This is a genomic window from Lysobacter sp. 5GHs7-4 (genome assembly GCF_021284765.1).
Classification (GTDB): domain Bacteria; phylum Pseudomonadota; class Gammaproteobacteria; order Xanthomonadales; family Xanthomonadaceae; genus Lysobacter.
This window is the reverse complement of the sequence record NZ_CP089924.1, coordinates 4489154-4545214: the sequence shown is the minus strand read 5'-3', so window position 1 is coordinate 4545214 and position 56061 is coordinate 4489154. Positions and strand designations below refer to the sequence as shown.

The 56061-nt window shown below is 70.0% G+C and carries 52 protein-coding genes (2 of these 52 only partly in view); 33 read left to right on the top strand and 19 right to left on the bottom strand.

Annotation, left to right across the window (positions count from 1 at the left end):
* The 3 genes in view from LVB77_RS20575 to LVB77_RS20565 are tightly spaced (at most 23 nt apart) and all read left to right on the top strand, a layout consistent with a single transcriptional unit that may run on beyond the window.
* Positions 1-15 carry the 3' portion of a hypothetical protein gene (locus LVB77_RS20575; protein ID WP_232908058.1) on the top strand. It extends 828 nt beyond the left edge of the window, so only the last 15 of its 843 coding nucleotides appear in the window; its start codon lies beyond the left edge, outside the window; its stop codon occupies positions 13-15.
* Positions 12-1085 carry a hypothetical protein gene (locus LVB77_RS20570; protein WP_232908057.1) on the top strand — a complete coding sequence of 358 codons (1074 nt, stop codon included), beginning with the start codon at positions 12-14 and terminating at the stop codon, positions 1083-1085. The genes LVB77_RS20575 and LVB77_RS20570 overlap by 4 nt, the downstream gene beginning before the upstream one ends.
* Positions 1086-1108: 23 nt before the next feature.
* Positions 1109-1708: an ankyrin repeat domain-containing protein gene (locus tag LVB77_RS20565; RefSeq protein WP_232908056.1), complete on the top strand. Its 600-nt coding sequence runs from the start codon at positions 1109-1111 to the stop codon at positions 1706-1708.
* Here LVB77_RS20565 and LVB77_RS20560 read toward each other — a convergent pair whose 3' ends face one another.
* A complete protein-coding gene (locus LVB77_RS20560; protein WP_232908055.1) occupies positions 1709-2623 on the bottom strand; it encodes a LysR substrate-binding domain-containing protein in 915 nt (304 codons plus the stop codon). It lies immediately after the preceding gene.
* Positions 2624-2738: 115 nt separating this feature from the next.
* Here LVB77_RS20560 and LVB77_RS20555 point away from each other — a divergent pair, with 115 nt between their 5' ends.
* The 4 genes from LVB77_RS20555 (at position 2739) to LVB77_RS20540 (ending at position 6621) form a co-directional block, all read left to right on the top strand.
* On the top strand, positions 2739-3452 hold the full coding sequence (locus LVB77_RS20555) for a glutathione S-transferase family protein (protein ID WP_232908054.1): 714 nt from the start codon (positions 2739-2741) through the stop codon (positions 3450-3452).
* 206 nt (positions 3453-3658) lie between these two features.
* Positions 3659-4768: an NAD-dependent epimerase/dehydratase family protein gene (locus LVB77_RS20550; RefSeq protein ID WP_232908053.1), complete on the top strand. Its 1110-nt coding sequence runs from the start codon at positions 3659-3661 to the stop codon at positions 4766-4768.
* 117 nt (positions 4769-4885) lie between these two features.
* Positions 4886-5863: an ABC transporter ATP-binding protein gene (locus tag LVB77_RS20545; protein WP_232908052.1), complete on the top strand. Its 978-nt coding sequence runs from the start codon at positions 4886-4888 to the stop codon at positions 5861-5863.
* Positions 5860-6621 carry an ABC transporter permease gene (locus tag LVB77_RS20540; protein ID WP_232908051.1) on the top strand — a complete coding sequence of 254 codons (762 nt, stop codon included), beginning with the start codon at positions 5860-5862 and terminating at the stop codon, positions 6619-6621. The genes LVB77_RS20545 and LVB77_RS20540 overlap by 4 nt, the downstream gene beginning before the upstream one ends.
* Positions 6622-6689: 68 nt before the next feature.
* On the opposite strand, the gene LVB77_RS20535 is transcribed toward LVB77_RS20540, so the two are convergent.
* Complete coding sequence (locus LVB77_RS20535; RefSeq protein ID WP_232908050.1) at positions 6690-6974, bottom strand: DUF4031 domain-containing protein; 285 nt, start codon at positions 6972-6974, stop codon at positions 6690-6692.
* Between the two features lie 64 nt (positions 6975-7038).
* The gene (locus tag LVB77_RS20530; RefSeq protein WP_232908049.1) at positions 7039-8088 is read right to left on the bottom strand and encodes a diguanylate cyclase; all 1050 of its coding nucleotides are present in this window, start codon (positions 8086-8088) and stop codon (positions 7039-7041) included.
* Positions 8089-8320: 232 nt separating this feature from the next.
* Here LVB77_RS20530 and LVB77_RS20525 point away from each other — a divergent pair, with 232 nt between their 5' ends.
* A complete protein-coding gene (locus tag LVB77_RS20525; protein WP_232908048.1) occupies positions 8321-8716 on the top strand; it encodes a VOC family protein in 396 nt (131 codons plus the stop codon).
* 6 nt (positions 8717-8722) lie between these two features.
* Here LVB77_RS20525 and LVB77_RS20520 read toward each other — a convergent pair whose 3' ends face one another.
* From LVB77_RS20520 to LVB77_RS20510, 3 genes are all read right to left on the bottom strand, one after another.
* Positions 8723-9640: a rhodanese-like domain-containing protein gene (locus tag LVB77_RS20520; RefSeq protein ID WP_232908047.1), complete on the bottom strand. Its 918-nt coding sequence runs from the start codon at positions 9638-9640 to the stop codon at positions 8723-8725.
* A gap of 258 nt (positions 9641-9898) precedes the next feature.
* Positions 9899-11323: a nicotinate phosphoribosyltransferase gene (locus tag LVB77_RS20515; RefSeq protein ID WP_232908046.1), complete on the bottom strand. Its 1425-nt coding sequence runs from the start codon at positions 11321-11323 to the stop codon at positions 9899-9901.
* A gap of 64 nt (positions 11324-11387) precedes the next feature.
* Complete coding sequence (locus LVB77_RS20510) at positions 11388-12437, bottom strand: bifunctional nicotinamide-nucleotide adenylyltransferase/Nudix hydroxylase (RefSeq protein ID WP_232908045.1); 1050 nt, start codon at positions 12435-12437, stop codon at positions 11388-11390.
* A gap of 207 nt (positions 12438-12644) precedes the next feature.
* Between LVB77_RS20510 and LVB77_RS20505 the strand changes: the two genes are divergently transcribed.
* Positions 12645-13451 carry a class I SAM-dependent methyltransferase gene (locus LVB77_RS20505; protein WP_232908044.1) on the top strand — a complete coding sequence of 269 codons (807 nt, stop codon included), beginning with the start codon at positions 12645-12647 and terminating at the stop codon, positions 13449-13451.
* 18 nt (positions 13452-13469) lie between these two features.
* Here LVB77_RS20505 and LVB77_RS20500 read toward each other — a convergent pair whose 3' ends face one another.
* Positions 13470-13994 carry a carboxymuconolactone decarboxylase family protein gene (locus LVB77_RS20500; protein WP_232908043.1) on the bottom strand — a complete coding sequence of 175 codons (525 nt, stop codon included), beginning with the start codon at positions 13992-13994 and terminating at the stop codon, positions 13470-13472.
* Between the two features lie 40 nt (positions 13995-14034).
* On the opposite strand from LVB77_RS20500, the gene LVB77_RS20495 reads away from it, so the two are divergent.
* A complete protein-coding gene (locus tag LVB77_RS20495) occupies positions 14035-14928 on the top strand; it encodes a LysR family transcriptional regulator (RefSeq protein ID WP_232908042.1) in 894 nt (297 codons plus the stop codon).
* 205 nt (positions 14929-15133) lie between these two features.
* Positions 15134-15349: a hypothetical protein gene (locus LVB77_RS20490; protein WP_232908041.1), complete on the top strand. Its 216-nt coding sequence runs from the start codon at positions 15134-15136 to the stop codon at positions 15347-15349.
* Between the two features lie 63 nt (positions 15350-15412).
* Here the strand turns inward: LVB77_RS20490 and LVB77_RS20485 are convergent, their stop codons facing one another.
* The gene (locus tag LVB77_RS20485) at positions 15413-16036 is read right to left on the bottom strand and encodes a nucleotidyltransferase family protein (protein ID WP_232908040.1); all 624 of its coding nucleotides are present in this window, start codon (positions 16034-16036) and stop codon (positions 15413-15415) included.
* Positions 16033-17037, bottom strand: a complete 1005-nt coding sequence (locus LVB77_RS20480; RefSeq protein WP_232908039.1) for an XdhC/CoxI family protein — start codon at positions 17035-17037, stop codon at positions 16033-16035. The genes LVB77_RS20485 and LVB77_RS20480 overlap by 4 nt, the downstream gene beginning before the upstream one ends.
* Positions 17038-17193: 156 nt before the next feature.
* On the opposite strand from LVB77_RS20480, the gene LVB77_RS20475 reads away from it, so the two are divergent.
* The 3 genes from LVB77_RS20475 to LVB77_RS20465 are packed head-to-tail and all read left to right on the top strand — an operon-like array spanning position 17194 to position 20465.
* Complete coding sequence (locus LVB77_RS20475; RefSeq protein ID WP_232908038.1) at positions 17194-17649, top strand: (2Fe-2S)-binding protein; 456 nt, start codon at positions 17194-17196, stop codon at positions 17647-17649.
* A gap of 58 nt (positions 17650-17707) precedes the next feature.
* On the top strand, positions 17708-19885 hold the full coding sequence (locus LVB77_RS20470; protein ID WP_232908037.1) for a xanthine dehydrogenase family protein molybdopterin-binding subunit: 2178 nt from the start codon (positions 17708-17710) through the stop codon (positions 19883-19885).
* Positions 19886-19895: 10 nt separating this feature from the next.
* Positions 19896-20465: a hypothetical protein gene (locus LVB77_RS20465; RefSeq protein WP_232908036.1), complete on the top strand. Its 570-nt coding sequence runs from the start codon at positions 19896-19898 to the stop codon at positions 20463-20465.
* A gap of 261 nt (positions 20466-20726) precedes the next feature.
* Here the strand turns inward: LVB77_RS20465 and LVB77_RS20460 are convergent, their stop codons facing one another.
* From LVB77_RS20460 to LVB77_RS20445, 4 genes are all read right to left on the bottom strand, one after another.
* On the bottom strand, positions 20727-23900 hold the full coding sequence (locus LVB77_RS20460; protein WP_232908035.1) for a CusA/CzcA family heavy metal efflux RND transporter: 3174 nt from the start codon (positions 23898-23900) through the stop codon (positions 20727-20729).
* Between the two features lie 96 nt (positions 23901-23996).
* Positions 23997-25256 carry an efflux RND transporter periplasmic adaptor subunit gene (locus LVB77_RS20455; protein WP_232908034.1) on the bottom strand — a complete coding sequence of 420 codons (1260 nt, stop codon included), beginning with the start codon at positions 25254-25256 and terminating at the stop codon, positions 23997-23999.
* Entirely contained in the window at positions 25253-26470 is a 1218-nt protein-coding gene (locus LVB77_RS20450; protein WP_232908033.1) for a TolC family protein, read from the bottom strand. Before LVB77_RS20450 ends, LVB77_RS20455 begins: the two co-directional genes overlap by 4 nt.
* 164 nt (positions 26471-26634) lie before the next feature.
* Positions 26635-27006: a hypothetical protein gene (locus LVB77_RS20445; RefSeq protein WP_232908032.1), complete on the bottom strand. Its 372-nt coding sequence runs from the start codon at positions 27004-27006 to the stop codon at positions 26635-26637.
* A 120-nt stretch (positions 27007-27126) separates the two neighbouring features.
* On the opposite strand from LVB77_RS20445, the gene LVB77_RS20440 reads away from it, so the two are divergent.
* The 5 genes from LVB77_RS20440 (at position 27127) to hemC (ending at position 31768) form a co-directional block, all read left to right on the top strand.
* Positions 27127-28068, top strand: coding sequence for an energy transducer TonB (locus LVB77_RS20440; protein ID WP_232908031.1), 942 nt, complete (start codon positions 27127-27129; stop codon positions 28066-28068).
* Positions 28069-28126: 58 nt separating this feature from the next.
* Positions 28127-28813, top strand: coding sequence for a carboxylesterase (locus LVB77_RS20435; protein WP_232908030.1), 687 nt, complete (start codon positions 28127-28129; stop codon positions 28811-28813).
* Positions 28814-28821: 8 nt separating this feature from the next.
* Positions 28822-29877 (top strand): histidine kinase, encoded by a 1056-nt coding sequence (locus tag LVB77_RS20430; RefSeq protein ID WP_232908029.1) that lies wholly within the window; start codon positions 28822-28824, stop codon positions 29875-29877.
* A complete protein-coding gene (locus LVB77_RS20425; protein WP_232908028.1) occupies positions 29874-30614 on the top strand; it encodes a LytTR family DNA-binding domain-containing protein in 741 nt (246 codons plus the stop codon). Before LVB77_RS20430 ends, LVB77_RS20425 begins: the two co-directional genes overlap by 4 nt.
* 239 nt (positions 30615-30853) lie before the next feature.
* Positions 30854-31768, top strand: coding sequence for a hydroxymethylbilane synthase (gene hemC / locus LVB77_RS20420; RefSeq protein ID WP_232908027.1), 915 nt, complete (start codon positions 30854-30856; stop codon positions 31766-31768).
* A 230-nt stretch (positions 31769-31998) separates the two neighbouring features.
* Here hemC and LVB77_RS20415 read toward each other — a convergent pair whose 3' ends face one another.
* The 6 genes from LVB77_RS20415 to LVB77_RS20390 all read right to left on the bottom strand — a co-directional run bounded on the left by LVB77_RS20415 (position 31999) and on the right by LVB77_RS20390 (position 38407).
* Positions 31999-32670 (bottom strand): DUF481 domain-containing protein, encoded by a 672-nt coding sequence (locus tag LVB77_RS20415; protein WP_232908026.1) that lies wholly within the window; start codon positions 32668-32670, stop codon positions 31999-32001.
* A 97-nt stretch (positions 32671-32767) separates the two neighbouring features.
* Positions 32768-33757 carry a DmsC/YnfH family molybdoenzyme membrane anchor subunit gene (locus LVB77_RS20410; RefSeq protein WP_232908025.1) on the bottom strand — a complete coding sequence of 330 codons (990 nt, stop codon included), beginning with the start codon at positions 33755-33757 and terminating at the stop codon, positions 32768-32770.
* Positions 33758-33803: 46 nt separating this feature from the next.
* Entirely contained in the window at positions 33804-34595 is a 792-nt protein-coding gene (locus tag LVB77_RS20405) for a 4Fe-4S dicluster domain-containing protein (protein WP_305068923.1), read from the bottom strand.
* Positions 34592-34810 carry a hypothetical protein gene (locus LVB77_RS20400; protein ID WP_232908024.1) on the bottom strand — a complete coding sequence of 73 codons (219 nt, stop codon included), beginning with the start codon at positions 34808-34810 and terminating at the stop codon, positions 34592-34594. The genes LVB77_RS20405 and LVB77_RS20400 overlap by 4 nt, the downstream gene beginning before the upstream one ends.
* Positions 34807-37710, bottom strand: a complete 2904-nt coding sequence (locus LVB77_RS20395) for a molybdopterin oxidoreductase family protein (protein ID WP_232908023.1) — start codon at positions 37708-37710, stop codon at positions 34807-34809. The genes LVB77_RS20400 and LVB77_RS20395 overlap by 4 nt, the downstream gene beginning before the upstream one ends.
* Before the next feature lie 79 nt (positions 37711-37789).
* A complete protein-coding gene (locus tag LVB77_RS20390; RefSeq protein ID WP_232908022.1) occupies positions 37790-38407 on the bottom strand; it encodes a hypothetical protein in 618 nt (205 codons plus the stop codon).
* Positions 38408-38908: 501 nt separating this feature from the next.
* Here LVB77_RS20390 and LVB77_RS20385 point away from each other — a divergent pair.
* The 14 genes from LVB77_RS20385 to LVB77_RS20320 all read left to right on the top strand — a co-directional run.
* Positions 38909-39877, top strand: a complete 969-nt coding sequence (locus LVB77_RS20385) for a YafY family protein (RefSeq protein ID WP_232908021.1) — start codon at positions 38909-38911, stop codon at positions 39875-39877.
* On the top strand, positions 39877-40887 hold the full coding sequence (locus LVB77_RS20380; RefSeq protein WP_232908020.1) for a patatin-like phospholipase family protein: 1011 nt from the start codon (positions 39877-39879) through the stop codon (positions 40885-40887). Before LVB77_RS20385 ends, LVB77_RS20380 begins: the two co-directional genes overlap by 1 nt.
* Before the next feature lie 323 nt (positions 40888-41210).
* Positions 41211-41549 (top strand): hypothetical protein, encoded by a 339-nt coding sequence (locus LVB77_RS20375; protein ID WP_232908019.1) that lies wholly within the window; start codon positions 41211-41213, stop codon positions 41547-41549.
* A gap of 378 nt (positions 41550-41927) precedes the next feature.
* Positions 41928-44021, top strand: coding sequence for a prolyl oligopeptidase family serine peptidase (locus LVB77_RS20370; protein ID WP_232910382.1), 2094 nt, complete (start codon positions 41928-41930; stop codon positions 44019-44021).
* A gap of 106 nt (positions 44022-44127) precedes the next feature.
* Positions 44128-46320 (top strand): S9 family peptidase, encoded by a 2193-nt coding sequence (locus LVB77_RS20365; protein WP_232908018.1) that lies wholly within the window; start codon positions 44128-44130, stop codon positions 46318-46320.
* A 202-nt stretch (positions 46321-46522) separates the two neighbouring features.
* Positions 46523-46867 (top strand): YbaN family protein, encoded by a 345-nt coding sequence (locus LVB77_RS20360; protein WP_232910380.1) that lies wholly within the window; start codon positions 46523-46525, stop codon positions 46865-46867.
* 37 nt (positions 46868-46904) lie between these two features.
* Positions 46905-47192 (top strand): lipoprotein, encoded by a 288-nt coding sequence (locus LVB77_RS20355; RefSeq protein WP_232908017.1) that lies wholly within the window; start codon positions 46905-46907, stop codon positions 47190-47192.
* The gene (gene dapF, locus LVB77_RS20350; protein ID WP_232908016.1) at positions 47189-48043 is read left to right on the top strand and encodes a diaminopimelate epimerase; all 855 of its coding nucleotides are present in this window, start codon (positions 47189-47191) and stop codon (positions 48041-48043) included. The genes LVB77_RS20355 and dapF overlap by 4 nt, the downstream gene beginning before the upstream one ends.
* Positions 48040-48714, top strand: coding sequence for a DUF484 family protein (locus LVB77_RS20345; protein WP_232908015.1), 675 nt, complete (start codon positions 48040-48042; stop codon positions 48712-48714). Before dapF ends, LVB77_RS20345 begins: the two co-directional genes overlap by 4 nt.
* 219 nt (positions 48715-48933) lie before the next feature.
* Positions 48934-49770 carry a tyrosine recombinase XerC gene (gene xerC, locus LVB77_RS20340; protein WP_232910379.1) on the top strand — a complete coding sequence of 279 codons (837 nt, stop codon included), beginning with the start codon at positions 48934-48936 and terminating at the stop codon, positions 49768-49770.
* A gap of 392 nt (positions 49771-50162) precedes the next feature.
* Positions 50163-51299 carry a cytochrome P450 gene (locus LVB77_RS20335; protein ID WP_232908014.1) on the top strand — a complete coding sequence of 379 codons (1137 nt, stop codon included), beginning with the start codon at positions 50163-50165 and terminating at the stop codon, positions 51297-51299.
* A 1145-nt stretch (positions 51300-52444) separates the two neighbouring features.
* Positions 52445-53680, top strand: coding sequence for a cytochrome P450 (locus tag LVB77_RS20330; RefSeq protein ID WP_232908013.1), 1236 nt, complete (start codon positions 52445-52447; stop codon positions 53678-53680).
* 25 nt (positions 53681-53705) lie between these two features.
* On the top strand, positions 53706-55097 hold the full coding sequence (locus LVB77_RS20325; protein WP_232908012.1) for an MATE family efflux transporter: 1392 nt from the start codon (positions 53706-53708) through the stop codon (positions 55095-55097).
* A 16-nt stretch (positions 55098-55113) separates the two neighbouring features.
* Positions 55114-56061 carry the 5' portion of a pitrilysin family protein gene (locus LVB77_RS20320; protein WP_232908011.1) on the top strand. Its footprint extends 402 nt past the window's final position, so the window shows 948 of its 1350 coding nt (coding positions 1-948); its start codon is at positions 55114-55116; its stop codon lies beyond the right edge, outside the window.

Genomic DNA, 56061 nt, shown 5'->3' with positions numbered 1-56061 from the left:
GGAGCGACGACATGATCCGGTACACCCCTTTGCGTCCGCGCCTGGCCGCCCTGGTTTTGACGACTTTGCTGTTCGCCACGCCGCTGGCGGCGGCGCCGCTGGATCCGGGCGGCGAAATGAACGCGCTGTACTGGCAGGGCCACAGCGCGCTGGGCGCCGGCGATTGGAAGCTGGCGCAACTGCGCTTCGCCGACTTGGAACGGCGCCTGCGCCAGAACGAGCCCAGCACGGTCGACGCGGCGGTGTACTGGCAGGCCTATGCGCTGATGCGCGGCGGTCGCGACCAGGAGGCGGCGGCGCTGGTCCGGCGCCTGCGCAGCGAATTCCCGCGCAGCCGCTGGAACCGCGATGCGGCGATGCTGTTGCACGGCAAGGGCAGGCCCGCGGCGGTGGACGGCGAAGATTCGCTGACCGGCATGCTGCAGGAGCCGCCGGCGCAGGCGATCCCGAAACTGGTCGGCATCCTCAACGGTTCCGGCGCACCGCGCCTGAAGCAGCGCGCGCTGTTCCTGCTCAGCCAGATGGACGATGCCGGCGCGCTGGCCCAGGTGGCGGCGGTCGCGCGCGGCAAGGACCGCGCCCTGTCCGAACGCGCGGTGCGCATGCTGGCCGTGGCCAACGCCGGCGACGAGCTGCGCCAGGTTTATGCCGCCGTGCCCGAGCCGCAGCGCAAGCTGCTGGTGCTCAAGGCCATGGGCGTGGCCGGCAGCTACGAGGACCTGGCCGAAGTCGCGCGCCACAGCACCGAGCCGCACCTGCGCGCCGGCGCCCTGCAGGCGCTGGGCGTGGCCGGACAGAGCGAGGTGTTGGCCGAGGTCGCCAACAGTTCGGTCGATGCCGGCACCCGCATCGCCGCGATCCAGGCGCTGGGCACCGCCAACGCCACGCGCGATCTGCTGGCGCTGTACCCGAACGTGCGCGGCGCGCCGCTGCTGCGCCAGGAAGTGCTGAAGAGCCTGCTGGTGGCATCCAACGAAGGCGTGGTGATGAAGCTCTATCACCAGGCCACCAGTGCCGACGAGCAGCGCGCGGTGCAGCGCGTGCTGCTGGATGCCGGTTACGACCCCAACCGTCCGCGCCGCTGAGCGCGCAAAGCCACGGAGTTGCCATGAAGATTCGCTATCCGATACGCGCCGGCTTGTACGTGGCGCTGGTCGTGGGTTTGGCCGCGGCGCTGTTGCTCGGCCCCGCCAAGGCGTCCTCCGACGAGGGCGATGCGCTGATCGCCGCGGTCAGGGCCGGCCGCGCCGATACCGTGCGCGACCTGGTCGGCCGCGGCGCCGACATCGACGCAGCGGTGTCCGGCGACGGCACCGCTTTGATCCAGGCCGCGCGCCGTCGCGATGCGGCCCTGGTCGCCGAACTGCTGCGACTGGGCGCCAAGGTCGACCGCAGCGTGCGCGGCGACGGCAACGCCCTGATCGCGGCCGCCGCGCAAGCCGACAATCTGCTCGTGCTGCGGCGCTTGGTCGAGGCCGGCGCCGACGTCGACGCCATCGTCGAGGACGACGAGACGCCGCTGATCAACGCCGCGCGCAGCGGCGACGTGCGCGCGGTCGCGTACCTGGTCGAACGCGGCGCCGACGTGAATCTGGGCGTGTCGGTGCGCGCCCATGCGGGCGCGGCGCCGATGTGGCGTTCGCCCTTGAACCAGGCGCGCACCGCGGCGGTGCGTCAGTACCTGGTCGCGCGCGGCGCGCGCCGCTGATCAGCCCTCGGCCCCGGCGCCGTCCGGGGCCTGGCGCAGGCAGTCGGCGAGAAACTCGACCGTCGCACGCACGCCGGGCAGCAGCCCGCGCCGATGCGGCATCACCAGCGTCGTCGTCACCCGGCCCGCATGCCAGTCCGGCAACACCCGCTGCAGCCGGCCCTCGTCCAGCGCCTGAGCGCAGAACCCCTGCGGCAGGCAGGCGATCCCCAGTCCCGCGCTGGCGGCGTGCAACAGCGCGACCGATTCGTTGGCGCTCATGCGTGCGCGCGGCGCGACCTGTGCCTGCCCGCCGTCGCGATGCTGCAGGGTCCAGACGCCGGCACCGGCGGCGCTGAGCAGGCCGTCGTGTTCGGTCAATCGCGCCGGCGCGTCCGGCGTTCCCTGCGCCTGCAGATAACCCGGCGAGGCGACCAGCACCACGGTTTCCACCGTCAGCACGCGTTGCACCAGACCCGAATCCGGCAGCGGCGCGAAGTGGCTGCGCAGGGCGATGTCGTAGCCCTCCTGCACCAGGTCGACGAAACGGTCGCTGACGTCCAACTGCAGCTGCAGCTTGGGATGGCGTTGCGCCAGCCGCGGCAGTTGCGCGGCCAGGTACAGCTGCGCGGTGGGCACCGAAGCGGTGATGCGCACGCGGCCGCTGGGTTCGGCCACGCGCCGGCGCACGCTGGCCTCGGCGGCTTCGGTTTCGATCAGCGCCGCGCGCGCATGCTCGTAGAAGTCGCGGCCGACGTCGGTGAGGGTGAAGCTGCGTGAGGTGCGATGGATCAGGCGCGCCTGCAGGCCGGCCTCGAGCTCGGCCACGCGCTTGCTCACGGTGGATTTGGGCACGCCCAGGCGGCGGCCGGCGGCGGCGAAACCGCCGTCCTCGACCGCGGCGGCGAACAGGATCAGGTCGTTGAGGTTCAGCACGTAAAGTCCATAGGTGTAGACGATTGGTCCACGATTGGCAGTCTACTCGCTGTGCGTCCACGCCAATAGTCTTTCTCCAGGCCAAGACCGGCCCCCAACCTCACTGGAGAACGCTATGAATCCGCTGCCCATCCTCTACTACGGCGTGCCCTCGGGCTGCTCCTTCGGTTCCATCGTCGCCCTGGAATGGCTGGGCGAGCCCTACGCCCTGAGCCGCATCGAGATGCCGGAGGTCGTGACCAGCGCGCAGTTCCGCCGCATCAATCCGGTCGGCGAAACTCCCGCGCTGATGGACGAACACGGCGCCGTCGTTACCGAAAGCATGGCGATCCTCAACCACATCGCCGCGCGCGGCCGCGAGCGCGGCCTGGGCTACGCCCAGGGCAGCCGCGACTTCGACCGCCTCAACCGCATGCTGGCCTACCTCAACACGAGCTTCTTCAACGCCTTCGCGCCGCTGTGGTACGTGCTGGAGCATGAAGTGACGGACGCCGAGCGCGAGGCGCTGGTGAACTACGGTCGCGCCAAGGTCGAGAAGGTGCACGCCGAACTCGAGGCGATGATCGGCGAGGGCCCGTGGCTGCTGGGCGAGCAGCGCAGCATCGCCGATGCCTACTTCATCGGCATCGCGCGTTGGACCCGCTACCACGACGTGGTCGACCGCAGCGACTACCCCAAGCTGCAGCGGCTGTACGAGGCCCTGGAAGCCGACCCGGCGGTGAAGTTCGCGCACGCCATCGAGGACCAGACGCCGGCGGTGAGCAGCGGCGGCTTCCGCGGCGAGATCGCACTGGCGCAGACGTTGCCGCGGTTGGCGCAAGCGGCCTGAGCCGATGTCGCCTGCGCCAACCCGCGCAGGCGACGCGGCACCGCTCCCACAGAAAGCCGTTGCGGCCGGCACTGGGCCGCAACGGCGCATGCATGCGCGATGCGATGCCCGTCGGATGACATTCGTCAATTACGCGCGCGCCGCCGCGCTGCCAAGGTAAGCCCCATGCCGGCGCCGTCGCGACCGGGACAGGCCGGGAGGACAGGATGAACACCCACAAACGTGCCCTGGTCCTGGGCGCCAGCGGCGGAATCGGCGGCGAGCTCGCGGTGCGGCTGGTGCGGCGCGGCTGGGAAGTGCATGCGCTGCAGCACCGCAGCCGCATGGCCGGCCACCGCGGCAACGGCATCTACTGGTGGCGCGGCGACGCGATGAATCGCGACGACGTGCTGCAGGCGGCCAAGGGCGCCGCGCTGATCGTGCACGCGGTCAGTCCGTCCGTCTATCAGGACGGCGACACGCAGTCGCTGCCGATGCTGCAGCACACGTTGGACGCCGCCGTCGCCGGCCGCGCGCGCGTGCTGCTGCCCGCGGCGGCCTGCAACTACGGTCCCACGGCCGGCGCCGGCGAGGACGCGCCGCAACGACCGCTCACGCGCCGCGGCGCGCTGCGCGCGGACATGGAGCGGCGCTTGCGCGATGCGGTCGCGCAAGGCGCGCGCGCCCTGGTCGTGCGCAGCGGCGATCACTTCGGGCCCCACGCCGGCCACAGCTGGTTCTCGCAGGCGATGGTGGAGCCGGGCCGCGCGGTGAGCGGGGTGCGCTATCCCGGCCGCGCCGGCATCGGCCATCAGTGGTGCTACCTGCCCGACCTGGCCGAGACCATGCTGCGCCTGATCGAAAGCGAGGAACGGCTGGGCGCGTACGAAAGCTTCCATGTCGGCGGTCATTGGGATGCCGACGGCCGCGCCATGACCGCGGCGATCGCGCGCGCGATCGGCAATCCCGATCTGCGCGTGAAGCGCTTCCCCTGGTCGCTGCTGCGCATGAGCACGCCGCTGCTGCCGATGCTGCGCGACATCGCCGAGCAGCGCCGGCTGTGGATGGAGCCGGTGCGCCTGGACAACCGGCGCTTGCTCGATTTCCTCGGCGAGGAGCCGCGCACCGCGCTCGATGTCGCCGTGCGCGACACGCTGTACGCGATGGGCTGCCTGCAATCCGAGCCGATGCCGCTGGCGCCTACGCGCGTAGCCGCGCCGGAGGTCATGCCCAGCGAACTCGCGCTGCTGGAGCGCGTCTGGCTGGACCGCGTGCTGGAAGGCGTGCAAGCGCGGAGCGCGAGAGACGCCGAGCGCGTCTTGCCGATCGCGGCGTGAACACAGCGTCGCACGCGCTGCACAGTGTGCGCGGGACGGCTCGGGTAGAGTGAGCCCGACCAGCCGCGTCGCCGGGTTCCGGCCCGGGCGGCGCGCCCCGATTCCGACGGAGTTGCCATGCAGCCGACCGCGCAAGCGCCCGAGCCCACGTCCGATCCAGCCATCGTCTCCATCGCCGGCCTGACCAAGTCCTACGCCGGCGGTTTCCAGGCCCTCAAGGGCATCGACCTGAACATCCGCCAGGGCGAAATCTTCGCCCTGTTGGGGCCTAACGGCGCCGGCAAGACCACGCTGATCAGCATCGTCTGCGGCATCGTCAATCCCAGTTCGGGCACGGTGCGCGTCGACGGCCACGACATCCTGCGCGACTTCCGCGCCGCGCGCGCCAAGATCGGCCTGGTGCCGCAGGAGCTGGCCACCGACGCCTTCGAAAGCGTCTGGGACACGGTCAAGTTCAGTCGCGGGCTGTTCGGCAAGGCGCCCAATCCTAAGTACCTGGAGCAGGTGCTGCGCGACCTGTCGCTGTGGGACAAGAAGAACGCCAAGATCATGGCCCTGTCCGGCGGCATGAAGCGGCGCGTGCTGATCGCCAAGGCGCTGTCGCACGAGCCCAAGGTGCTGTTCCTGGACGAGCCCACGGCCGGCGTCGACGTCGAGCTGCGGCGCGACATGTGGAACATGGTGTCGGCGCTGCGCGCCAGCGGCGTGACGGTGATCCTGACCACGCACTACATCGAGGAGGCCGAGGAAATGGCCGACCGCATCGGCGTGATCAACCACGGCGAGATCGTGCTGGTCGAGGACAAGGCCGCGCTGATGCGCAAGCTCGGCAAGAAACAGCTGACCCTGCACCTGCAGGCGCCGCTGCAACGGCTGCCCGAGACGCTGGCCGGCCCGGCGCTGGAACTGACCGCCGACGGCAACGAACTGGTCTACACCTTCGACGCCCAGGCCGAGGAAACCGGCATCGCCGACCTGCTGCGCCGCCTGGGCGAGCACGGCATCGACTTCAAGGACTTGCGGACCACGCAGAGTTCGCTGGAGGAGATCTTCGTCAGCCTGGTGCGCTCCGACGCGCGGGGAGCGAAGGCATGAACGTGCATGCCATCCGCGCCATCTACTACTTCGAGATGCACCGCACCTGGCGCACCCTGATGCAGAGCATCGCCTCGCCGGTGCTGTCGACCTCGCTGTACTTCATCGTGTTCGGTTCGGCGATCGGTTCGCGCATGGTCGAGATCGACGGCATCCGCTACGGCGCCTACATCGTGCCGGGCCTGATCATGCTGGCGCTGCTGACCGAGAGCATTTCCAACGCCTCCTTCGGCATCTACATGCCCAAGTTCACCGGCACCATCTTCGAGATCCTGTCGGCGCCGATCTCCTTCGTCGAGGTGGTGCTGGGCTACGTGGGCGCTGCGGCGACCAAGTCGGTGATCCTGGGCCTGATCATGCTGGCCACGGCGCGCCTGTTCGTGCCGTTCGAGATCGCGCATCCGTTCTGGATGGTGGGTTTCCTGGTGTTGACCGCGGTGAGTTTCAGCCTGTTCGGCTTCATCATCGGCGTGTGGGCCGACGGTTTCGAGAAGCTGCAGATCATTCCGATGATGGTGATCACGCCGCTGGCCTTCCTGGGCGGCAGCTTCTATTCGATCCATATGCTGCCGCCGTTGTGGCAGAAGATCTCGCTGTTCAATCCGGTGGTCTACCTGGTCAGCGGTTTCCGCTGGAGCTTTTATGGCGTTTCCGACGTCAGCATCGCGGTCAGCGTGGGCATGACGGCGGCGTTTCTGCTGCTGTGCCTGCTGGCGATCTGGTTGATCTTCCGCACGGGGTACAAGCTCAAGACCTGAGCAGGCGTGGGATCGGGCGCGGTGCGACGATGCGGTTCGCCTGCGGCTCACCGCGTCCTGCGGCGCTGTTATGGCCGCTCGCCGCGGCCTTGCGCCTTGGCGTTGGCGATCACCGCGCGCACCAGCTCGCGTTCGCGGTGGCGCGAGATCGCGACCGCGCCCAGGGCGATCGCGCGCTGGCGCAGCGCCGTGTTGACGTCGTAGTGCGCGCCGCTGGCCTTGTCCTGGAACGCGCGCCGCGGCAGGCCCAGACGCTGCGCGAAGGCGTGCAGCTCGTCCAGGGTATCGGCCATCAGGTGCGCCCAGCGCTCGCCGCGCCAGGGCCAGACGGCATCGTCGACGTAGACGGTCATGCGCGATCCGTGAGGGAAGACCGACAGTATCGGACAAGACCCGGCGCGGGCGTCGGCCGGGCGCTCATTCCGCCAGTTCGACCCGGTCGCGGCCGGCGGCCTTGGCCCGGTACAGGGCGGTGTCGGCCTTGCGGATCCAGGCCCCGGCATCGGGTGTGGACGGTCCGGCCGAGGCCGCGCCGATGCTGATCGAGCAGCGCAGGCCCTGCGCGAACAGGCGTTCGCGCACCTGCTCCAGCGCGCGTTGCGCCACGTGCTGGGCATCGTGCAGGTCCGAGCCGGGCAGCACCACCGCGAATTCGTCGCCGCCGTAGCGGCCGGCGGTGTCGGTCTCGCGCAGACAGCGCTGCAGCAGCGCGGCGAATTCCTCGATCACTTGGTCGCCGACCGTGTGGCCCTGGCTGTCGTTGATCTGCTTGAAGTGATCGATGTCGATCATCATCAGCGTCGCCGGGCGCTGGGTGCGCTGATGGCGCGCGAGTTCGCCGCGCACCACTTCCAGCCAATGCCGGCGATTGGCCAGGCCGGAGGCGAAGTCCACCACCGCGACCTCGCGCAGCAGCTTGTTCTGCACCCGCACCTTGTGGCCGAGTTCCCAGGTGGCGATGCCGATGGTCAGCGGGTAGGCGATCAGCAGCGGCAGCGAGCCCAGGATCTCCAACTGGCCGCTGTGCGGCGCGAACGCGAACCCGTTGAGGGCCGCGGTGGCCGCGCAGGCCGCCATCATCCACAGCAGCGCGCGCGAAGCGAAACGCGGGCCGCCGACGCTGAGCTTGTCCATGGTCAGCATCACCGCCAGCAGCACCGACGGCAGCAGGTTGAACTGCATCAGCGCGATCCACACCCCGCCCATGGCCGAGTCCACGGTCAGGCTGCGGAATTCGATCCGTTCCGGGTGCGCGTGCCGGCGCGCCAGCGCATAGGCCAGGTGCGGCCAGACCAGGCCGTTGAAGGCGAGCAGGGCCCAGACCGCCGGCGGCGCCTGGGCGGCGTACAGGGCCGAGCCCACGCACAGCATGCCGATGCCCAGGCCGATGCTGCGCATGCGGCGGATGCGCCGGATGAAGCGCAGGCGCGATTGCGTCAGGTCGGAGGCGAAGGTGGTGGACGGCATTGCGACAGCCTGTGCGTTGAACCAGGGGCGGTTGAACAGGGTGGGCGTGTCGTGGGGGAAGCGGCTCGTCCTGTGGGAATTGTCTCAGATCGCCGTCCAGGCCATGTCTACGCGGCCGCGCCGCCATTCCGCCCGCGCGGTCGGAACGCCGTGCCGATCGTGGCGTGAAGGCGAAGGCGCGCGCCGGTCCTAGAATGGCGTCTGACGCCGCCGCCCGCCCGCGACCCTCGCCATGCAGCTTTCCGCTCTACACCACGTCGCGCTGATCTGCTCCGACTACACGCGTTCCAAGCGCTTCTATACCCAGGTGCTGGGCCTGCGCGTGATCGCCGAGGCCTACCGCGCCGCGCGCGATTCCTACAAGCTCGACCTGGCCCTGCCCGACGGCAGCCAGCTGGAACTGTTCTCGTTCCCCGAGCCGCCGCCGCGCCCGTCCTACCCCGAAGCCTGCGGCCTGCGTCATCTGGCGTTCGAAGTGCCCGACATCGACGCCGCGGTGAGCGAGTTGCGGACGCATGCGGTGGCGGTGGAACCGGTGCGCATCGACGAATACACCGGCCGCCGCTACACCTTCTTCGCCGATCCCGACGGCTTGCCGCTGGAGCTGTACGAACGCGCGCAGGAGTAAGACGCCTCAGGCGCGCTCGACCGCGTGGCCTTGGGCCGCCCAAGCCGCGAAGCCGCCGGCGAGCGGGCGCACGCGCTTGAAGCCGCGCCGCCGCAGTTCCTGCGCCAACACCGCGGCCGAGGCTTCATTGGGGCAGTCGCAGTACACGATGACTTCGTCGGCCGGCACCAGCGGCGCGTCCGACAGCGTGGCGACGAAGATCGCGCCCGGGATCCAGCCGGACTCGGCGCGGCTTTCGGCGCGGCGGATGTCGAGGATGGTCGGGCCGCTGCCACCTTCGATCATGCCGTAGAGCTCGTCGACCGTGATCCGCGCCATGCGCAGTTGGCGCAGGAACCACTGCCGGCGCAGCCACTTGTAGGCGACCAAAGCCACGATCAGCGCCAGCAGCACCGGCAGGGCGTAATGGCCCAGCGCCTCCAGGCGTTCCAGCACCTCGTTGACCGCGCGATGGAACACCGCGCCCACCGCCACCGCTACCGACGCCCACAGCAGCGCGCCGATCGCATCGAACAGCAGGAAGCGGCGCGCGCTGGTGCCGGTATCGCCGGCCAGGGTGGTCGCCACGGCGGCGAAGCCGGGCACGAACTTGGCCACGATCAGCGACGGCGCGCCCCAGCGCGCGTACACGCCGCGCGTGGTCAGCACGCAGGAGTCCGGCGACAGCGACAGCCGGCACATCAGCCGCAGCAGCGCATCGCCGAAGCGGCGCCCGCCCAGGAACCACAGCCAGTCGGCCAGCACCGCCGCCGCCGAGGCGATCAGCACGATCGCCAGCAGGCTTTCGCCGCGGTCCACCGCGACCGCGGCGGTGACGATGATGGGCGGATAGGCCGGCACCGGCACGCCGCCCTGATCCAGCAGCACGGCGACGAACACCACGAGCAGGCCGTAGCTTTCGATCAGGTGCAGCAGCATGTCCATCGGCGGGGCTCGCAACGGCGCGCCGCGCGGCGCACGGGCGAAGTCGGCAGTGTCGGCCCGGCTACGGCAACGCGCAATCCGCGCCGGTGAGAAGCAGCGTTGCTGCCTTTGCGCCTTTGGGGGCGAGGGCTCGCGGGCCATCGGGCTCGCGCCGGCTGCCGCGATTCGCGCGCCCTCATCCGCCAATCGAGCACCTGCTCCTTTCTGGCCCCCTTCGGGCGCCGCGAGCGGGAGAGCAGACGGGCCAGACGGTGCGGTTTACAGGCGCGCCGCGTTCGCCAGCGCGCGCACCTCGTCGAAGCGCCAATCGCGCAGCAGGCGACCGTTCTCCCAGACCGTGACCATGGCATCGTCGTAGCCGGCCGGGCGCTGCATCTCGTCCAACGTCGCCGCCTCGGCCGGCACCGGCACGGTCTTGAAGTGGCCGTATTCGCGATGGCGCAGCAAGGTCATGCGGCCGCGCTTGCTGGCCTTGCCCTTGTCGGTGACCGGATCCTTGTAGACGTCGATCCATTCGCCGTTCACGCGCGCGGCCGAGCACTTCAGCGCGAACTTCTGGGTGTCGCGGTCCAGCCGTTGCAGCAGCGCGCCGCCCATGCCGAAGGCGAGGTTGTCGGTGGCGTAGCCGTAGCTGGTCGCGCGTTCCAGGATCGCGCGGATGCTGGTCGGATTGATGCCGTCGCCCTGGATCACGCGCACGTGGTTGAGCACCTTGTAGCCCTTGCCGTTGACGGTATGGCCGAAGGCCTCGTCGAGCAGGCTCAGGCACTGATGCACCACGTCGACCGGATCGCCGGAGTCCGGGCGTATCACCACGGTCGCGCCGGAGGCGATCACCTCCTCGCGCAGCGTCTTGCCCCAGTGCTCGTGAATGGCGTGGAAGATGTCGTAGCTGTCCGACACCACGGCCACGATCGCGCCGGGCTTGGCGAACTGGCGCAGCATGTTGCGGTAGGCGTCGACCTCGTGCTCGCGGCCCCAGCTGGTGATGGTGCTGTGCTCGGCGGCCGGGATCGAATACCCGGCCATGGGCTCGTGGTAGTAGGCGCGCGCGGCGAGCAGGCCGGCCACGGTGTCGGTGCCCATGAAGTTGACCAGGTGGGCGACGCCGCCCAGCGCGGCGGATTCGGCGCTGGACACGCCGCGCGCGCCGAAGTCGTGCAGCTTGAACGGCAGCTGGCCTTCCGGGTCGTCGCTGGTGCGTTCCAGGAACTGGCGGATGGTCTGCTTGGCGTGCCAGCTGATCGTGGCCACCGTCACCGGGTACCACAGACGCAGCAGCAGGGTCTCGATGTAGGACGGCACCCAATAGGCCTGCGGGTCGGTGGATTCGATCGTGACCAGCGCCTGATGGGTCGGCACCACCGTGCCTTCGGGGACGGCGCGGATGCGCAGCGGCAGCAGGCCGCCGTGGCGGTCGACGATGTAGCGCCAGCCGTCCTCGTTGAACGGTTCGCCGTGGGCGGCGTAGAGATCGCGCGCCTCGTCGATGTCGGCATGGCTGATCGGCTTGCCCAGGTATTCCTTGAGGATGGCCTGCAGGCCGAAGAACACGGTGCGGTCGTAGACGCCGCCGCGCGATTCCACGTAGAAGAACGTGGCATCGGTGCCGGGCGGGTACTGCAGCCAGTGGCTGGCCTTGTAGCTGTCGGTGTTGAGCAGCAGGTTGTTCAGGCATTGCATGACGGGAAGCTCCTTCGCGTCGGGATGGCCGGCGGTCTGTCCGCCGGCGGGTGCGGCCGGCGGATCAACCGCGGCCGAGGAAGAACTCGAGGATGTGCAGGTGGTCTTCGTACAGTTGCGGGCCCATCTCCAGCGCCACGCTGACCGGTATCCAGCGCGCCTTGTCGGCGTCGTCGCCGCCGCGCACGTGGGGCAGCTCGCCGCTGGGGAAGTCGAAGTGGAAGGCGTGGGTGATGGTGCGCCCGCGCTGGCTGCGGTCGGGGTGATCGAACACGTGCTGGTGACGGATCGAACCCTTCAGCACCGGCAGCGGCAGTTTGAGGCGGGTTTCCTCGCGCAACTCGCGCAGGCAGGCGTCTAGCAGGCTTTCGTCCTGACCGACGAAACCGCCCGGCAGCGCCCACAGGCCCTTGCCGGGCTCGGCGCGGCGCCGCACCAGCAGCACGTGGCCGGAATGCACGACCACCGCGTCGGTGGTGACGAAGGTGGGTGGATACGGCGCGTCGGCCCAGGCCGCGCGGTAGGTATCGATGAACTGGTGCTCGGCGACCAGTTGCTTGAACGCCGGCGAGTTCTTGCGGAAGGCCTCCAGCATGTCGAATACCGGCGCCGGTACGTTGGCGCGGATCAGCATCAGGCCGCCGTGGCTGTCGAGCTGGTTGGCTTCGTACAGATACCGGCGCAGTTCGGTCGCCGACAGGGTGGCGGTGTGCTGCACGTCGACCAGGTCCCACTGCGGAAACTCGCGCAGGTAGTAGCTGGATGCGTCCTTGTCCTGGCCGATCAGGCCGACCCGTGCCTGCGCATCGCCGCCGTCCGCGGCGATGGCCTCGGCCACCGCGCGCTGCACGCCGGCGATCCAGCGGCTCTCGTTGTACAGACGGTCGCGCAACGGCCGCACGATCAGCCGCTCGGCCGCGTCGGCGAGCGCGGACTGGATCATCACCGCGCGTTCGGCCACGGTGAAGGGGTTCTTGGTGGTGCGGGGGGTGTCGGCCGAGCCGACCAGAAAGACGATCTTGCGGGCCTTGCTCAGCGCAAGGCGGGCGACCGCGGCGTGGCCGTTGTGGAACGGCTCGAAACGCCCGATGAAAACCAGGTAGTCGTAGTCCATGAGGCTCCCTCACGGTGAGTAGCGTCGGGTCTGTCCCTGCGCTTGCGACTCATGCTACGCCGTTCGCGCCGCGTCCACAACGAGATCGCGGCGGCGCTCCACGGCCGTTCGCCGCCTGCGCTTCTACGCCTGATCCTCACACGCACAGTCGCACTATCGGCTTGCCGCACGACGTTGCGAACGGACGCGCGGCACGGGAGGCGCGCGGTGCGACTGCAAGGCAGCCAACAGACGTTGTTGATCACCCTGTACGGCAAAGCCATGGACAACCGTTCGGCGCAGCCGCTGCTGCACGACGAGCTGGCCGACGAGATCGTGCGCCGGATCGACTACGACTTCGGTCGCTTTCCGCTCAACCCCGGCCAGATCGCCGGGTTGGCGCTGCGCGCGCGGGTGTTGGACGACTGGGCGCGCGAGTGGTTGGCGCAGCATCCCGACACCATCGTGCTGCACCTGGGCTGCGGGCTGGACACGCGCGTGTTCCGGATCAATCCGCCGGCCGACCTGGATTGGATCGACGTCGATTACCCGGAAGTGATCGAGCTGCGCCGCGAGCTGATGCCCGAGCGCTACGGCAGCTACCGCATGCTCGCCGCCGACGCCTCCGATCCGGACTGGCTGGCGCCGATCGCGGGCGGGCGCGCGGTGCTGGTGATCAGCGAGGGACTGTTGCCGTATCTGCGCGAGGCCGATGCGCGCGCGCTGGTGCAGCGCGTGGTCGATCGCTTTCCGCGCGGGCAATGGCTCTGCGACATCTACAGCCGCTGCGCCGTGCGCCTGCTGGAGCGCTCCTGGGTCGCGCGCCGCACCGGCGCGCGTTTCGGCGACTGGGGCTTCGACGATCCGCGTCAGATGGAAGCCTGGCACCCGCGCCTGAGCTTCGTCGACGAGCCGCGCCTGGCGCAGCGGCCGGAGGTGGCCGCCTTGCCGCCGCGTCAGCAATGGCTGTACCGCACCTACGATCGCTGGACCTGGCTGCGCCGGCTCGGGCGCCTGGCGCGCTATCGCTTCTAGCGCGAGGGCGTCGGCGCGTCAGGCCTGCGCGGCGCGCTTGGCGGGCGGCGCCTTGCGGAACGGAATCGCGAGCCGGTTCCAGGCGTTGATCGCGATCACCGCATAGTTGAGCGCGCCCAGGTCCGGCAAACCGAACGCCGCCAGTGCGCGCTCGTAGACCGCGTCGCTCACCGGCGCGTCGGCCACGCGGGTGACCGCGTCGGTCCAGGCCAGCGCGGCGCGCTCGCGCTCGCTGAAGGGGCCCTCCTCGGGCACCCGCAGCAGTTGCAGGCGCTCCGGCGTCTCGCCATGGGCGATGGCCTCGCGCGTGTGCAGCCACAGACAGTAGCCACAGCCGTTGATCTGCGAGGCGCGCACGTTGATCAGGTGGATCAGTCCTGCTTCCAAGCCGCTGCCGTGGACCGCGGCGTGCAGGCTGCGCAGGGCCTGCAGGCCGCTGGGCAGCAGGGTGTCGGTATCGAGGCGTTGCGACATGGTGGTGCTCCGGATGAAGTAGGGGGGGCGGCCGTGCAGGGCGTCCGGCGTGCAGGTTAGGATGTTCATCCATGAAAGGCATTCCGATACGAATGCAAGCGGTGATTGCATGAATGAACAATCCTTGGCCTGGGACGACTACCGCTTCATCCTCGCCGTAGGCCGCGCGGGCTCGCTCAACGGCGCGGCCAAGCGGCTGCGCGTCAGCCACCCCACGGTGTTCCGGCGCATCAACGCGATCGAGCGCAGCCTGGGCGCACGCTTGTTCGAACGCGCGCGCGAGGGCTACACCGCCACCGCCACCGGCGAAGAGGTGATCGCGGTGGCGGCCGAGATCGAACAGCGCATCGAGGCCACCGAACGCCGGCTGTCGGGACTGGATGCGCAACCGGCCGGCACCCTGCGCGTGACCACGGTGGAGGCGCTGCTGTACGGCCTGATGCCGCCGCTGCTGGCGCGGTTCCGCAAGGCCTATCCGCGCATCGTGCTGGAGCTGGCCGCCGATAACGCCGCGCGCGACCTCAGCCGGCGCGAGGCCGACGTGGCGCTGCGCCCGGGCGGGCAACCGCCGGACACCCTGATCGGCCGCAAGATCGCGACCATCGCGGCGGCGGTGTACCGGCCGCGCGGCCTGAAGCTGCGCGCGAATGCCGCGCTGGACGAGCAGGACTGGGTGGTGCCCGACGACAGCCTGTCGCATATCGCGATGGCGCAGTGGGGTATCAGGCACGGCCATCATCGGCGCGCGGTGCTGCGCAGCAACAGCCTGCTGGCGCTGCGCGACGCGGTCGCGGCCGGCATCGGCATGGCGGTGCTGCCCTGCCATCTGTGCGACGGCGACAAGCGCCTGGTGCGCGTGGGCGAACCGATCCCCGAGCTGCGTTCGGACCTGTGGCTGCTGACCCATCCCGACCTGCGCCGCAGCGCACGCGTCAAAGTGTTTCTGGACGCGATGCGCGAAGGCTACGCGCAGCTGCAGCCGCGGTTGGACGGACGCGGCTGAGGCGCCGGCGCGGCTGTAGGAAAAGTCCTACACGCGATCGAGCGGTCGGATGACGTTATCTGCGTCACGAAAAGCGCACATTGATCGCGTCCCCGACAGCACGGCCTTAGGCACCGGCAGGACGCCGCGCCACGGAGATGGACGCCGAGACAGGGTTATGTCGGAGCTGGGCCGGGGACGCCTCATCACTGAGCAAGGAAGCGCCATGTTTCGCGTCGAACTGAAGCTGCGCGACGGACACGAAGGCAAGGCCCTGACCACCGCGATCGCGGAGTTGGCGCAGGACTACCTCAGCCCCGAGGCCGCGCTGGAAACAGTGCTGCCGCTCGCGCAGCGCTACGCGGAGCAATCGCGCAATGGACTGTGGCTGCGCATCTACGATGCGCGCTCGCAGGCTGTGTTCGGCACGCTGGTCCCCTAGGCCCGCGTGAAGCCCACGCCGCCCGGAACGTTGGACGAGCGCTCCGGGCGGCGCGGGCGCCTCTCAGGCGCTCGCGCCGCCATCCAGCAAGCCCAGCGCGACGGCACGTTCGACGTCGGCTTCCACATCGATGTCCCAGCCCAGCGCGGGATCGTCGACCCAGGCCAGTTCGTGCGGCGGCAGGCGCGCCAGCAACGCACCGAAGCCGCGATCGCCGCGTAAGGCGCGCGCCTGCGTCATCAGTTCGTCCGATACCACCGCCGGAATGCCGGGCGCGCCGTCGTGGCGGGTCGCGGCGCAACCCGAGCGCGAGCGCGCGGCGCCGCTGAGCAATGCCTGCAGGTGCGCCAGCTCCAGTGCCGGCTGATCGCAGGCCAGGATCAGCACCGGCCCCGTGTGCGCGGACAGCGCCGCCGCTCCGGTTTGCAGGCTGCTGGCCAGGCCGCGCTCCCAGTCGTCGTTGATGCGGATGTCCGCGCCCAGGTCGGCGATGCCGTCCCGCAGGGCCTCGGATTGCGCGCCCAACACCACCAGCAGGCGGCTTGGCGCGGTCTGCGCGGCCAGGCGCACGGCGCGGTGCAGCAGCGTTTCGCCGTCGCGGCGCAGGCTCTGCTTGGCGCGGCCCAGGCGGCGGCTGCCGCCGGCGGCCAGGATCAGCGCGGCGTGATTCGCGCCGGCCGCGCTCATACGGCCGCGTAGCGCAGCGTCTGCAACTGCGCGGCGATGCTCAGCGCGATCGCTTCCGGTCCGTCGCCGCCCAGCTTGAGGCCGATCGGCGAATGCAGGCGCGGCGCCAGCGACGCGCGCGCGGCCTCGGGCAGCACCCGGAACAGATCCTCGCGGCGCTGCTGCGGTCCGAGCAGGCCGATGAAACCGATCTCGCTGGCGGCCAGCGCTTCCAGCGCTTCGCGGTCGAGTTCGAAATGGTGGTGCATGACCAGCGCGGCGTCGTGCGCGCGCGCGGTCGCCAACGCTTGCGCGGGCGTGCGCGCGATCGCGTGGTCGGCATGGGTCCCGTGCGCGAGCCAGCGCGGGCGGCGTTCGACCACGCTGACGACCCAGCCCAGCGCGCGCAGCAGCGGCAGCAGGCTGGGCGATTCCGGACCGGCGCCGAACACCAGCACCGACGGCGGCCGCGCGATCTCCAGCTGCCAAGCGCTCGCGCCGCGGCCCAGCCACGACGGCGTCGCCACCGGCAGCGTCCAGGGCTGGCGTTCGTCGCCGACGCGCGCGCGCATGGCGCCGTTGAGTTCGATGTCCAGGCGCAGATCGCCGTGGCCGCGCCGCCATTCGTCGACCAGCGCCGGCAGCTCGCGAAGCGAGGCCAGCGGCAACAGCGCCAGGCGCAGGCGGCCGCGGCAGCCGATCGCCGAACCGTCGAACAGGTCCTCGTCGCTGCGGGTGTCGATGTCCATCCATTCGACGCGGCCGTAGCGCGCGGCGATCGCGGCCTGGGTTTCGATCTCCGGTTCGATGCAGCCGCCGCTGAGCCAGCCGGCCTGGCCTTCGCGTGCGCCGAACAGCGCCAGCGCGCCGGGATGCACGTAGGTGGAGCCTTCGGTTTCCAGCACCACCGCCAGCGCGGCCGGATCGCCGCGCTGCTGCGCGCGCACCGCGGCTTCCAGAATGCCGCGCACGCCGCCGGCGGCGGGCAGGGCGGGAATCGCGGCGGACGGGCTGTCGGGCATGACGGGTTCCCTGGCACGGCGGACAGCCGATCATGCGGCCGCGCCATGACGCGGCGCAACGCGCCGACGGCCGGTCGCAGGTCTGGCGTTTTAGGCATTGGCGGCCGGGCCGGCTGCGGCGTATGTTGGGTCTTCCCCAGCCGCCGCGAGGGACGCATGAAACTGCATGTCAACGGCAGCGAGCACGAGGTGGATGCGCCACCCGACATGCCCCTGCTCTGGGTCCTGCGCGACCTGATGCAACTCACCGGTACCAAGTTCGGCTGCGGCATCGCCCAGTGCGGCGCCTGCACCGTGCACGTGGACGGTGCCCCGCGCCGCGCCTGCGTGACGCCAGTGTCGACGGTGGAAGGCAAGACCATCCTCACCATCGAAGGCCTGTCGCCCGACGGCAGCCATCCGGTCCAGCGCGCCTGGGCCGAGCTGGACGTGGTGCAGTGCGGTTACTGCCAGTCCGGCCAGATCATGTCGGCCGCGGCGTTGCTGGCGAAGGTGCCGGCACCCACCGACACCGATATCGACCAGGCCCTGTCCGGCAACATCTGCCGCTGCGGCACCTACCCGCGCATCCGCGCGGCAGTGAAGCGCGCGGCAGGATTGGGCAAGGCCTGAGGCGGACCGATCCGGCCGTCGCGTGCGACGGCCGCCATGCGAACAACGGAGGTGTGCCGTGAGCGCTGTGCCTCAGCCTTCCCGACGTCGATTCCTCAAGGCCGGTGCCGTGCTCGGCGGCGGCCTGGTGATCGGTTTCATGGTGCCCGGCGCGCGTCGCCAGGCTTTGGCTGCGCAAGCCGCCGCGGCCGCTGCGCCTGCAGCTGCCGCATCGTTCGTGCCCAACGCGTTCCTGCGCATCGGCGAGGACGACAGCGTGACCGTGCTGCTCGCGCATTCGGAGATGGGGCAGGGCGTGTGGACCGGCCTGGCCATGCTGATCGCCGAGGAACTGGACGCGGACTGGTCGAAGATCAAGGTCGAACACGCGCCGGCCGCGCCCGCCTATGCGCACACCGCGTTCGGCGCGCAGATGACCGGCGGTTCCACCAGCACGTGGTCGGAGTTCGACCGCTACCGCCAGGCCGGCGCGACCGCGCGCCAGTTGCTCGTCGCCGCGGCGGCGCAGCGCTTCGGCGTGGCGGCGGCGGATGTGAGCACCGCCAACGGCGTCGCCAGCGCCGGCGGCCAGCGCGCGCGTTATGGCGAGCTCGCGGCCGCCGCGGCCGAGCTGCCCGCGCCCAAGGGCGCGCCGACGCTGAAGGACGCCAAGGATTGGAAGCTGATCGGCAAGCCGACCAAGCGCCTGGATTCGCCGGAGAAGATCACCGGCCGCGCGAAGTTCGGCATGGACGTGCAGTTCGACGGCCTGCTGACCGCGGTGGTGGCGCGCTCGCCGGTGTTCGGCGGCACGGTCAAATCCTTCGATGCCGCCGCGGCCAAGGCCGTGGCCGGCGTACGCGACGTGGTGCAGGTGCCCAGCGGCGTGGCGGTGATCGCCGACCACTACTGGGCGGCCAAGCTGGGCCGCGACGCGCTGAAAGTGGACTGGGACCTGGGCCCGAACGCAGGCCTGGACACAGCCAAGCTGCGCGAGGAATTCCGCAAGCTTGCCGCCACGCCGGGCGCCGTCGCCGCGCAGGCCGGCGATGCGGCCGGCGCGCTGGCTAAGGCCGGCAAGCCCTTCGAGGCCGAGTACAACGTGCCCTATCTGGCGCATGCGCCGATGGAGCCGCTGAACTGCACGGTCAAGATCGACGGCGACGGCTGCGACATCTGGACCGGCACCCAGTTCCAGACCGTCGACCAGCAGGTCGCCGCCGGCATCCTCGGCCTCAAGCCCGAGCAGGTGCGCATCCACACCATGTTCCTGGGCGGCGGCTTCGGCCGGCGCGCCACGCCGACCTCGGACTTCGTGTCCGAAGCGGTGCAGGTGGCCAAGGCCGCGGGCAAGCCGGTCAAGACGGTGTGGTCGCGCGAGGACGACGTGCGCGGCGGCTATTACCGGCCGATGTACCTGCAGCGGGCGCGCGTCGCGCTCGACGCGCAGGGCTATCCGGCGGCCTGGGAGCACCGCATGGTCGGGCAGTCGATCATCACCGGCACGCCGTTCGAGGCGGCGATGGTGAAGAACGGCATCGACGCCACCTCGGTCGAGGGCGTGGCCGATTCGCCGTATCTCAAGGACGTGCCGCACCATCGCGTGGAACTGCATTCGCCCAAGACCGGCATTCCGGTGCTGTGGTGGCGGTCGGTCGGCCACAGCTACAACGCCTTCGTGATGGAGGGCCTGATCGACGAGCTCGCGCACGCGGCGGGCAAGGATCCGGTCGAGTACCGTCGCGCGCTGCTCAAGGCGCATCCGCGCCACCTGGCGGCGCTGAACCTGGCCGCCGAAAAGGCCGCCTGGGGCACGCCCGCCGAAAAAGGGCGCGGGCGCGGCGTGGCCGTGCACGAATCCTTCGGCAGCTACCTGGCGCAGATCGCCGAGGTCTCGGTGGAGAACGGCGCGATCCGCGTGCACAAGGTGGTGTGCGCGATCGATTGCGGCCTGGCGGTGAATCCCGACGGCGTGCGCGCGCAGATGGAGTCGGGCATCGCCTTCGGCCTGGGCGCGGCGTTGCACAGCGCGCTGAGTTTCCAGGACGGGCGCGTGCAGCAGTCCAACTACCACGACTACCAGGTGCTGCGGCTCAGCGAGATGCCGCAGGTCGAGGTGCACATCGTGCCCAGCACCGAGCGCATGGGCGGCGCCGGCGAACCCGGCACCGCGCCGATCGCGCCGGCCGTGGCCAATGCGGTGTTCGCCCTGACCGGCCAGCGCCTGCGCGAACTGCCGCTGCGATTGAAGGCTTGAGGAGGACCGTATGCGCATCGTGCTTATCGGCGGCTTGATCCTCGCGCTCGCGGCCTGCGGACCGCGGCCCAGTCCCGAGCAACGCGAAAAAGCGGTGGCGGCGTTCGCCACCGTGCAGCAGGTGTTCCAGCACCCGCGCTGCCAGAACTGCCACATCCCCGGCGACCAGCCGCTGCAGTTCGATCAGGGCCTGCCGCATGCGATGGGCGTGGTGCGCGGCCCCGACGGCAAGGGCGCGGCCGGCCTGCCGTGCGCGGCCTGCCACGGCGAAAGCAACCTGCCCGCGAGCTACGGTCCGCACGCGCCGCCGGGCGCGCCGCATTGGCAGCTGCCGCCGCCGGAACACAAGATGGCCTGGATCGGCCTGCCGCCGAAACAGCTGTGCGAAATGATCCAGGACAAGAAGAGCAACGGCGGACGCGACTTCGCCGCGCTGCTCAAGCACGTCAGCGAGGACAAGCTGGTGCTGTGGGGCTGGGAACCCGGCGGCGACCGCGCGCCGGTGGCGGTGCCGCACGCGCAGTTCGTCGCCCAGTTCAAGCTGTGGGCGGATGCGGGCGGGCCGTGCCCGGCGTCGTGAGGCAAGTCGCGTCGAGCCGGCAACGTGGGACGCGGCGATAACAGCATCGTCGCCGTTCGCGGCATCCGATGCGGTGCGCCTGCGGCTTACCGCATCCTACGTTCTCGAAATCCGCCGCGTTTCAAAGCCCCTCTCCCGCACGCGGGGCGAGGGGCGGCGTTTGCGAGCCATTGGCTCGCGCCGCACCGAGCGCCCGACCGCTAAGCGGTCGGGCCGGGGTGTGGGTTGGGGCGAGGGCCGCGCGTCGCGGCCGCACCGACATCAAGCAGCCGACGCCCCCTCGCCATCGCGATGCAGCCAGCGGTACAGCACCGGCAGCACCAGCAAGGTCAGCAGCGTCGACGAGACGATGCCGCCTATCACCACCGTCGCCAGCGGGCGCTGCACTTCCGAGCCGGCGCCGACGTTGAACGCCATCGGCAGGAAGCCCAGCGACGCCACCAGCGCGGTCATCAGCACCGGCCGCAGCCGCCCCAGCGCGCCGTCGACGATGGCGTCGTCGAGGCGGTCGCCCTGCTCGCGCAGCTTGCGGATGAAGGCGATCATCACCAGGCCGTTGAGCACCGCCACGCCCGATAGCGCGATGAAGCCGATGCCGGCGGAAATCGACAAGGGAATGCCGCGCAAGGCCAGCGCGATCACGCCGCCGGTCAGCGCCAGCGGCACGCCGCTGAACACGATCGCGGCATCCTTGGCCGAACCGAAGGCCCAGAACAACAGGGCGAAGATGATCGCCAGCGTCACCGGCACCACGATCGCCAAGCGCTGGCTGGCCGAAATCAGTTGCTCGAAGGTACCGCCGTAGTCGATCCAGTAGCCGGGCGGCAGTTCGACCTCGGCCGCGACCCGTTGGCGCAGTTCGCCGACGAAGCCGCCCAGGTCGCGGCCGCGCACGTTGGCGGTGATCACCACACGGCGCTTGCCGTTCTCCCGATTGATCTGATTCGGGCCCAGAGTGGTCTCGATCTTCGCCACCTCCCGCAACGGCACCGTTTGCGGTGCGCCGGACATCCATGCGGCGGCGCGGCTGGACTCGTCGACGTTGTCGCTGCCGCCCAGCGGGATGGGCAGGTCCTGCAAGGCCGCCGGATCCTGGCGCAGGTGCTCTGGCAGGCGCACGACGATGTCGAAGCGGCGGTCGCCTTCGAATAGCTGGCCGGCGACTTCGCCGCCGACCGCCGTCGCCACCGTGTCCTGCACCGCGCCGGGGTTGAGGCCGTAGCGCACCAACGCCTGCCGGTGCGGAATGATGGTCAACAGGGGCAGGCCGGTGGCCTGCTCGATCTTGACGTCGGCTGCGCCGGGGACGGCCTTGGCGACCTCCTCGATCCGCTGACCCGCTTCCACCAATTGATCGAGGTCGTCGCCGTAGAGCTTGATCGCGACGTCGGCGCGCACGCCCGAGATCAGTTCGTTCATGCGCATCTGGATCGGCTGCGTGAACTCGTAGTTGTTGCCCGGCAGCTGTTTGACCGCCGCTTCGATCTCGGCGACCAGCTCGGCCTTGGTCATGCGCGGATCAGGCCATTGCTCGCGCGGCTTGAGCATCACGAAAGTGTCGGCGACCGACGGCGGCATCGGGTCGGTCGCGACCTCGGCGGTGCCGAGCTTGCCGAAGACGCGTTCCACTTGCGGGAACTGCTTGATGCGCGCCTCCAGGGTCGACTGCATCTTGATCGCCTGTTCCAGGCTGGTGCCCGGTATGCGCATCGCGTGCAGGGCGATGTCGCCCTCGTCCAAGCTGGGGATGAACTCCGAGCCCAAACGCGTGGCCAGCAAGCCGGACAAGGCAATTCCGGCCAGCGCGCCGCCGATCACCCAGGCGCGACGGCGCAGGGCCCAGGCCAGCGCGGGCTCGTAGGCCCGGCGCGACCAGCGCATGAGTCGGGTTTCCTTTTCCTCGACGCGACCGCGCAGGAACAAGGCGATGGCCGCCGGCACGAAGGTCAGGCACAGCAGCATCGCGCCGGTGAGCGCCAGCACCACCGTGATCGCCATCGGGTGGAACATTTTTCCTTCGACCCCGGTGAGGGCGAAGATCGGCAGGTACACGGCGGTGATGATGCCCAGGCCGAACAGACTGGGGCGGATGACCTCGGCGGTGGCCGACGCGGTGGCATCCAGGCGCTCCTCGTCGGTCAGCGCGCGCTGCAGGCTGTGCTGCAGATCGCCGAAACGGCGCAGGCAGTTTTCGATGATGATCACCGCGCCGTCCACGATCAGGCCGAAGTCGAGCGCGCCCAGGCTCATCAGGTTGCCGGACACGCCGCCGCGGACCATGCCGGTCATCGTGAACAGCATCGCCAGCGGAATCACCGCAGCGGTTATCAAGGCCGCGCGGAAGTTACCCAGCAAAAGGAACAGCACCACGATCACCAGCAGCGCGCCTTCGATCAGGTTCTTGGCCACGGTCTTGATGGTGCGGTCGACCAGCGCGGTACGGTCGTAGACCGACTCGGCCGTCACGCCGGCCGGCAGGCTCTTGTTGGCCACGGCCAGCTTCTCGGCGGCGGCTTGCGCGACCGCGCGGCTGTTGGCGCCAATCAGCATGAACGCCGTGCCCAGCACGACCTCGCGTCCGTTCTGTGTGGCCGCGCCGGTGCGCAGTTCCGGCCCTTCGCCCACCTCGGCCACATCGCGCACGCGGATCGGCACGCCATCGCGCCGATCCAGCACGATGTCGCGGATCGCCTCCAAGTCGGCAACCTGGCCCGGCGCGCGCACCAGGAACTGCTGGCCGTTGCGTTCGATGTAGCCGGCGCCGACGTTCTGGTTGTTGGCGGCCACGGCCGTGACCACGTCGTGCAACGTGAAACCGAGCGCGACCAGCCGCGCCGGGTCGGGCGTGATGTGGATCTGGCGGGCATAGCCGCCGATGGTGTTGACCTCGGTCACCCCGGGGGTGGTGCGCAACTGCGGCCGCACCACCCAGTCCTGCAGGGTGCGCAGATCGGTGGCGGTCCACGGCGTGCCGTCCTTCTTGCGCGCCCCGGGCTTGGAGTCGACGGTGTACATGAAGATCTCGCCCATGCCGGTGGCGATCGGGCCCATGCCCGGTTCAAGTTCGGCCGGCAGCTGCGATTTCACCTGCTGGATGCGCTCGGCCACCTGCTGGCGGGCGAAGTACAGGTCGGTGCCGTCCTTGAACACCACCGTGACCTGCGACAGACCATAGCGGGAGATCGAGCGCGTGTAGTCCAGTCCCGGCAGGCCGGCCAGCGTGGTTTCGATGGGGAAGGTCACCCGCTGTTCGGATTCCAGCGGCGAGTAGCCCGGCGCCTCGGTGTTGATCTGGACTTGGACGTTGGTGATGTCGGGCGTGGCGTCGATCGGCAGCTTGGTGAAGCTCCATGCGCCCACGCCGATCAGCGCCAAGGTGAGGGCGATCATCAACCATCGATGCGCGATGGCGAAACGTATGATTTTCTCGAGCATAAGTGGTTCCTCGGAATGCGGGGCCGTGCATCGCGGACGACACGACGGCATGCGCCGGACCGCTGGCCAATGGCGCGCTAGCGGACCGCGCTGCGCTTAGTGGTCGTGGGATGCGCCGGACTTCTCGATGTCCGCCTTCACCAGGTAGCTCTGCTCGACCACCACCTGGTCGCCGGCGTTCAGACCCGAGAGCACCTCCACCCGTTGCGCATCGCGCTTCCCCAACTCGATCGGCCGCACCTCATAAATATCGCCGTGGCGCACGAACACCGCGTCCCAGTCGCGGAAGCTCTGCAGCGCCGCGAGCGGTACCACCAACTTGGCCGGCTGCTGCTCCACGGTGATGCGCGCCTTGACCGCCGAACCCGGGCGCCACAGGCCGTCGGCGTTGGCGATGGTGGCGCGCGCCACGGTGCTCTGGCTGGCGGTGGCGGTGCCGGGCAGCACGCGCTCGAGCGTGGTGTCGACGGTGGCGCCGTCGCTCATGCGGGTGACCGTAACCGGTACTCCTGGGCGGATGTGCTGAGCGTCGGCGCCGAACACATGAAGGTCCACCCACAGCGAGGACAGGTCGGCGACTTCGAACAGCGCCGCGCCTTCGCTGGCCACCGTGCCCACCGCGGCTGTACGTGCGAGCACCACGCCGGGAATCGGCGAGGCGACGGTGTAGCTCGTCAGGCTGAGGTTGCTTTCGATGCTGGCCAGCACCTGGCCTGCGCGAACCTGGTCGCCGACGTTCGCGTTCAGTCGCCGCACCGGGCCCGGAAAGCGCGCCGCGACCTTGGCCACACGTCCTTCGACCGGCGTGAGCAGGCCCTGGACCTCGTGTTCGTCGGCGATCACGCCGGCCGCGGCCGGGGCGACGCGGATGCCGGCGTCGTGCGCGACCTTGGCGTCGATCCGGGTGCGGCCTTCGTAGCTGGGATAGGCCCAGCGCAGCGCGGTACCGGCGATCCGGGCCACGACTTCGACGTCGAAGGAATGCGGCTCGCCCACGACGGTCGCGGCCATCAAGCTACCGTCCGTCTGAGGCTTCAGGACGTGGCTTTCGGCGACATTGCCCAGGCGCTTGAGCCGCACCTCGACGGTGCCGGCCGAGGCCGGCAGCGGCTTGCCGTCGCGGTACAGCCAGGCCTGGTACTTCGGTGGCGTTCCGTCCTCGGCGATCGCCAGTTCGACGGAATAGTCGCCTTGTTCGAGCACTCGCCCGCCGTGTTCGCCCTTGCGCGGCGCTTCGGCTTCGGCGTGTTCCTCGCCTTCGCCGTGGGCGTGTTCGGTGGATTCGGTCTGGCTGCCGCCGCACGCGGCCAGCAGCAGGGTCAAGGCCAATGCGGTGCTGAGGTGAGCGATCTTCACGGGGCGGTTCCTTGTGCGGGGGAGGCGGCCGGCGCGGCGACGAAGGCCTCGCCCGTGAGCCTCTGGATTTCGATCAGGGCGCGTTGCGCTTCGAGCGCGGCTTCCAACTGTTGCTTGCGTCCATTGGTGCGTTCGGACTGCAGCTGCGCCCATTCGAGGTGGCTGATGGCGCCCGCGCGGTAGGCGCGTTCGGCCGCGGCTTCGGCGCGCGCGAGCTTGGGCAGCACGTCGTCGTTCAGGCGCCGCACTTCCAGCGAGGCGACCTGGTAGCGACCGTGCGCATCGGCCAGGGTCGAGTACAGCGACAGCCCCTGCGCTTCGCGTTCGATGCCCAGCATCGTCAGCTCGGCTTCGGCGCCGCGAATATCCGGGGCGGCGCGCCGGTTCGCGCCCAGCGGCAAGGCCACGCCGCCCAGCAGCGCCTGGTCGCCGCCATCCTGCAGGCGTCGCACACCTAGCTGCCACTCCAGATCCGGCGTCGCCTGGGCACGCGCGAGCCGCAGTCGCGCCTCGCCGATGCGGGCCTGATCGACGAAGCGGGCGATCTCCGGGCTGCGTTCCAGCAGCGCCGCGAGCGCATCGAAGTCCTCGATCGCCGGCAGCACCAAGGGATCGCCGGCGACGGTGGCGAAGCCCGGGTCGCGTTCGCCCCACAGCGCCGCCAGGTGCCGGCGCGCGGCCAGCTGGCGCTGCGCGGCGCGGTCGCGTTCGAGCTCGGCGCGTGCGAGCGCCGCCTGTGCGGTCAGCACCACCGATTCCGGAGACGCGCCGGCTTGCAGGCGCTGACGCGCGGCGGCGACGGCGCGCTGGCGTTGACCCATGTCGAGCTCGGCGACCGCGTGTTGCCGCTGCGCGGCGACGATGGCCAGATAACGCCGCGCCGCTTCGGCCAGCAGATCCAGGCGCCGGCCTTCGCGGTCGACCGCGAGCGCGTCGATCCGGCTCTGCGCGAGCGCGCGTCGCGCGTCGAGCTTGCCGCCGCGTTCGAACACCGAGGCCAGGGTCAGCGTCAACTCGGCGCCGCGCAGGCCGCTGAGCTGACCGCTGCCGAATGCGTTCTCCAGCGTGGCGCCGGCGGTCAGGGCCGGGCGCTGGCCGGCGCGGTCGAGTTCGGCCGCGAGCGCATCGCGGCGGCTGCCGAACAGGCGCAGGTCGGGGTGGGAGGCATCGATGCGCGCGAGCGCATCGTCAAGGGTGAACACCGCCGGGCGCATGGGCGCGGCGGACGGTTTTGCGACGGGCGCATTGGACGGCGACTGCGCTAGTGCGGGAAAGCACAGCGCAGCCGCCAGGACGGCCGTAGCCGCTGGAAGCAACCGCATGGGACGTACTCCGAATCGGGATCAGGAAGGTGCGGCCGGCGATGCCGGCGTAAGCCTCAGCCCGCGATCGGGGGACGGAACGGTGCCGGCAGCGGTGCCGGCACGAAGGCGAACGCGCGCGGCGGAATCGGTGCGCGCGCTTCGGGTGCGAGCACGCGCAGTTCGTAGCGCGGCAGCATCGCGGCCTGCGGGCCGCAGCAATGGCTCAGGTGCCAACGGTTGTCGCTGTCGCCGGCGGTGCCGGGTTGGCCGGGCGGGTGGTCGTGGCCGTGCTCGCCCAACACCGATTCGGTCTGGGCGGCGTCGATCATCGCGATCTCGCGCGCTTCCTCGGCGAACGCCAGCGCCGGCCGCACCACGGCCATCGCCATGAGCACGCCGAACACCAGGCAGCGCAGGATCGACGACAGGGGCGGCAGACCGGACATGGGCGCTAGGGTACGGGCCAGGCGCGGCGATACACAATTGCGCTAACCGCGCAAAGCGCGTGCCGCACGGCCGTCACATGCCCTGGCCAGACTGCGCGCCTCGTCTACAGGGGGCGTGTCATGAACTGGGTTCGCAGCTGCGCGGCCGTGGCCGTGCTGTCGTCGTTGGCGGCCTGCGGCGAGCCGCCGCCCGCGCGCCCGCAGACCGCTTCCTCGCTGGAGACGGCGCCGGCGCGTCCGGCCTTGTCCAGCCTGGACGCGCAGCGCCTGCGCGGTCTCGCGGCGCAGGCGTTGGCCAGCCAGCGCATGTACGCGCCGGCCGGCGACAACGCGGTCGAGTACTACCTGGCGCTGCGCGACAAGGCGCCCGGCGACGCCACCACCGCCAACGCCCTGCAGGAGTTGCAGCCGTATCTGCTGATCGCGGGCGAGCAAGCGCTGGCCGGCGGCGAACTGAACGAAGCGCAACGGATGCTGGACCTGCTCGCGCGCGCGGACGCGCAGGCACCCGCGCTGCCGCGCCTGCGCGAGGCCCTGCTGGCCGCGCACGCCGCGCAGACCGAACAGGCGCAGCGCCTGGCCGCGCAGCAGGTCGACGAGCTGCGGCTGGCGCAGCAGCGTGCGCTCGCGTCCGCCGCCAAGCCCACGCCACCGCCGGCATCGGCGCCCGCGCCGGCCAGCGCGGGCGCGCCGCCGCCGGTCGCCAGCGCGGCCGCCTCGCAGGCGCCGGTGGCCGAGCCGATTGCGATCGCGCCGCCGCCTGCGCCTGCGCCTGCGCCGCGCACCGCAACGCCGGTATCGCGCCCCTTGCCGCGCCTGATCAGCGATTCGGCGCCGCGCTATCCGCTCAGCGCGCTCAACCGCCGCATCGAGGGCAGCGTGCAGATCGCGTTCGTGATCCAGCCCGACGGCAGCGTGACCGCGGTGCGCCTGCTGTCGTCGACGCCGCCGGGCGTGTTCGACGAGGCCGCGCTGGCCGCGGTGTCGCGCTGGCGCTTCGAGGCCGGCGGCGAGCGCGTGCCGACCAGCCGCACCCTGAGCTTCCGCCTGCCCAAGGGCTGAGGCGGACCCGCGACGCCGATGCTGGCGGCTCGCCGGGGCGGCAGCGCACAATGCGGCGATGACTACCGCCACCACCCCCTTGCTGGACACCGTCGAACACGAAACCGGCCCGTCGCCGACCTGGACCGTGCTGTGGCTGCACGGCCTGGGCGCCGACGGCAACGATTTCGCCCCCATCGTGCCGGAGCTGCTGCGTCCGGATTGGCCGGCGCTGCGCTTCGTGTTCCCGCATGCGCCGGTGCGCGCGGTGACGATCAACAACGGCGTGCGCATGCGCGCCTGGTACGACATCCGCGACTTCAGCGACCTCAACAACCGCGCCGACGAAACCGGCGTCGACGAATCGGTGGCGCAGATCGAGGCGCTGATCGCGCGCGAAGCCGAGCGCGGCGTGCCGGCCTCGCGCATCCTGCTGGCCGGCTTCTCGCAGGGCGGCGCCGTGGCGCTGGCCGCCGGCCTGCGCCGCGACGAGCCGCTGGGCGGTCTGATCGCGCTGTCGACCTATCTGCCGATGCCCGAACGCCTGGCCCGCGAGGCGCGCGAGGGCGCCCGCGCGCAACCGTTGTTCATGGCCCACGGCCGCCACGACCCGGTGGTGCCGTATGCGGCCGGCGAGCTCAGCGCCACGCGCCTGCGCGCGCTGGGCCTGAGCCCAGACTGGCACGCCTATCCCATGGCCCATCAGGTCTGCATCGAGCAGATCCGCGACCTGGGCGACTGGATGTCGCGGCGCTTCGCCGCCTGAGCATGGCCATGGCCGGCAGCGAGCGCGAACCCTGGCTGCCCGACCTGTGCCGGCTGCCGCGGCTGGTGGTGATGCTGAGCATGGCCGAGCTGATCGTCGTCGTGCTGGCGCTGGCGCCCGACGGCGGCGCGCCCTGGGACTGGCAGCGCTTCGTGTCCGGCAGCACCTTCGCCCTGTGGCTGGCACTGACCGTGTCGGTGCTGCTGTGCGTGTCGCGCGAACGCCTGCTGCGCCTGCCGGCCAGCCTGGGCGGGGTGATCGCGACCGCTGCCGCGGCCCTGCTGGGCGCGCTGTTCGCCGCCATCACCCATTCCATCGACCACGCCGTCGGCGCCAGCCTGGTGCCGCCCGGGGTCACCCTGGCGCGCTTCAGCCTCGGCACCGCCGCGGTGACCATGCTGGCGGTGGGCGTGGTGCTGCGCTACCTCTACGTCAACGACGGCTGGAAGGCGCAGGTGCGCGCCAGCGCGCGCGCCGAGGTCGACGCGCTGCAGGCGCGGATCAAGCCGCATTTCCTCTTCAACAGCATGAACACCATCGCCGGCCTGGTGCGCAGCGACCCGGTGGTGGCCGAGCGCGCGGTGCTGGACCTGTCGGACCTGTTCCGCGCCGCGCTGGGCGCCGGCGAATCGGATTCCAGCCTGGCCGAGGAGGTCGAGCTGGCCGAGCGTTACCTGGCGATCGAGCAACTGCGCCTGGGCGAGCGGCTGACGGTGGAATGGCGCAAGCACGAGCCGCTGCCCTGGACCCTGCCGATGCCGCGCCTGGTGCTGCAGCCGCTGGTCGAAAACGCGGTCCTGCACGGTATTTCGCGCCTGTCCGGCGGCGGCACCCTGGAAATCGAGTTGGTGGTGAGCGGCCCCTCGCTGCTGCTGCGGGTGCGCAATCCGGCCCCGCCGCCGCCCGAAGGGCCCGGCCAAGGCACCCGCCACGCCCAGCGCAGCATCGGCCAGCGCCTGCGCTACGCCTACGGCCCACAGGCCCGGATGACCGCGGGCTGGGGGCAGGACTACTATCTGTGCGAACTGCACGTGCCGACCGGGGTGGAGGCGCTGTACCGATGAAGGCCGCAATGCGAGTAGTCATCGCCGACGACGAGCCGCTGGCGCGCGAGCGCCTGCGCACGCTGCTGGCTGAGCAGCACGGGGTGGAGGTCGTCGCCGAAGCCGCCGACGGTCAGCACGCCCTGCACGCCTGCGCCGAACACCAGCCCGACCTGGTGCTGCTGGACATCGCCATGCCCGGCATCGACGGCCTGGAGGCCGCGCGCCACCTGGCCGCGTTCGAGCCGCGCCCGGCGGTGGTGTTCTGCACCGCCTACGACGCCCACGCGCTGTCGGCGTTCGAGGCCGAGGCCATCGATTACCTGGTCAAGCCGGTGCGCGCCGAGCGCCTCAGCGCCGCGCTGGAACGCGTGCGCACCTTCGCCGCCGGCCGCGAGCGCGGTGGCGAGGTCGCGCCGGGCCAGCGCCGCACCCACCTGTGCGCGCGCCTACGCGGCAGCCTGCGGCTGATCCCGATCGAGGACGTGCATTACCTGCACGCCGAAGAGAAGTACGTGATCGTGCACCACGCGCGCGGCGAAGACCTGATCGAGGAATCGCTGAAGTCGCTGGAAGACGAGTTCGGCGAGCGCTTCGTGCGCATCCACCGCAACTGCCTGGTCGCCCGCCACGAAATCGTCGAGCTCAAGCGCAGCCCCGACGGCCACGTCCAGGCGGTGCTGCGCCACGGCAAGCAGCCGCTGGAAGTCAGCCGCCGCTGCGTGTCGGCGCTGCGGGAGACGTTGAAGCACCTGTAGGGCAGGAGCAGGGCAAGAGCAAATCCCCCCTAGCCCCCCTTTTTCAAAGGGGGAAACAGCCAGCGTCCTACCTCCGCGAATGCTGTGCCCCTCTTTTCAAAGGAGGGTAGCCAACGCCCGTGTCTGCGAATGCGGTCTCCCCCTTTTTCAAAGAGGGAACAGCCAACCCTGTGCCCGCGGAGGCAGTCTCCCCCTTCGAAAAAGGGGGATTAAGGGGGATTTGCTTCTAAAATTCCCCCATGACCCGCCTGCGCATCGCCACCCGCAAAAGCCCGCTCGCCCTGTGGCAGACCGAGCACGTCGCCGCCCGCCTGCGCGCCGCCCACCCCGGACTGGAGGTAGAGCTGGTGCCGATGAGCACCCGCGGCGACGAGGTGCTGGACCGCTCGCTGGCCGCGATCGGCGGCAAGGGCCTGTTCCTGAAGGAGCTGGAAGTCGCCATGCAGCGCGGCGAGGCGGACTGCGCCGTGCATTCGCTCAAGGACGTGCCGATGGAGCTGGAGCCGGGCTTCGCCCTGCCCGCGATCCTGGAGCGCGCCGACTACGCCGACGCCTTCGTCAGCCCGCATTACCCGCGCATCGACGCCCTGCCGCAGGGCGCGCGCGTGGGCACCTCGTCGCTGCGGCGCCAGACCCAGCTGCGCGCGCTGCGCCCCGACCTGCAACTGCTGGACCTGCGCGGCAACGTCAACACCCGCCTGGCCAAGCTCGACGCCGGCGAATACGACGCGATCGTGCTCGCGGTGGCCGGCCTGGAGCGCCTGGGCCTGGGCGCACGCGTGCGCGATCGCCTGCAGGCGCCGCAGTGGCTGCCTGCGCCGGCGCAGGGTGCGATCGCGATCGAATGCCACAGCGATCATCTGGACACGCGCGCGCTGTGCGCCGCGTTGGATCACAGCGACACCCGCACCTGCGTCGAGGCCGAGCGCGCCATGAACCGCGCCCTGCACGGCAGCTGCCATGTGCCGGTGGCCGCGCACGCGCGCCTGGACGGCCAGCACCTGCGCCTGGACGGCCTGGTCGGCGCCGCCGACGGTCGCCAAGTGCGCGCCCACGGCGAAGGCCGCGGCGACGCGCCCGAATGCCTGGGCCTGGAAGTCGCGCAAGCGCTGCTGGCGCAAGGCGCCGGTGATTTCATCGCTGCTGCGCTGTAGGCGTTCGAGCTTGACCTATCGGGCTTAGGTGCGCGCGCGCCTGCACCGCGCTGGCATTTCCGAACACCGTCACTCCCAAACACCGTCATTCCGGCTTTCGTCGAAATGACGGCGTGGGGTCGGTTCGCGTTTAAGCCGCAATGACGGTGCGGTATGGGTCCGCGTTTAAGCCGCAGTGGCGGTGCCGGCTGCATCGCACCCAGCGACAGCCGATGCGCGAATGCGGCGACTCAAAACCGCCGCCGCAACTCGATCGAACTTTCCGCCGACTCGCTGCCGCCGCCGCCGTTGGAATCGTGGCGGATCGCGAAATCCGTCTCCAGCGTCCAGTCCGGCCACAGCGCGACATCGAACTGCACGGTCTGCTTGACGAAGGTGTCGCCGCCGCCGCTTTCCACGAACACGCGCTGGGTCCAGCGCGCGCGGTCGCCGATCTTCTGCCCGAAGTTGAGCTCGCCGCGCATCACCGCGCCCGGACGGTTGATGCCGTCGTCGTACAGCGGCGCGAGGCGATAGCCAGCGCCGAATTGCAGACCCAACTGGGTCGGTCCGTCGCGCAGCGCCTGCACGCCGTAGCGGGTGCCGATGCGGAAATCGTTGGAATAGGAACCGCGGCTCTCGCGCGGCGTCGCCGGCGCGCTCAGCCCGATATAACGCTGCGAACCCGGCAGGCGCAGCGGCCGTCGCGACTGCGCCCCGAGCCCGGCCGGCTCGCGCGCCCGCACCGGCGGCGGCGCCAAGGCCAGCCGCCATTCCTCGTCGCCGCAACGCGTCGAGAAACAGTACAGCCGCATCTGCGCCGGATCGCTGGCGAGCGCCATCAGCGTGGGGTCGCCGTAGACCGGCATCGGCAATGTGACGAATGGGCCGCCCAACAGGGCGAGCCCGAGCAAAGCGGACATCGTCGTGGTCAGGGCCAGGGTGTGCCTAAATCATGCCATGGAAGCGATTACAGTCCCAAGACCGGGGCTGAACCGCCCGCGCAGGCGCCGCCAGGGCTCAGTAATACAGCGTCACCAGATGCCGCGCCTGGGCGAAGAACAGCCAGCGTTCGACCAATGCGCCGATCAGCGCCGCGAATGCGGCCAGCGGAAACAGCAGCCAGGCCGCGTTCGGCAGCAGCCAGGCCAGTGCCGCCAGCAGCACCGGCGCCGCGCCGAACAGCAGCAGCGCAATCATGCGCAGCTTGCGCGCGTGCTTGCGCGCGAGCACGTAGCCCATTTCGCGCGTGAGGTAGTTGTCTTCGGTGTGAGGGCGCTCGAACACGCTCAGTTCGCGCCCGGCCATGCCGACCGCGTCGGCGCGGGTGACGGTGAGCGGCGCGGTGTCGATGGCGCGCCAATAGCGCAGCTTCATCGCCGTCACGGCCACCGCCAGCACGGCCAGGGCCAAGGCCAGACAGCGCAGCGCGCCCGCGGATGCGCCGAACCAGGGCGACAGCGCGGCCAGCAGCGTCCCGCCGGTGAGCAGGGCGAAACCCAGGTACACCGGCACCACCAGACGATGGCGCCAGGCCGGAATCGGCGGCAGCGAGGCGTAGATCATCGCCGTGCACACCACCGTTAGCAGCGACAGCAGACACAGTGCGGCGCCCAACCACGGCATCCATGCGAGCAGCCGCGTCACCGCGACCGCATTGCCGCGCCAGGCCAGCCAGGCCAACGCCATCAGCGCCAACGCCGGCACGAAGGTCGCCAGCGACAGCACGCCCTCGCGCGACAGCCACGAGGTACGCCACTGCGAAAACGCGCGCCAGGCACGCAGCGGCTTGCCCAGATGGAAGGTGGAGGCGAGCAGGCCGATCGCGGCCAGAACCAGACCCAGCGCCAGCACCAACAGCATCAGCCCCGTCGTGATGCGGGCATCGTCGGAGATCGCATGCAGCGACGACAGGCGCGAGCTGGCCAGCAGGACGCCCAGCCACGCCAGCAGACCGTAACCGGCACCGGACAACGTGGTGAACAGGATGACCGAGAACGCGGGATGCATCAGCGCACCGGAAGCATAGGGGAGGGCGTTGCGTTGCGGCCCGCACTCATCGCGACAGCACCTTGTCCAACCAGCGCAGCACCGGCGGCAGCGCGGCGGCGTCCAGCGTTTCGGCCGGCGCGGGCGCGGCGGTCGTGGCCTCCCCCGCGCGTCGCGGACGCGGCGGCAAATACTTGTTGGTCGGCCGATAGCCCAACTGCGGCATCAGGTCGACGCCGCCGCGCGCGGCGACCAGTTGCGAGACCTTCGATTCCGGATCGCCCAGGTCGCCGAAGTGGCGCGCGCGCGTCGGACAGGCCTGCACGCAGGCCGGCTGGCGCTCGGCTTCTTCGAGGTGTTCGTTGTAGATGCGGTCGATGCACAGCGTGCATTTCTTCATCACGCCCTCGACCTGGCTGTACTCGCGCGCGCCGTAAGGGCAGGCCCAGGAGCACAGCTTGCAGCCGATGCATTTGTCCTCGTCCACCAGCACGATGCCGTCCTCGGCGCGCTTGTAGCTGGCGCCGGTCGGGCATACGGTCACGCAGGCCGGCGTCTCGCAGTGCAGGCACGAACGCGGAAAGTGCAGCGTCATCGCTGGTTGCGGCGCCGTGGCGTCGGCGGCCGTGCCGCAACCGCCGGATGCCGGCGCCTGCGCGGCGACCTCGTAGCTGTGCACGCGATTGAACCAGACCCCGGACGGATCCTTGCCGTAAGGCTGCTCGTCGGTCAGCGGCGCGGCGAAGCCGCCGGCGTTCCATTCCTTGCAGCTCACCGCGCAGGCATGGCAACCCACGCAGGTGTCCAGGTCGATGACCAGGCCCATCTTCTTGGGGCTGGGCGGCGGCAGGGCGGTCATTTCTTGCGTCCCGTGCTGATCAGCCACACGCCCAATGCGAACAGCGCGATGCCGAAGCTCACGCTGGGCAGCAGGCCCATCAGCACCGGCGTCAGCGAACTGCGGCCGGCGACGCTGCCGACCGGATCGAAGATGCCGGCGCCGATCAGGATCACCAGCGCGAAGCTCAGCGCCACGCAGCACCAGCCGACCAGCATGCGTAGGGATCGTTTCATCGGTTCGCCTTGTCGCGGAAGTTCGCGCCGTAGCGCAGCGGTCGGTTGTCGGCCTCGCCCAGCGGCAGCGGCGGGAATTGCGGCGCGCTTTCCTCGGCCGGTTCGGCGCGGGCGATGCGCACGCGCAGGTCGAACCACGCCGCCTGGCCGGTGACCGGGTCGGCGTTGGCATAGTCGCCGCGCGGGGTGATGTCGGAAATCAGATGGTTGAGCAGGAAGCCCTTGCGGCCTTCCGGCGCGTCCTTGGCCAGGCGCCAAGCGCCCTTGCGCTTGCCGATCGCGTTCCAGGTCCAGACCGTGTCGGGCTGCACGTTGCCGGCGAATTTCGCCTGCACGGTGATGCGGCCGTGGTGCGATTCCACCGTGATCCAGTCCTCGTCGGCGATGCCGTGGCGCGCACCGGTGTCCGGGTGCAGGTACAGATAATTGCGCGCGGTGATCTGCCGCAGCCACGCGTTCTGCGAACCCCAGGCGTGGTACATGAACATCGGCCGCTGGGTCACCGCGCTGAGCGGATAGCGCACGTCGGCGTCGGCCACCTGCGCGCCCTCGAACGGCTCGTACCAGATCGGCAGCGGGTCGAAATAGGTCGCCACGCGCTCGCGATGCTGCGCCGGCGGCTGGTGCTCGCCGTGGCCCTGCGCGGCCAGACGGAACTTCTGCAGCGTTTCCGAATACAGCTGCAGCACGATCGGATCGGCGTGGCCGATGAAGCCCATCTTCTGCGCCCAGTCCAGATAGCCGCGGTTGGCCATCTTGAAATAGCGCGCATGCTCCGGGATGTGGCTGCGCCAGAAGCCGCCGTGCTCGATGTAGCGTTCCAGCTGTTGCGGATTCGGCGGGCCCTTGGCCTCCAGTTCGCCGTGCTCGCCGCGCCAGCCGGCGAGCAGGCCGACGCCGGGCGCGCGCTCGTGGCGCACGATGTAGTCGGCGTAGTCGCGATAGCGCGGGCTGCCGTCCTCGTGCACCAGGCCGGGCAGGCCCAGGCGCGCGCCCAGTTCGATCAGCACCGACTGGAAGCCGCGCACGTCGCGGCCCTCGCGCTGCTCCTTGGCGTCGACCACCGGGTGCCGGATCGCGTCGATCGCGCTGTCGGCGTCGGAGATCGGGCGGTCGAGCATGCTGATGGCGTCGAAGCGCTCCAGATAGGTCGTGTCCGGCAGCACCAGATCGGCGTAGGCGACCATCTCCGAGGCGTAGGCGTCGGCGTAGATGATGCGCGGGATGCGGTATTCGCCGTCCTCGGTCTTGTCGGTCAGCCAGCCGATGGTCTGGGTGGTGTTCATCGACGAGTTCCAGCTCATGTTCGCCATGAACATCATCAGCGTGTCGATCTTGTACGGATCGCCGGCCCAGGCGTTGCGGATCACGCTGTGCATCATGCCGTGCGCCGACAGCGGATAGGCCCAGGAATAGGCGTGGTCGATGCGGCGCGGCTGACCGTCTGCGTCCACCACCAGATCCTCCGGCGCGTGCACGAAACCCAGCGGCGCCGCATCGAGCACGCCGTTGGCCTGGCGCTGCTTGCCGGGCCGGTTGGGCGGCGCGATCGGCTTGGGGAACGGCGGCTGATAGCGGAACGAGCCCGGCGTATCCACCGCGCCCAGCAGCATCTGCAGCAGATGCAGCGCGCGGCAGGTATGGAAACCGTTGCTGTGCGCGCTGATGCCGCGCATGGCGTGCATGCTGACCGGCCGGCCGACCATCTCGCTGTGCTCGCGCCCGTAGGCGTCGGTCCAGGCGATCGGCAGGGTCAGCGGATTATCGAATGCGGCTTCGGCCAACTCGCGCGCGATGCGGCGGATGGTGTCGGCCGGAATGCCGCAGCGTTCGCTGACAGCCTCGGGTGCGTATTGCGGATCGAGATAGCGCTCGGCGATCAGATGGAACACCGGCCGCGTTCGACGGCCGTCGGCGAGGGTGTACTCGCCGACGATGGCGGGCGAGATGCCGATGGCGTCGGCGGGTTGCGCGCTGCCCTCGCTCTGTCCCTCTCCTGCTGGCGGGAGGGGGCTGGGGTCAGGGCCGCGCACCCAGCACAGGGGCCGCCCCTCGCCATCGCGCGCGAACAAGCCATCGTCCGCGCCGCCGGGGTTGTCGATCACCAGCCAATGCGCATTCGCGTAGCGCACCAGATAGTCCAGGTCGATGCGATCGGCCTTGAGCAGTTCGTGGATCAGCGCGAACGCGAACAGGCCGTCGGTGCCGGGACGGATGCCGATCCACTCGTCGGCGATCGCGCCGTAGCCGCTGCGCACCGGGTTGACCGCGACGATCTTGGCGCCGTGCGCCTTCAGCTTGCCCAGGCCCAGCTTGATCGGATTGGAGTCGTGGTCTTCGGCGACGCCCCACAGCATCAGATAGCGCGAGTGCTCCCAGTCGGGCTCGCCGAATTCCCAGAACGAACCGCCCAGCGTGTACAGGCCGCCGGCGGCCATGTTGACCGAACAGAAACCGCCGTGGGCGGCGTAGTTGACCGTGCCGAACTGCTGCGCCCACCAGCCGGTCAGCGCCTGCGACTGGTCGCGGCCGGTGAAGAAGGCCAACTCGTCGGGGTTGCGTGCGCGGATCGGCGCCAGCCAGTCGGTGGCGATGCGCAGCGCCTCGTCCCACTCGATTTCCTTGAACTCGCCGCGTCCGCGCTCGCCCACGCGCAGCAAGGGCTTGTCCAGCCGCGCCGGCGAGTAGTGCTGCATGATGCCGGCCGAGCCTTTGGCGCAGAGTACGCCCTGGTTGACCGGATGCTCGGGGTTGCCCTGGATGTAGCGGATCTTGCCGTCGGCCAGCCACACCTTGATGCCGCAACGGCAGGCGCACATGTAGCAGGTCGTGGTCTTGACCTCGTCTCCAGGCGACGGCGAGAGGTTCAGGGCTGGCTCTTTGGGAGCGGGCGAGGGCATGGCGCGCATTGTGCCTGCGCGCGCCGGCTCCTGGCGAGCCGGTGGACCGCGTCGATCCGTCCGCGTCGCCGCGGCGCGCTCAGGGACGGCAGTAGCGGCGTTCGTAGTCGACCGCGCGCTCCAGCGCGGCGCGATCGCCGGTGGTGGCCAGCGCGGCGATGTCCTTGCGGTTGTCCGGGCACGGCGAGCTGCGCCCGCCGAACAGGCTGCCGACTTTCTCGATCACCGCCGCGGCGCTGATCGGCTCGCGCATCGCCACGCCCAGGGTCGCGCCTTCGCCCGGCAGACGCGGCGCGCGGTTGGCGAACAGGTCGCGCTCCTCGCGCATCCCCGGTGGCGGCCGCTCGCGTTCGCGGCCGGCCTGCTGCACATAGACCGCCGACAGGGGGCGGCCGGACTCGAGTTCTGGCGTTGCGGCGACCGGCGCCGCGACGACGGTCGGCGGCGGCGCGTTTGGGGTGCGAGGTGCGGAAGGCTTCGGCGTTTCGACGCGCGGCGCGGCGGGGGGCGGCGGCGACTCGCGCTGCGTGCGCGGCGGCGGCAGGAACACGACCTGCAAGGGTTCGTCCGCAACCGTCTCGGACGTGGAGGGATCGAAGCGGAGGAAGCGGTTGAGCGCCAGTCCCATCAGCAGGTGCGTAGCGATCACGATCGAGCCGATCAGGGTCTGCTCGCACCACCATTTTCTGGTCCGCATCGTCGGCTTCCGTTCCGGGGCGACGCATCTTGCGTGGGCGGGTGGTTAAACGTCCGTTAGCCGCTACGCAGCACGCAACGGCGTCGACCAGTCGTTGCATCGGCGTTTAGCTACAGGTCGGCGGAACTCGCACCGAGACGGCCGCGGTTCGGTGCACGACGTAGCGGTTGGGCGCCGAGGCGACGGCGCCGATCATGGTCTGACCCTGTCGGACGACGCATACGCGTTGGCCGTCGCATGGGCTGCGATCGCCTTCGCCGCGCATCGGACGTTCGCCGCGGCCGTGCATGCTCGCGCGTTCTCGTACCGACCGGGGCGGTTCGACTGCTGGCGGACACCGGCCCGAGCGGCATCTGCAACAGGCCGGCAGCCAAGCACGGCAAGCTTCTTGCGCACCCGATCACGTTCATGGGCCTTCCGGCAGTAGCGGCCGCGCATCGGGCGATGCCATGCTTAGCTGGGAATCTCCCCCGACTCGCCAGACACGGCCGCCCAATCGCCATGGAACGCATCGAACGCATCCACGCCCTGCACCGCATCCTGACCGCCGCGCGCTACCCGGTGACCGTGCAGCGCCTGCAGGAAGACCTGGAGTGCTCGCGCGCGACGGTCTATCGCGACCTGGCCTATCTGCGCGACTACCTGATGGCGCCGGTGGTCGGCAACGGCGAGGCCGGCTTCCGCTACGACAGCAGCGAGGGCGACCGTTTCGAACTCCCTGGCCTGTGGTTGAGCTCGGAAGAGCTGCATTCCTTGCTGGCCGCGCAGCAGCTGTTACTGCGCAGCGGCGGCGGCGTGCTGTCGAACGCGCTGGCGCCGTTGCAGCACCGCATCGAGAAACTGCTGGACGAACACGCCGGCGGCCGCCGCGTGCCGGTGGAACGCGTGCGGGTGATCCCGCACCGCACCCGCCGCCTGGACGAAACCGCGTTCCGCACCGTCGCCACCGCCGTGCTGGACCGCAAGGCGCTGAGCTTCGAGTACCGCGCCCGTTCCACCGACGAGCGCACCCGCCGCAACGTGTCGCCGCAGCGCCTCACGCATTACCGCGAGAACTGGTACCTCGACGCCTGGGACCACGAGCGCGACGCGCTGCGCAGCTTCTCGGTCGACCGCATCAGCGGCGCGCGCATCGGCGAAACCGAAGCCCGCGACGTGCCCGACGAGGAACTCGACCGCCACCTCGCGTCCAGCTACGGCATCTTCTCCGGCACGCCCAAGGGCTGGGCCACGATCGTGTTCAGTGCCAAGGCCGCGCGCTGGGTCGCCGACGAGCACTGGCATTCGCAGCAGCAGGGCCGCTTCCTGCCCGACGGCCGCTACGAGCTCAAGCTGCCCTACAGCGCCGGCCGCGAACTGCTGATGGACGTGATGCATTACGGCAGCGAAGCCGAGATCGTCGAGCCGACCGTGCTGCGCGAGCAGGCCAAGAGCATGCTGTCGCTGGCGCTGGCCAACTACGACCGCTGATGGCGGCCGCCGACGCTCCGCGCATCCGCAGCGACGAGCCCGTCGCGCTGGTGTTGGGCGCGGGCGGCGCGCGCGGCCTGGCCCAGATCGGCGTGATCGAAGCGCTGCAGGCGCGTTCGCTCAATGTGGTCGCGGTGGCCGGTTCCTCCAGCGGCGCCCTGGTCGGCGGCCTGTACGCGGCCGGCAAGCTCGAGGTGTATCGCGACTGGCTGTACGGCCTCAGCCGCACCGACATGCTGCGGCTGCTGGATCCCGCGTTGGGCCAGGCCTCGCTGTTCCGCGGCGAGCGCCTGATGCACGCCTTGCGCGAGCTGGCCGGCGAACCGCGCATCCAGGATCTGCCGATCGCGTTCACCGCCGTCGCGGTGGACCTGATGCGCCAGCGCGAAGTCTGGCTGCGCGAAGGCGATTTGTGGGATGCGGTGCGCGCTTCGATCGCGATCCCCGGCGTGTTCACCCCGTATGAAGTGCACGGCCGCGAACTGGTCGACGGCGGCCTGCTGGCGCCGCTGCCGATCGCGGCGACGCGTTTGTCCGACGCCCATCGCCTGATCGCGGTCGACATGCACGGTTGGCCCGACCGCCCGCCGGGCACGCCGGCCAAGCGCAACGGCGCGGCGGCGCGAGACGCAGGCGATGAAGCCGGCGACGCGCCCGCGGCGATCGCGCCGCGCGGCGAAGCCGGCATCGTCGTCGCCGGGGCCGGCGACGACACCGATGCGCGCGGCGCCGGCCTGCTGCACTGGTTCGGCGAACGCTGGCGCCGCCGCAATATCGAAGAAGCGAAGGACGCTGGCGAACACGAGCTGGGTTTTAGCGAGCTGATGGCGCGCTCGCTGGACACCATGCAGGCGCAGATCGCGCGCGTGCAGCTGGCGCTGGACCCGCCGGAACTGGTGATCCGCATCCCGCGCGACGCCTGCCAGTTCTACGAATTCTGGCGCGCGCGCGAACTGATCGCGCTGGGCCGCGCCGAAGCCGACAAGGCCTTGGATGCCGCGGGCTATTGAGCCCAACGCCCTGCGACACGCCTCGGGGTAGGAGCGGCGTGAGCCGCGACCGCATCCCCACATTCCCCAAACCGTCGTTCCGGCGTAAGCCGGAACCCAATGATTTCGTGGGTTGATGCGGAGGCCGGGTTAAAAGCGAAGGCAACATGGGTTCCGGCTTTCGCCGGAATGACGGAAAAGGGCACGTTCCGCAGCCCACGTAACCATGGCCGGACCGGTTCGACAGCGGCGTTTGTGCAAGGTCGCAGCCTCTGAGACAAGGCCGGACCAAGGTAGGGCCGTCGGGTCCACGGACCCGTGGCCCAACACTCGGAGTCCTCGCCATGCGCCTGTCCGCCGCCCACCCGAACCGCCCCTCCGCCGACCCGGCCGTCGACCCGCGCGTCGAACAGGCCCTGCGCTACGTCGTCGCGATCGGCGCCGTCCTGGTGCTGCTGCTGCCGGCGGCGCGCGCCTTCAGCGCCCAGATCGGCTGGCTGCCGCTGTGGCTGCTGGTCATGCCGCTGACCGCCTGGTGGGCGCTGCACCGCTTCCGCCTGCCGTGGCGCGCTCAGGACGAGGCGTCGCCCGCGTCCGCGCGCCGCCGCCGCGCGGGCGCGCAAGCCCGGCGCCGCGCACGACCGCTCGCGGCCGGCGTGGCGTCGGCTGCCCGCGCGGCTTGAGCCTGGTCGCCCCGGCCGGCTCGCTCGGAGCCGGAGACCTCCGGGCCGCCCGGCTCAGGCGCGTGCGGTCCGCGGTCATCCGCTCGGGACGATGCGGCTCTGACCGCCCCGTGCCGGGGCTGCGGCGCGCGATGGCGCCGCGGGGCGCGCGCCGCCTTAGAGCCACGCCCCATTCGTTCGTGCCGCCAAAGTAGGCAAAACGTAGCGATATCGGGCACACCGCCGCAGCGCAACGCGCCAGCGCGGCCGACTCCCCCTATGACTTCGGACAGGCGGGCCTCCCCCGGGCCTGTGCTAGCGTTCGGCCTTTCCCTGTATCGCGGAGCGCCGATGTCCACGCTGTCCAAGGCCTGTAAGCCGTTGCTCGTTTCGGTAGGAATGCTGTCCATCGGCATCGCCGGCCTGGTGGCGCCGGTCGCCACCGCCGCCGCTGCCGAGGAGGCCGCCAAAATGACCACCGACGGGTCCGATCCCTACGCCTGGCTGGAAGACGTGCAGGGCGAGCGTCCGCTCGCCTGGGTGCGCGAGCGCAACGCCCAAGCCGAATCCGAACTGGCCGCCACGCCGGCGTTCAAGACCCTGGAAGCCGACATCCGCGCCATCCTCGATTCCGACGCCAAGATTCCCGGCGTGATGAAGATCGGCGACCACTACTACAACTTCTGGAAGGACGCGAACCACCAGCGCGGCCTGTGGCGCCGCACCAGTCTGGCCGAGTACCGCAAGGACAAGCCGGCCTGGGAAACCGTGATCGACCTGGACGCGCTGAACAAGGCCGAGGGCGAGAACTGGGTGTGGCACGGCGCCGACTGCCTCAAGCCGCAGTACCAGCGCTGCCTGATCGCGCTGTCGCGCGGCGGCGCCGACGCCGACGTCACCCGCGAGTTCGACCTGGCCAGCAAGACCTGGGTCAAGGACGGCTACTTCCGTCCCGAAGCCAAGGGCGGCCTGGGCTGGATCGACCAGGACAACGTCTACGTGTTCACCGATTTCGGCGCCGGCAGCATGACCTCGTCGGGCTACCCGCGCATCGTCAAGCAGTGGAAGCGCGGCACGCCGCTCAGCGCCGCCACCGTGGTCTACGAAGGCACGGCGCAGGACATGTACATCGCCGCCGGCCACGACGCCACCGAAGGTTTCGAGCGCGACTTCGTCTCGCGCACCATCGCCTTCTACAACAACGAGCTCTACCTGCGCGGCGCCGACGGCAAGCTGACCAAGATCGACGCGCCTAATTCGGCCGAGAAGGGCGTGCACCGCGAGTGGTTGACCCTGGAGCTGCGCGAGCCGTACACGGCCGGCGGCAAGACCTACAAGCCGGGCAGCCTGATCGTCGCCCGCTTCGACGATTTCATGGCCGGCAAGCGCGATTTCACCGTGCTGTTCGAGCCGACCGAGCGCAGCTCGCTGGCCGGCACCACCTGGACCCGCAACAAGCTGGTGCTCAACGTCATGGAGGACGTGAAGTACAAGCTCAGCGTGCTCACCCCGGGCAGCTGGCAGCGCAGCGAGTTCGTCGGCGCGCCGGCCTTCGGCAGCATCGGCGTGTCGGCGGTGGACGACGACGCCAACGACGACGTCTGGCTGACCGCCACCGACTACCTGACCCCGAGCACGCTGTCGATCGCCACGCTGGGGCAGAAGCCGGAAACGCTCAAAACCATGCCGACCTTCTTCGACGGGTCGAACGACACGATCGAGCAGCACTTCGCGACCAGCAAGGACGGCACCAAGGTGCCTTACTTCATGGTGCGGCCGAAGAACCTCAAGCTGGACGGCAACACCCCGACCCTGCTGTACGGTTACGGCGGCTTCGAGGTCTCGATGACCCCGGGCTACTCCGGCAGCGTCGGCAAGGGCTGGCTGGAGAAGGGCGGCGTGTACGTGGTCGCCAACATCCGCGGCGGCGGCGAGTACGGCCCGCGCTGGCACCAGGCCGCGCTCAAGGCCAACCGCCACAAGGCCTACGAGGACTTCGCCGCGGTCGCGCAGGACCTGATCGCGCGCAAGGTGACCTCGCCCAAGCGCCTGGGCGTGCAGGGCGGCAGCAACGGCGGCCTGCTCACCGGCAACATGCTGACCCAGTACCCGGAGCTGTTCGGCGCGGTGGTGGTGCAGGTGCCGCTGCTGGACATGAAGCGCTACAGCCATCTGTTGGCGGGCGCCTCGTGGATGGCCGAGTACGGCGATCCGGACACGGCCGATTGGGACTTCATCAAGACCTTCTCGCCCTACCACCTGTTCGACGCCAAGCGCGACTATCCGCCGACCCTGTTCACCACCTCGACCCGCGACGACCGCGTCCACCCGGGCCACGCGCGCAAGATGATGGCCAAGATGATGGAGGCCGGCAAGGACGTGCGCTATTACGAGAACATCGAAGGCGGCCACGGCGGCTCGGCCAACAACGCCCAGGCCGCGCACATGAGCGCGCTGGCCTACACCTTCCTCTGGGAAAAGCTGTCCAAGTAAGACGGCCGCGACGGGCGCCGCGAGGCGCCCGTCCTGCTTCGGGCGGGCGCCTTTCGGCGACCCGCGGCCCGCCGGCCATTGCGCTCTCCGCGAACGGACCCTATCTATGAAACCGACCTCCCTCCTGCTGGCCGCCACGCTCCTGATGACCACGACCCCCAACGCCTCCGCCGCCGACGCCCCGCAGCCGCCCGACGTGGCCAAGAAGCCGCACGTGGTCAAGGCGCCGCATGGCGCGCAGCGCGACGACGAGTACTACTGGCTGCGCGACGACAAGCGCGAGAACAAGGAGATGCTGGCCTATCTCGGCGCCGAGAACGCCTACGCCGACGCGCAGATGGCCGCGCTCAAGCCGCTGGAAAACAAGCTCTACGAGGAAATCGTCGGCCGCATCAAGCAGGACGACAGCTCGGTGCCCAGCCGCGAGCGCGGCTATTGGTACTACAGCCGCTTCGAGACCGGCCAGGACTATCCGGTCTACGCGCGCCGCAAGGACGGCCCCGGCCTCGACGCCGCGGCCATTCAGAAGGCCAACGCCGATCGCGACTTCGCCGGCGAGACGGTGATGCTGGACGTCAACGCCCTGGCCAAGGACAAGAAGTACTACCAGGTCGGCGATTACGAGATCAGCCAGGACAACACCCTGCTGGCCTACGCCGACGACACCAACGGCCGCCGCCAGTACACCATCCGCTTCAAGAATCTGGTCACCGGCGAAAGCTATCCCGACGAGATCAAGGGTGTGTCCGCCAACCTGGTCTGGGCCGACGACAACAAGACCCTGTTCTACGTCGAGAACGACCCGGAGACGCTGCTGACCAAGCGCGTCAAGAAGCACGTGCTCGGCACCCCGGTCGCGCAGGACGCGGTGGTGTACGAGGAGAAGGACGACAGCTTCTACATGGGCATCGACCGCAGCCGCGACGACAAGTACATCGTGATCGGCGTCAGCAGCACGGTCTCCGACGAGCTGCGCTACGCGCCCGCCGCCGATCCCGCCGCGTTCACCGTGCTGGCCCCGCGCGCGCGCGACGTCGAGTACGACGCCGACCATTTCGACGGCCGCTGGGTGATCCGCACCAACGCCGACGGCGCCACCAACTTCAAGGTCGTCACCGCGCCCAGCGGCGCCACCTCGCGCAAGGAATGGAAGGACTGGATCGCGCACCGCGACGACGTCTACATCGAGGGCGTGGAGCTGTTCGAGGGCTACACCGCCGTGGCCGAGCGCTCCGACGCGCTGGAGCGCGTGCGCGTGCTCAAGGCCGACGGCAGCTCCGAGTACGTCAAGGCCGACGAGCCTGCGTACTCGATGGGCCTGTCCTCCAACCCCGAAACCGACACCCCGTGGCTGCGCTACAGCTACACCTCGCTGACCACCCCGGCGACCGTGTACGAGCTCAATGTGCTCACCGGCGAGCGCCGCTTGCTCAAGCGTCAGCCGGTGCTGGGCGGCTACGACGCCGATCAGTACGTGACCGAGCGTGTGTGGGTGCCGGCGCGCGACGGCGCGCGCATTCCGGTCTCGCTGGTCTACAAGCGCGGCTTCGAGAAGAACGGCAAGGCCGCCCTGCTGCAGTACGGTTACGGCAGCTACGGCGCCTCGATGGACCCGGGCTTCAGCGTCACCAACGTCAGCCTGCTCGACCGCGGCATGGTCTACGCGATCGCGCACATCCGCGGCGGCGAGGAAATGGGCCGCAAGTGGTACGACGACGGCAAGCTGCTGAAGAAGAAGAACACCTTCACCGACTTCATCGACGTCACCGACTACCTGGTCAAGGCCGGCTATGCCGCACCGGACCGCGTCGCCGCTTACGGCGGCAGCGCCGGCGGCCTGCTGATGGGCGCGATCTCCAACATGGCGCCGGACAAGTATCGCGTGATCCTGTCGCAGGTGCCCTTCGTCGACGTGGTCACCACGATGCTGGACGCCAGCATCCCGCTGACCACCAACGAGTACGACGAGTGGGGCAACCCGGAGCAGAAGAAGTACTACGACTACATGCTGTCGTACTCGCCCTACGACAATCTGTCCAAGCAGGCCTATCCGGCGATGTTCGTCGGCACCGGCCTGTGGGACTCGCAGGTGCAGTACTTCGAACCGGCCAAGTACGTGGCGCGCCTGCGCGATCTGAACACCGGCGCGTATCCGGTGGTGTTCCGCACCAACATGGAAGCCGGCCACGGCGGTAAGTCCGGCCGCTTCCAGCGCTACCGCGAGTCAGCGGAAATGTTCGCCTTCATGCTCGGCCAGCTGGGCCTGGCCGGCGGCGGTGCCGCCACCGCAACGCACTGACGCATCGCCGGTGCGGTCGCGGCACACGCCGCGGCCGCATACTGGTGCCATGACCGAGCCGTCGCCGCCCGAAGATCCCGTTCCGGCTCCTCCGGCTCCGAGCAGCGCGGCTTCGACCGGTCCAGCGTCAACCAGCCCGGCTTCGACCGATCCGTCTGCGCCCAGCCCGGCGCCACGCAGCAGATTCCGCTGGGCCTGGTGGCTGCTGGCCTACGCCAGCCTGGGCCTGGGCATCGTCGGCATCGTGGTGCCCGGCCTGCCCACCGTTCCCTTCGTGTTGCTGTCGGCCTTCGCGGCCGCGCGCGGCTCGCAGCGCCTGCACGCCCGGCTGCTCGCGCACCGTCAGTTCGGGCCGATGATTCGCGACTGGCAGGCGCACGGCGCGGTCAGCCGCCGCGCCAAACGGCTGGCGGTGGGGATGATGTCGGTCTGCGCCGTGATCATGTTCCTGACCGCCCCCAAATGGTGGATGGCCGCCACCGGCACCGGCTTCATGACCGTGGTCGCAATCTGGCTCTGGGCGCGACCTGAACCGCCGCCGCGCTGAGCTTCGTTCGGTCGCGCGCGCGGGCTACACTGCGGCCATGAATGCACGCCTCGTCCTGAGTCTGATCGCGCTGTCGCTGGCCGTCTCGGCCTGCGGCAACAAGGGCCCCCTGGTCCTGCCCACCAAGCCGGTTCCGGTGACCGCGCCGGCCCAGCCCGCGGGCGAGGTGCCGGTGCAGATGGCGCCGGAAGCCACGCCGCCGTCGCTGCCGCAGAAGTCGGCCGAGCCGGCGGCCGCCGATCCCGCCGCGGAACCGGCGACCGACGACGGCCAGGCCGGCGACGGCACCGCCGATCCGACCCCGCCGGCCGACGGCGGCCGATGATCCCCGCCGCGGAGCGAGCGATGCAGCGTTTCAGCAAAATGCACGGCGCCGGCAACGACTTCGTCGTGCTGGACCTGCGCGGCGGCCTTGCGCCGCCCGCGGCCGCGCACTGCCGCCAGCTCGCCGACCGCCACTTCGGCGCCGGCTGTGACCAGATCCTCACCGTCGAAGACCCGCGCGAGCCCGGCTCGGTCGCCAGCTATCGGATCTGGAACGCCGACGGCTCGTCCTCCCAGCAGTGCGGCAACGGCGCGCGCTGCATCGCCGCCTGGCTGGTACGCGACGGCGCCGCGGGCGATGGCGATTTCGCGCTCGACAGCCCGGGCGACACCCACCAGGTCGAACGCCTGTCGCAGGACCACTACCGCATCGGCATGGGCGAGCCGCGCTTCGACCCCGATGCGATTCCGTTGCACGGCTTCCCGGGCCAGCGCGACCAGTACGTGCTCGACATCCACGACACCGTGATCGGTTTCGGTGCGGTGTCGATGGGCAATCCGCACGCGGTGATCGAGGTCGACGACGTGGCCGCCGCGCCGGTCGACAGCATCGCCTCGCTGCTGCAGTCGCACGAGGCGTTTCCGGAGTCGGTCAACGTCGGCTTCGCCCAGGTCGAGTCGCGCACGCGCATCCGCCTGCGCGTGTACGAGCGCGGCGCCGGCGAAACGCTGGCCTGCGGCAGCGGGGCCTGCGCGGCGGCCGCGGTGCTGATGCGGCGCGGCCGCGTCGATCGCGACGTGGCCGTGGCCCTGCCGGGCGGCGAGCTGCGCATCGTCTGGCCGGCCGACGACGCTCCCTTGTCCATGTCGGGGCCGGCCGCTTTCGTCTACGAGGGGGAATGGGCGCAATGAACGAAACTTTGGACAAGTTGGGCGCGCACGAAGTCGCGGCCTGGCTGCGTCGTCACCCGCGTTTCCTGCAGCAGTTTCCCGATCTGGCGCTGAGCCTGGTGGTGCCGCGCGAGGAAGGCTCGGCCGCCTCGCTGGCCAGCTACCAACTGGAAGTGCTGCGCGACAAGAACCGCGAGCTGTCGCGGCGCCTGCAGGAGTTGTTCGGCAACGCCCAGGAAAACGAGCGCCTGTCGGTGCGCACGCACCAGCTGACCCTGGCGCTGATGCGCCAGACCAGCGCCGCCGACACGCTGCGCGCGATGGCCGCCAGCCTGGCCGAGGATTTCAACGGCGACCGCGTGCGTCTGGTGATGTTCCGTGCCGTCGACGGCCTGGGCGACACCGAGTGGCTGCAGACCATCGCCGCCGCCGACGCGCGCCTGCAACCCTTCCGCGACTGTCTGGCCGACGGCGAGCCGCTGTGCGGCCGCCTGCAGCCGGAGAAGCACGCGCTGCTGTACGGCGAGCAGGCCGACGAAGTCCAATCCACCGCGCTGCTGCCGCTGCCCGGCGTCGGCATGATCGCGGTCGGCAGCCGCGATCCCAACCGTTTCTTCCCCGGCATGGGCACGCTGTTCCTGCGCATGATGGGCGAGTCGCTGGCGGTGGCGCTGCAGCGTTTCGCGGCCTGAGGCCGGCCGCATCCACGCCGCGCCTGCCGCTTCGGGCAGGAGCGGCGCAAGCCGCGACCGCGACACCGCGCTTGCCGCGCAAGCGACGCGCTCGACATCGTCTCGACACGCTCGCAAGATGCATGGGCGTCCAGCATCGCCGCTGAACCTCGGAGCGCCCGCCTCGTGTCCGTCGGACCGATCGAAGACTTTCTGGCCCATCTGCACGTCGAGCGGCGCATGTCCGCGCACACGCTGGACGCGTACCGTCGCGACCTGCTCGCTTTGAGCGATTGGGTGCAGGCGCAGGGTTTCGACTTGCTGACCCTGCATGCCGAACAACTGCGCGCCTTCATCGCCGCTGAACACCGCCGCGGCCTCACGCCCAAGAGCCTGCAGCGGCGTCTGTCGGCCTGCCGCAGCTTCTACGGCTGGCTGCTGAAGCAGGGCCGCGTCGACAGCAGCCCGGCCGCCGCGATTCGCGCGCCCAAGGCGCCGCGCAAGCTGCCGCAGGTGCTGGACCCGGACGAGGCCAAGGCCCTGGTCGAAGTGCCCACCGATGCGCCGCTGGGATTGCGCGACCGCGCGCTGCTGGAGCTGTTCTATTCCTCGGGCCTGCGCCTGAGCGAACTATGCGGCTTGCGCTGGCGCGATTTGGATCTGTCCGACGGCCTGGTCAACGTGCTGGGCAAGGGCAACAAGCAACGCAGCGTGCCGCTGGGTTCGCACGCGCGCGTGGCGCTGGCCGAGTGGCGTGCATCCACCGGCGCGGTCAACGAAGCGCCGGTGTTTCCGGGCCGCGGCGGCGCGCCGATCAGTCCGCGCGCGGTGCAGCTGCGGTTGCGCCAGCTCGCGCAACGCCAGGGCCTGTTCAAGCGCGTGCATCCGCACCTGCTGCGTCATTCCTTCGCCAGCCACATCCTGGAATCCTCCGGCGATCTGCGCGGCGTGCAGGAACTGCTGGGCCACGCCGACATCGCCACCACCCAGATCTACACCCATCTGGATTTCCAGCACCTGGCCAAGGTCTACGACGCCGCGCACCCGCGCGCGAGGCGCAAGCCCACGCAGGATTGAGCCGCTTGCGGCGGATCGTCGCGAGCGCATCGCCAGGTCGGCGCATCACGGCCCCGCCATCGATCGGATACAGCCTCCAGCAACGGTGCACGGTTCGGTCGTACCGCGCGCCGCGCCGACGAACGGTCGCTGTCATGCGCCTGTCCGCCATGCCGTACGCGTACGTATCGGCGACGGAATCGCCCGCGACATAGCCACGACATGGTGGTGCCGAGCTGCCGACAAGGCGCACTGAAATCATGCAGAAACGTGCTTGACGAGGCACATTCACGGTGACCATACTCGACGTCGAGTGCAGGTGAAGGATTTCACCGCGATTTGCAGCTCCAGGCGGCGCGGCCGTCGTACAACCCAGCATCAGCACCCGTGATTTCAGGATCGGAGGGCGTGTGTTGAAAGAAGAAGCCTGGTCCGGCTTTCAGCGGGACCCGCTTGGATTTCTGGACCGGGAATTATCCGGCGCCGGCGATATCGTCCAGACCGGACGCAACGAGTACAGCCTCGGCAATGCCGCTGCCGCGCGGCTGGTGCTCAGCAACGCCGACGGCAGTTACGCCGAGCATTCCGATTTCTTCCACACCCGCTACGGTTATTTCGAACCGCGTTCGGCGCAGCTGAAGATGCGCCGCGAAGCGCGCGGTCTGCTGCGCGAATTCCTGCAGTCGCGTGGCCCGGATGCGCTGCGCGATTTCATCGCCCAGCAAGTGCCAGCGACCAGTCGCTGGCCCGACGCCGGCAACTGGCTGAGCTATCGCTACCTGCTGCCGGTGTTGCTGGCGCCCGAGCGTCCGCCGGCGTTGCGCCGTCTGCTCGACCGGATCGTCGAGCGTTCCGTGCTCGCCGGCGCGCGCGCGCGGCAGCCGCGCTGGCGGCGCATGTGGCTGCAGTTCAACACCACGCTGCGCTTGTCCGGCGCGATCGGCGACTGCCAGCGCGCGCCGCGCGATCCGCCGCGGGACATGCTCGACGTGGTGGCGAACTCGGACGGGCCCCAGCGCCGCCAGGACGAACTGACCGAGGTCTACCTGTCGTTCCTGTTCGCCGTGTCGGGTTCGGTGGGCTTCGTGCTGGCGTGGTCGCTGTACTTGTGGGGCACGCATCCGCGCCGCGACGTGCCGGCGGAATGGATCGTGCAGGAAGCGCTGCGGCTGTGGCCGGTGGCCTGGCAGCTGGGGCGCCATCCGACCCAGGCGCACGAACTGTCGGGCGTGCAGGTCGAGGTGTCGGACGAAGTCGTGGTGTGTCCGTATCTGGTGCAGCGCAACGCCGCGCATTGGGCGCAGCCGGCCGAGTTCCGTCCCGAGCGCTGGGCCGATGAGCAGGCCTGGCGCAATCCGGCCTTCATCCCGTTCGGCCATGGCGCGCACCGTTGCGTCGCGGCCGATCTGGCCACGCAACTGGTCGCCGACATGCTGCGCTGCGTGCTCGCGCTGGGCGAGGTCGACGTGGTTGCGCACGGCGACCGTCCGACGGTGGCCGCGGCGATGGCGCCGCCGCCGTTCACGCTGCAGGTCCGACCGTCGCGCTGAGGACGCACACCGATCACGATCCAGCATTCGTGGCGCTCGCCCGGCGAGCGCCGCAGCAAGGGCTCCACGGCGCGCGCGGCAGGAGTGGCCGCGCGGATCGTGGCGTAAACGCAGTCAGTACCCACATATCCACATGGAGTGATTCGATATGAGTAAGGTAATTTGCGCGATGCGGGCCGCCTTCGGTGTGCGCGGTGCTTCCGGCGCCAGCATCGGCATCGGCGGCTGGCGTTGGCTGACCTACCACAACATCTAAGTGGTGGGGCCGGGGGCGGCACCGCCGCCTCCGGCTTAGCGATGCCGCGCCGATGCGAATCGCAGCCGTATCCCCGATCGCCCATCGTCGACATCGCGGCAGTACCGATACCTCCCCATTTCGCGCCGGCCGCAACGCGACCGGTGCAGCAAGGACTCCAAGGCGCGAAGGCCGAGGCAGGGCCCGGCGTCGTGGCGTGACGCGGTAAACCCACATATCAACAAGGAGAAGTGCGATATGAAGAAGGTCATTTGCGCGATGCGGGCCGCCTTCGGCGTGCGCGGTGCTTCCGGTGCCAACGTCGGCATCGGCTTCTGGCGTTGGGTGCATTACCACAACATCTGAGTCGCGATGCCGGAGGCGGCGTTGCCGCCTCCGGCTTAGACCGGGAGGGCATCGGCTCGCGGGCGCGCACGGCGCGACCCCCGGCCTTCGGTTCCTCCGCAGGTGCGATCGGAATTCCGCGGCGGTCCGAAGCGGCCGTCGCAACCAGACTCCACGAGCCGTGGCCGGACATCGCGACGGCGCCGTGGCGTAAACGCAGTCGATACCCACCATCCCAACAAGGAGAGACGAAATGAAGAAGGTCATTTGCGCGATGCGTGCCGCCTTCGGTGTGCGCGGCGCTTCGGGCTGCGGCATCACCATGTGGCGTTGGGTCGCCTACCACAACATCTGATCGGCATTCGCCAGTCCAACAGGAGAGACGACATGAAGAAGGTCATTTGCGCGATGCGAGCCGCTTTCGGCGTGCGCGGCGCCTCGGGCTGCGGCATCACCTCGTGGCGCTGGGTGCAGTACCACAACATCTGAGCGGTAACGCCGAGGGCGGGACGCGCCGCCCTTCGGTTTCCATGCGCTGTAGCTCATCCACCCAGGGACGCGGACGATGCAGGACACGAAGGTATTGGAAATTCCCACCGTGCAGGCGTTCCGTCGGCGCATGGAGGAGGACGGCACAGTGTTCTGGCTCAAGGGCGAGCAGGCCCTGGCCGTGGTCGACGCGGAGACCGCGCAACGCGTCGAGGCGGCGAACTACGCCGACCTGACCATGCTCGACGGCTTCTCCGACGTGATCCGCGGCCGCAGCAGCGAACCGGTGTCCTGGCACCAGGTGCGCGCCGGCTGGTTGGGGCAGATGCGCAACCTCACCAGCGCCGAGGGCTTCAAGCGCCTGAGCCTGCGCATGCAGGAACTGCTGGACGCGGAGGTCGGGCGCGACCAGGACCTGGTCTGGCTGGCCGAGCGCGCCATGCTGGAGCCGTTGGTGCCGGCCATCATCGCCGGCCTGTCGCCGCGCGCGCACAAGCGGGTGGTGCGCGAAGTGATGTCGAAGGTGGCGCTGGTGCTGTCGGACATCGACGAGCACCGCTGTCCGCCGATGCACAAGCCGCGGATGTGGGCGTACCAGTTCCAGGTCGGGATGGTGGTCCGGCGCGAGTTGAAGGGGCGTGCCAACGGCAGCCGCCCGCGCCAGCAGGATCTGACCGATCCGATGGTGGACATGATGCCGGCGTTGGGCCTGGACCGCGCCGCCGACGCGGTGACCGCATTGCTGACCGCGATCACCAGCTCGCCGGGCGCGTCCGCGGCCTGCCTGCTGTACGAATGGCATCGCCAGGATGCATGGCGCGAACGCATGATGGCCGAGTTGTCGGCGCTTTCCCTGGACGCCCTGTGCGAATCGCCGGCACGCCTGGCGCCGACCACCACGCGTTTCATCAAGGAAGTGCTGCGCATCTGGAGTTCGCCGCCTATCGTCACGCGCAACGTGCGCACCGACATCTGCCATGGCGACACCCAGCTCAAGGCCGGTCAGGTCTATGTGTTGAGTTCCTTCTTCACCCATCACGACGGCCGCGAATGGTCGAACCCGGACGTGTTCGATCCCGATCGCTGGCTGTCCGAGAGCCGCGAGCAATGCCCGCACGGCAGCTACGTGCCGTTCGGCTGGGCGCCCAAGTCCTGCATCGGCGCCAACCTCGGCCTGGGCGAGCTGATCCTGATGGCGCACCTGCTCAGCACCCGTTACCGCCTGCAGGTGTCCGAGCCCGAGCGGGCGAAGATGGCGATCGCCTCGGTGATCCGTCCGATGGATTTCACCGGCACCGTGGTGCGTCCGTGACCGCTGCCCGCCGCGGAGGAAGGCCATGCAGGATCTGACCGAAGGCCCGATCGCGCGCCATCTGTTGAAGATGGGCGGCGTGCTGCTGTTGAACGCGCTGGCCTCGACGGTATTCGCGCTGATCAACCTTTATTGGCTGGGGCGGCTGGGACCGACCGCGCAGGCGGCGGTGACCCTGGCGGCGATGCCGATGATGCTGGCGCTGACCTTGATGCCGGTGCTGAGCATGGGCGCCGGCGTGCTGCTGTCGCATGCGGTGGGCGCCAAGGATCACGGCCGCGTCGACCGCATCTTCAACGAGGCGTTCGGCGCGTCGCTGATCGTGTCGGCGCTGGTGGCGCTGGTCGCCTGGAGCTGCCGCGACGCCTTGAGCCACGTCATGACCGCCGACGCCGCCACCGCGGCGACGATCGCCTCGTACTACGGCTGGTTCATTCCTTCCATCGCCGTGCAGATCCCGATGCTGGTGCTGGCCACGATGCTGGAGTTCACCGGCAACGTCAGGGCCGGCGCGCTCGCCCAGGTCGGCACGGTGGCGCTGGGCGCGGTGGCGACGCCGGTGCTGATGTTCGGCTGGCTGGGCATGCCGGCGATGGGTGTGGACGGCAACGGCGCCGGTTCGTTGCTGGCCTGCTCGCTGGTCATGCTGGCTTTGCTGGGTTATCTGGCGCGCAAGGACGCCTACCTGCGCATGCGGCCGCGCCTGTGGTTCGCCTGGCCGCAGGAGCTGTGGTCGGCGATCAAGATCGGCATTCCCGCCGGCATCGGCAGCGGCGTGGTGGCGGTGTCGCTGTTGGCGATCGGCCTGATGCTGCGTCCGTTCGGTCCGGTCGAGCAGGCCGGCTTCGCGGTCGGACAGCGTGCGTTCCAGGCCGGGCTGATGCCGCTGACCGCGCTCACCGGTGCGATCTGCATCATCGTCGGCCAGAACTACGGCGCCGGCTTGCGCGATCGCGTCAACGAAACCTTGCGCACCGGCCTTGTCTTCGCCTGCGTGCTGGTGCCGGTGCTGCTGCTGGTGTTCGAGAGCCTGGCGCCCTGGATCGGCAGTCGCTTCTCCGACGATGCGCAGGTGGTCGCGGCCAGCGCTTCGTTCATGCGCATCACGGCGATCGACTTCATCCCGCTGTGCCTGGCCAACACCGCGTTCGCCGTGCTGTCCGGCATGGGCAATACCCGCGCCGGCCTGATCGCGCAGTTGCTGCATATGGTGCTGCTGGTGTGCGTGGCCGGCAGCTTGTCGATGCTGGCCGGTTTCCGTCCGGTCTGGATCTGGTGGTCGATGGTCGCCGCCGGCTCCACCCAGGCGCTGATGGCCTGGTGGTTCCTGCGGCGCGAGTTCGGCCGTCCGGCGGAACCGGCGCCGTTGGCGGCCGACGACGGTCTGGCGGCCGCAAGCCTGCCGGCGACCCGATAACGACAGGACCGTACGGATGGATGCGACGGCAGCACGATCGAGCTTCGACGCCAGCAGCGCCGCGTCCGCGTCGCCGCCATCGGGCGACGGCGGCGGATGGCAGGCGCATCGGCTGGCCGGCAACGGCATGAACGTGCTGCATCTGCCGATGCGCACCGCGCCGGTGGCGCTGCTGATGCTGACCTACGACGTCGGCAGCCGTCACGAGGCCGACGGCGTGCGCGGTGCCAGCCACATGCTCGAACACATGATGTTCAAAGGCAGCGCGGCCTTCGATCCGCGGCGCGGCAACGGCATCCTCGATCTGCTGCTGCCGCTGGGCGCGCAGGCCAACGCCACCACCTGGTACGACCGCACGCACTATTTCAGTCTGGTGCCGCGCGACAGCCTGGAGTTGGTCGCGCAGATCGAGGCCGACCGCATGAACCATCTGAACCTGGATCCGGCGCAGCTGGAGACCGAGAAGGCGGTGGTGCTCAACGAGTTCGACCGCCATCTCGGCGACCCCGTCGAGCTGCTGCACCAGGCGGTCTGGCGTACCGCGTTCGCGCGGCATGCCTATGGCGTGCCGGTGCTGGGCGTGCGCGAGGACATCGCCGGTTTCCAGCGCGATCATTTGCTGGCGCATTACCGTCGCCACTATCGGCCCGACAACGCCACCCTGACCGTACTGGGCGACGTCGGGCGCGACGAAGCCTGGGCGCTGGCCGAACGCCATTTCGGCGCGCTGCCGGCACGGCCGCAAGCGGCGTTCGCGGAAACGCCCGAACCCGAGCAGGAGAGCGAGCGCCGGACCGTCGTCGAATCCGCCGGCGCGCCGGGCATCGTGATGCTGGCCTACCGCACGCCTGCGGGCGTGGATCCCGACCTGGACGCGCTGGAGGTGCTGGGCCTGGTCCTGGCCGGCGGCCGCGCGTCGCGCCTGCACCGCCGGCTGATCGCGGCGGGTCTGGCCACCGAGGTC

What these genes read in the sequence shown, in the direction of transcription:
- LVB77_RS20345 (WP_232908015.1), top strand. Translation starts at nt 48,040, where the DNA reads ATGAACGAAACTTTGGACAAGTTGGGCGCGCACGAAGTCGCGGCCTGG.
- LVB77_RS20490 (WP_232908041.1), top strand. Translation starts at nt 15,134, where the DNA reads ATGTTTCGCGTCGAACTGAAGCTGCGCGACGGACACGAAGGCAAGGCC.
- LVB77_RS20450 (WP_232908033.1), bottom strand. Translation starts at nt 26,470, where the DNA reads ATGCGCCCGGCGGTGTTCACCCTTGACGATGCGCTCGCGCGCATCGAT.
- LVB77_RS20545 (WP_232908052.1), top strand. Translation starts at nt 4,886, where the DNA reads ATGCAGCCGACCGCGCAAGCGCCCGAGCCCACGTCCGATCCAGCCATC.
- LVB77_RS20430 (WP_232908029.1), top strand. Translation starts at nt 28,822, where the DNA reads ATGGCCGGCAGCGAGCGCGAACCCTGGCTGCCCGACCTGTGCCGGCTG.
- LVB77_RS20425 (WP_232908028.1), top strand. Translation starts at nt 29,874, where the DNA reads ATGAAGGCCGCAATGCGAGTAGTCATCGCCGACGACGAGCCGCTGGCG.
- LVB77_RS20550 (WP_232908053.1), top strand. Translation starts at nt 3,659, where the DNA reads ATGAACACCCACAAACGTGCCCTGGTCCTGGGCGCCAGCGGCGGAATC.
- LVB77_RS20415 (WP_232908026.1), bottom strand. Translation starts at nt 32,670, where the DNA reads ATGTCCGCTTTGCTCGGGCTCGCCCTGTTGGGCGGCCCATTCGTCACA.
- LVB77_RS20435 (WP_232908030.1), top strand. Translation starts at nt 28,127, where the DNA reads ATGACTACCGCCACCACCCCCTTGCTGGACACCGTCGAACACGAAACC.
- LVB77_RS20440 (WP_232908031.1), top strand. Translation starts at nt 27,127, where the DNA reads ATGAACTGGGTTCGCAGCTGCGCGGCCGTGGCCGTGCTGTCGTCGTTG.
- LVB77_RS20570 (WP_232908057.1), top strand. Translation starts at nt 12, where the DNA reads ATGATCCGGTACACCCCTTTGCGTCCGCGCCTGGCCGCCCTGGTTTTG.
- LVB77_RS20465 (WP_232908036.1), top strand. Translation starts at nt 19,896, where the DNA reads ATGCGCATCGTGCTTATCGGCGGCTTGATCCTCGCGCTCGCGGCCTGC.
- LVB77_RS20530 (WP_232908049.1), bottom strand. Translation starts at nt 8,088, where the DNA reads ATGCCGTCCACCACCTTCGCCTCCGACCTGACGCAATCGCGCCTGCGC.
- LVB77_RS20355 (WP_232908017.1), top strand. Translation starts at nt 46,905, where the DNA reads ATGAATGCACGCCTCGTCCTGAGTCTGATCGCGCTGTCGCTGGCCGTC.
- LVB77_RS20535 (WP_232908050.1), bottom strand. Translation starts at nt 6,974, where the DNA reads ATGACCGTCTACGTCGACGATGCCGTCTGGCCCTGGCGCGGCGAGCGC.
- LVB77_RS20480 (WP_232908039.1), bottom strand. Translation starts at nt 17,037, where the DNA reads ATGCCCGACAGCCCGTCCGCCGCGATTCCCGCCCTGCCCGCCGCCGGC.
- LVB77_RS20325 (WP_232908012.1), top strand. Translation starts at nt 53,706, where the DNA reads ATGCAGGATCTGACCGAAGGCCCGATCGCGCGCCATCTGTTGAAGATG.
- LVB77_RS20390 (WP_232908022.1), bottom strand. Translation starts at nt 38,407, where the DNA reads ATGCGGACCAGAAAATGGTGGTGCGAGCAGACCCTGATCGGCTCGATC.
- dapF (WP_232908016.1), top strand. Translation starts at nt 47,189, where the DNA reads ATGATCCCCGCCGCGGAGCGAGCGATGCAGCGTTTCAGCAAAATGCAC.
- LVB77_RS20515 (WP_232908046.1), bottom strand. Translation starts at nt 11,323, where the DNA reads ATGCAATGCCTGAACAACCTGCTGCTCAACACCGACAGCTACAAGGCC.
- LVB77_RS20445 (WP_232908032.1), bottom strand. Translation starts at nt 27,006, where the DNA reads ATGTCCGGTCTGCCGCCCCTGTCGTCGATCCTGCGCTGCCTGGTGTTC.
- LVB77_RS20385 (WP_232908021.1), top strand. Translation starts at nt 38,909, where the DNA reads ATGGAACGCATCGAACGCATCCACGCCCTGCACCGCATCCTGACCGCC.
- LVB77_RS20565 (WP_232908056.1), top strand. Translation starts at nt 1,109, where the DNA reads ATGAAGATTCGCTATCCGATACGCGCCGGCTTGTACGTGGCGCTGGTC.
- LVB77_RS20555 (WP_232908054.1), top strand. Translation starts at nt 2,739, where the DNA reads ATGAATCCGCTGCCCATCCTCTACTACGGCGTGCCCTCGGGCTGCTCC.
- LVB77_RS20395 (WP_232908023.1), bottom strand. Translation starts at nt 37,710, where the DNA reads ATGCCCTCGCCCGCTCCCAAAGAGCCAGCCCTGAACCTCTCGCCGTCG.
- LVB77_RS20495 (WP_232908042.1), top strand. Translation starts at nt 14,035, where the DNA reads ATGAATGAACAATCCTTGGCCTGGGACGACTACCGCTTCATCCTCGCC.
- LVB77_RS20330 (WP_232908013.1), top strand. Translation starts at nt 52,445, where the DNA reads ATGCAGGACACGAAGGTATTGGAAATTCCCACCGTGCAGGCGTTCCGT.
- LVB77_RS20540 (WP_232908051.1), top strand. Translation starts at nt 5,860, where the DNA reads ATGAACGTGCATGCCATCCGCGCCATCTACTACTTCGAGATGCACCGC.
- LVB77_RS20510 (WP_232908045.1), bottom strand. Translation starts at nt 12,437, where the DNA reads ATGGACTACGACTACCTGGTTTTCATCGGGCGTTTCGAGCCGTTCCAC.
- LVB77_RS20365 (WP_232908018.1), top strand. Translation starts at nt 44,128, where the DNA reads ATGAAACCGACCTCCCTCCTGCTGGCCGCCACGCTCCTGATGACCACG.
- LVB77_RS20520 (WP_232908047.1), bottom strand. Translation starts at nt 9,640, where the DNA reads ATGGACATGCTGCTGCACCTGATCGAAAGCTACGGCCTGCTCGTGGTG.
- LVB77_RS20485 (WP_232908040.1), bottom strand. Translation starts at nt 16,036, where the DNA reads ATGAGCGCGGCCGGCGCGAATCACGCCGCGCTGATCCTGGCCGCCGGC.
- LVB77_RS20500 (WP_232908043.1), bottom strand. Translation starts at nt 13,994, where the DNA reads ATGAACATCCTAACCTGCACGCCGGACGCCCTGCACGGCCGCCCCCCC.
- hemC (WP_232908027.1), top strand. Translation starts at nt 30,854, where the DNA reads ATGACCCGCCTGCGCATCGCCACCCGCAAAAGCCCGCTCGCCCTGTGG.
- LVB77_RS20410 (WP_232908025.1), bottom strand. Translation starts at nt 33,757, where the DNA reads ATGCATCCCGCGTTCTCGGTCATCCTGTTCACCACGTTGTCCGGTGCC.
- LVB77_RS20405 (WP_305068923.1), bottom strand. Translation starts at nt 34,595, where the DNA reads ATGACCGCCCTGCCGCCGCCCAGCCCCAAGAAGATGGGCCTGGTCATC.
- LVB77_RS20380 (WP_232908020.1), top strand. Translation starts at nt 39,877, where the DNA reads ATGGCGGCCGCCGACGCTCCGCGCATCCGCAGCGACGAGCCCGTCGCG.
- LVB77_RS20460 (WP_232908035.1), bottom strand. Translation starts at nt 23,900, where the DNA reads ATGCTCGAGAAAATCATACGTTTCGCCATCGCGCATCGATGGTTGATG.
- LVB77_RS20525 (WP_232908048.1), top strand. Translation starts at nt 8,321, where the DNA reads ATGCAGCTTTCCGCTCTACACCACGTCGCGCTGATCTGCTCCGACTAC.
- LVB77_RS20375 (WP_232908019.1), top strand. Translation starts at nt 41,211, where the DNA reads ATGCGCCTGTCCGCCGCCCACCCGAACCGCCCCTCCGCCGACCCGGCC.
- xerC (WP_232910379.1), top strand. Translation starts at nt 48,934, where the DNA reads ATGTCCGCGCACACGCTGGACGCGTACCGTCGCGACCTGCTCGCTTTG.
- LVB77_RS20475 (WP_232908038.1), top strand. Translation starts at nt 17,194, where the DNA reads ATGAAACTGCATGTCAACGGCAGCGAGCACGAGGTGGATGCGCCACCC.
- LVB77_RS20400 (WP_232908024.1), bottom strand. Translation starts at nt 34,810, where the DNA reads ATGAAACGATCCCTACGCATGCTGGTCGGCTGGTGCTGCGTGGCGCTG.
- LVB77_RS20370 (WP_232910382.1), top strand. Translation starts at nt 41,928, where the DNA reads ATGCTGTCCATCGGCATCGCCGGCCTGGTGGCGCCGGTCGCCACCGCC.